The sequence below is a fragment of the Siminovitchia fortis genome (assembly GCF_003605365.2).
GTDB lineage: Bacteria > Bacillota > Bacilli > Bacillales > Bacillaceae_C > Siminovitchia > Siminovitchia fortis.
In genome coordinates, this window is the sequence record NZ_QYTU02000027.1 from 1 (window position 1) to 49,121 (window position 49,121).

The window sequence follows — 49,121 nt, forward strand, 5'->3', positions numbered from 1 at the left end:
ATTTTACTTTCGTAATTCAGGTTAATGCTTTATAACAATAAATTTAACAATATTTTTCAAATGTGCGGTGTTTAAACAAGGCAAATTATGTTGTATTATATATAGGTATGTTTTGATTTGGCACAACAGGCCGCTTTTATAAAAAATAACGAGGTGTGTGTATTGGATCTAGATTCTAAGCACAATAAAGCAGTATCTAAAAATTATTTTGCCGCTTTATTTTTTCTCTTCTTTTTATTTTTAGCAATAAATACTCCATTAACTGGTGATGACTGGACCTGGGGTACCGAGCGAGGAATAGAACGTCTAAAAAACTACTTTTCAAATTATAACGGTCGATATGTAAGTAACATCCTTGAGATTCTATTAACACGTTATGATTTACTACGTTATTTTACTCTGACTATTTTTTCAACCTTGCTTGTATATACAATAGGAAAGCTAACTAGCCGTGAGACGAAGGGCATTCATTTGCCTCTTTCATTTGTTCTCATACTTTTAATACCAGTGAGTGTATTTGCCCAAACTTTTGGTTGGACTGCTGGATTTGTAAACTATGTTCCATCCTTAGTTTTATTACTCATCTATTTAATAGTTGTTCAAAATATATACGATGATAAAACACCCACATACAGTAAAATGGCAATAGTCTTTATTGTTCCATTGGGAATTTTAACAGCTTTAATAGTTGAGCATGTGACTTTATTTGCATTGTTTACATCAGGATATGTGATAGTATACACATACGTCAAACATAAAAAATTTCTTGCGTTTCATATTGCTTATTTAGCCTCACTACTCTTTGGAAGCCTAATAATGTTTTCAAACGGAGCTTATTGGAATGTTTTAAGCGGCAATGATTCTTATCGAACAATTAGAAATGGGGCTAAAGAAAATACTGATTTAATTAATAGGATATCTGATGTTTATTCCGGGAGCATGCATAAGTATTTATTCTTTGATAACATACCAATTAATTTGTTTTTAGGAATTATGGTTATTATTCTAATTGTGCGCTTTACTTCCAAATCAAACTGGATGAACTATATTTTACGTCCAATTTTACTTGTTTCTATTATAGGATTTTTAATTTACGGATTGTTTTTTAAATCTATATTAGGGAATAATTTTCTTCAGCACTATACCAACGACTTTGAAGCTTTGTTTAGTATAATCTTTTTTGTAAGTATTGTTGTTGCAGTTATTTTTTACGTAAATAATCGAGCTTTTAAATGGCGGACCCTTTACTATTTGTCTGGTGTAGTTTTACTATCCGCACCCTTTGTATTTATAACTCCTTATGGTCCGCGTGCAGCACTAGCCTCTGTTGTTTTTTTAATATTAGCTGCTTTAGAGCTATTTGCGTATAACAGTAGTTTGTCATCCTGGTCTGCTAAAAGCATATTCAAACCACTTATTCCTGCTATTTTAGTGTTGATAATTGGCTACAGTTATGTTTTTGCAACAATAGGCCAAACAAATAAAGAACGTATCGCACTCTTGAAAAAAGAAGTCCATGCCGGTCGGGACATTATTTATTTACCTGATTTACCATTTAATCAATTCCTATGGATGTCCTCACCACCAAATAAGCATTTCAATAAAATGTATAAACGTTTTTATGAGGTACCTGAGAAGACGACAGTAAAATTTGTTCCGTATGAAGATTGGCTACAAGATAAAAACGCACAATAGTCCCTTTTCAAATGCTCTGGACACTTGAAAAACATTTTTGTTTTGCTGCAAAAGCATAACGAGTAATGGAGGAAAAAGTCATGAAGAAGCTTTCACTAATAATACCTTGTTACAATGAAAGCGCCCCTTTACGTGATACGTATATTGAAGTGAAACGTGTATTAGAGCTACAGCAAATTAAAGAAGACTATACTCACGAAATCATCTTTGTTAATGATGGCAGTAAGGATGATACTTTAGAAATAATTGAAGGGCTTTCCTTTCGAGATGAAAGTGTAAAATATATCTCTTTTTCACGTAATTTCGGTAAGGAAGCAGCCATGCTTGCTGGGTTAGAACATTCTACGGGGGATATGTCAATAATAATCGATGCGGATTTGCAACATCCTCCGCATTTAATTATTGACATGTTAAATTTTTATGAACAAGGATTTGATCAGGTAATAGCTAAAAGGTCGAGAAAAGGAGAGAACTTTTTTAGAAAATGGGTTACTCGCTTTTATTACCGTTTAATTAATAAATTAATAGATGTTGAATTAGTAGATGGTATTGGAGATTTTCGTTTGCTAAGCCGCAAGGCGATAAATTCACTACTCTCTTTATCCGAATATAATCGATTCTCTAAGGGATTATTTTCATGGATCGGCTTTGAAAAAAAGGTAATTGAATATGAAAATCAAGAAAGAGTAGCAGGAGAAAGTAAATGGGGTTTTGGAAGCTTGCTAAACTATGCCATTGATGGAATGACTTCCTTTAATAGCAAGCCATTAAGGTTATTAATATATTTGGGTCTCCTTATAACTTTTCTAAACGTCATTTATATAAGTATCACATTCATCAATATTCTTATATTCGGCATCGATATGCCTGGGTATTTTACTATTATTTCATCCATCCTTTTGTTAGGTGGTATTCAATTAATTGCAATAGGAGTCCTTGGGGAATATGTAGGTAGAATTTTTTACGAAGTCAAAAGGAGACCCCATTATATTGTCTCTCAAACAAATATTAGCCCTGAAAGTGATAAAAATATTAACAAAGATCAATATTTGGGTGTTTATAAATGAAATTAAATGTCATTTCTATCCTAAAAAATAACCCATCGTTTACTCGCTTTGTAATTGTCGGTTTCATAAACACCTTTAACTACTATTTACTGTATATTATTTTGATGAGCCTCAATGTCCCATATATTCTGAGCCATTCTTCAGCTTTTGTCATAAGTATGATCGGCTCTTTTTACTTAAATTGTTATTTTACCTATAAAACAAAACCTACATTTAAAAAATTCTTTCAGTTTCCAATGACGTATGTCGTGAATTATAGTGTAACAACGATTTCTTTATTTCTTTTCGTTGATATTTTAAACATGAATGAATTTGTAGCCCCACTTCTTGCGTCCATCATACCTATCCCTTTTACCTACATGGTATCGAAATGGATATTACAAGGTAAACAAGGCGTGGAAATTGGGAGAGACAAATAAAAAGTTGAATTTCACCTAACAATGGAATAAAGTAAGTATTAAATATTTGCATTTTATATTTCCTTTTTAATTTTTGACATGGAGGTCTCCACAATGAAAAAAGTAATCACGTATGGAACATTCGATTTGCTCCATACAGGGCATATTAATATCTTGCGTCGGGCAAAGGAATACGGCGATTATTTGATTGTGGCCATTTCATCTGACGAGTTTAATGCCTTAAAAGGCAAGAAGGCTTATTACACTTTCGAACAACGCAAGGCAATCTTGGAAGCAGTTCGCTATGTAGATGAGGTCATTCCTGAACATACTTGGGAACAGAAAGTGGAAGATGTTCAAAAGCATGGCGTCGATGTTTTTGTGATGGGTGATGACTGGGAAGGGAAATTTGACTTCTTAAAGGAATACTGCGAGGTTGTTTATTTGCCGCGTACAGTTGGAATTTCTACCACCAAAATTAAAAAGGATTTAAATCAGGCAAATAATGGTTAGGGAATTTGCAATCCACCTATATCTGTTTGTTTTTCGCTTTTTCTTTACAATATTCAGCATTTGTCCCCAAAAGAAGAAAACAACTTTTGTTGCTTCCTTTGGGGACAATGCTTTGTTTGTGATAAAAGAACTTCAAAGACAGACGGATGATCAAATTGTTGTCTTGAAAACTGCTTCGTGTAGAGTGGATTTTCAAGTAGATTCGTTAGACTTTGAGCCAAAAATTTTTTTTGATTGGATTCGCTCTATATACCATTTGGCCACTTCAAATGTTATTTTTATCGACAATTATTTCGGCTTTTTGGCAGCGGTTAAGTTTAAACCGAGTGTTAAATGTATTCAACTTTGGCACGCCGCTGGTGCAATAAAGCAATTTGGCCTTAAGGACCCTTCCAATGCAGGTCGCTCACCTAAAGCCATTGAACGCTTTAAAAAGGTTTACAGCCAATTCGATTATGTCGTTGTCGGCGGCGATAAAATGACGGACATCTATCGTGAAAGCTTCGGAATTGGAGAAGAAAATATTCTTCGAACTGGTATCCCTCGGACGGATTTCTTTTTTGATGAACAAGCATTGAAAAAAGCTTCCGATGCTTTACGAAAGAAATACCCGGCCATTCATGAAAAAAAAGTTATTTTATATGCCCCTACCTATCGAGAGGGTGAATTTAATATGTCGTCCCTTCCTCTAAATATCGATCATATGTATCAGGAATTAAAAAATGAATATATATTATTGTTGCGGCTTCATCCTGCTGTCCGCTTTGATTTTGTCAATCAATATCCAGACTTTATATTTGATGTATCCGATTACCCGGATATCAATCACTTGCTGGCTGTAACCGACCTTTTAATTTCGGATTACTCCTCTATCCCTTTTGAATTTTCGCTTTTGCAAAGACCAATGATTTTCTTTGCCTACGACTTGGAGGAGTATGCCAAATCCCGTGGTTTTTGGGAGCCTTACGAACAGCTTGTTCCGGGTCCGATAGTTTACAATTCAAAAGATCTTGTGGAAGCCATTCAAACAAATAATTATGATTTTAATCAAATTGTAAAATTTGCAAATGAGTGGAATGAATTTTCGACAGGAAGCGCCAGCCGCCGCTTAATTCAAGCTGTCTACTCTGAAAGTGAAAATGCAGGAGCCATAAGCAGGGGATAATTTTCAACCAAGGGTATGTACGGTTAAGCGAAATGATAGTATTATAGGGAGTAGCGTATCTATATTGAAAAGGAGTTCAACCCAAATGGGACGACATAATTCTACAACGACTAGAAAACGAAAGCGCAGAAGGCGCATATTTTGGTTCGCCATTTTTCCATTGCTGCTGGTTGCATCAGTGAGTGCCTCTTATGGGGCATACTTATATAAAAAAGCTGAAAACATGATGGGCGGAGCCTTTTTCGATAATCGAGGAAAATCTGATCTTCGAGACAAAAAGGTTGACCCCCATATTGACAATGTATCGATTCTTTTTATCGGTATTGATGAGAGTGAAAAGCGCGGGTATTCCGACAACGCCCGTTCCGACGCCCTCATGCTCGCCACTTTGAATGAAAAAGAAAAATCGGTTAAACTGTTGACAATTCCTCGCGACTCTTACGTCTACATCAAAGAAGTTGGCTATAATACAAAGATCAATCATGCACACAAATACGGCGGGCCTCGTGCCACGATTGAAACTGTGGAGGATTTGTTAGATATCCCAGTTGACTACTATGTCCGTCTTGATTTTGAAGCATTCATGGCTGTTGTCGATGCTTTGGGCGGAATAGAAGTGGATGTTCCTTATGCCTTCTCGGAACAGAATTCTAAAGACAAGGCTGATGCTATTTCGCTTGAAGCTGGAATGCAAAAGCTAGATGGCGAAGAAGCTTTGGCACTTGCTAGAACCAGAAAGCTTGATAACGATATTGAACGCGGTAAACGCCAGCAGGAAATCATGAAAGCCATTGCCAAAAAGGCTGCCAGTGGAGCTTCTATCACAAAATATGGAAAAGTGATTGATGCGATTGGTGACAACATGCGGACGGATATGACATTCGATGAAATTAAGGCATTTGTTGATTACGCTGTTTCAGGAGATTTAAGTATCGAATCCTATACATTGGAGGGTCAGGATACACAAATCATGAACAGCCAGGGGCAAAATATTTATTATTGGCAGCTTGATGAAGATAACCTGGCGGAGGTCAAAGGGAAGCTCAAGGAGCATTTGGATATCGCCACTTATGATAATACCGAAGTGGCCAAACCGGCTGAAGAGGAATAAGCGATTGAACATTAATAGGGGGCTGGCAGGAAATCAATGAGATTTGATTTCCCTGCAGTCCCTTGTTTTTATCGATGCAAAAATGCATCTAAGGTCCGCTTCCATCGACCCTAGATGCCTTTTTTAAGTCTAATTCTTATTTAAACTTTGGAATATCAAACTCCAGGTTCGGATTATCCAACTGTTTGTAGAGCGACTCGATTCTTGCCGTCTGTTTTACAGCCCAGCCAATATCTGTTGCATATTGCTTTGACGGATTTACGAAGTTCCACCTCATTTTATAGATGGTATTTTGTTTGTATTGATTATGAATATATTGCTGTCCAATAAACTCTGCTCCGCCGACAACGGCCTTGGCAGGTGTATCCCACCCCTGTTCATATGCATGAACAGCTCCACATGTGTTTGGACAGGAATCATACGCCTTGATCCCGAACATATTATATACTTTTTTAATATTTTTTAAGTCCTTTCGATTGGCGGAAGTAACAAGAACAACTTTACCCTCTTTATCCTTTCCTACTTCAGTCCCGCTGGCCAGCTTGGATGTCCCTTGCCCAGTCTCTAAAAATGCATGGGAAATTAAATATATTTCATTTACCTTATGTTTTTTTCCACCGTCTATAAATGCCTTCCCAAGCCCTTGCAAGGTACCTTTTCCGGCTAATACTTTGTCCAGCTCTGCAGCGGAAACGCCCGCACTTGAACTTAATACTAAATGCTGATATCGGCTGTTTTTATTTGGATTTACATTTTGTTCCACATCGCCGGCCTTTGCATTTCTCCAAGTTCCATATTTAATTTCATGCCAGGTTTTCCCCTCTTTGACAATGGTCACTTTAGTCCCCTTTGCAAGAGTCGCATATACGTGGCTTTTCGAATCTGCCGATTCCCGTATCTGAACATTGGAGGTTGTAGTGGCTGTTGTGTCCTTGAGATCAACCAAAGAGGTCTCTACGTACAGTTCCTTATTGCTATATTTTATTTTATACCATTCGTTCGTTCCTTCCGATTGATCTCCGGTCACGGTTCCCAAAATGGTCACCTTTGTTTTATTTTTAACAGTTGTATGCACATTATCGCCCATTTTTGGTGAGGTGCGTAATTTTACTTTATCCCTTTTTACCTCTCCGGTTTTTACAATATTAATATAATCCTTATGAACAAAAGCATTTTGATTTTTATACTTATCTGTCTGCGGATTACGGCTCATCTGTATTTCAACTGCTTCTTTAAGAGTAATGTTATGTTGAGTGTACTTAATTTTATTTTCCTTTATGTTTGAAGAGTGAATCCAAACGGTTTTGCCGTTCAAAGTTCCCCGATACCAAACATTGCTGCCGACCTTTTCAGTAAGATTTACATTAAATTCTTTGTTCGTGTAAACCTTCAAATCGGAATATACCAAGTCTTTCCGCCCGCCCCATGCTTTGCTGTAGGCACTGCCAACTCCCTTGATATATAATTTTTTAGCAGTCTTATCTATGCCTGCATGAGGGTGTGAGGACATATCAGTCGATTTCACCCAACCGACAACACCTTTCGCACTGCTTGGCTGCCTGCTTATTAAATAAAAGGTCTGACCATTAATAATTGATTGTTTCTTTATATAGTAGACTGAATTTGTATAAGTAGAGCCTGCTGCTGATGAGGATGGAGAACCCAGAGTTTTATAGATTCGAACTTTTGAGTTTTTGATATGACCGAGTCTGCTTATCTTGCTCTCCTTCGCCTGTACAACATTGCTGCTTAATATCCAAGCCGTTTTACCATCAAGCTTTCCTCGGTACCATGTACTGTTTCCAACCTTTTCAGTCAAATCCACCTGAAATGCTCGATTTTTAAACTTAGACAAGCTGGAGTATGTATAGTCTTTTTTGCCGCCCCACGCTTTCGTATAAGCACTGCCGGTCCCTTTTACATAAAACGTTTTTTTCTTTTTGTCTACCCCTGTGTGCTTCTTGGTTGACATATCTTTTGACTTTACCCAGCCAACTACACCTTTTTTATCGCTTGGCTGCTTGCTGATTAAATAATAGGTTTCTTTTTTAACTGTGGCTTGCCTTTTAATATAATAAACTTGGTTTGTGTAGGTGGAGCCAGCCGTTTTAGATGATTTCAATTTTAAATCAGAATAAATTTTTACTTTAGAATTGCGGATATGGCCAAGTCTGCTTGTTCTTTGTTCAGCAATGGATTGTGTTGATTTTATTTGATTTTTTGCCGCTTCTTTAGCATGTAATTGACTTGGATAGGAAAAGAAAATGAAGATTATTAAAATAATAGACAATAGCTTTTTCATTTGTTCCCCCTGAACGTAAATATTTTGTATATCACCATTACATTTTATTCTGCTACTATACTCATCCTCCTAAATGCTCAAACGATCTAGTTAATTATGGAAATATAGTCTGATTATAGCATGTTTGGTAATCTTCTATACTAGAATTGCAGAAGAAATTTTTAAAATATAATCCCCTGATTTGATTTTAATGTTGTCGTCATGCCGTGACTTTTCCTTAGCTGTTGAAGGTTGCCGCTATCTAGGATATTCGTACTAAAAATAGCCTATGATTTGCCGATAAAAAAAGGTAGAAACAAAATTTCCATTATGGCAGGCTGACATAGGAAATTTTGTTTAAAAGATGGGCTTTATTTTTGCTAATAGATCAGATAAAGAGGAGTGTATGAATGAAGAGAACGTTATTTTTGGCTTTGTTGGCAATAGGATTGGTTTTCACTCCGTTTGGCAATGCTGCCGGCGCCCAATCCGTAAAGAAGGTTATCGTTGATGCAGGCCACGGCGGAAGTGATACTGGTGCAACAGGAAATGGGTTGCGAGAAAAGGATCTCACCTTAAAAATCGCTCAAAAGGTCAATAAAAATTTGGTCAACAATTATACAGTCAATACGAAAATGACTCGCACATCTGATGTTTACATATCATTGAAACAGCGGACCAATATTGCTAATAGCTGGGGAGCAGATCTGTTTCTATCTATTCACATCAATGCTGCTGGCGGGAGCGGGTATGAAGATTATATTCATAATAGAAATGCGACGTCTGAGGATATAAAGGTTCAAAATGAGGTTAATAAAGAAATCAGCAAAGTTCTTGCTGAATATGGAAAAAATAATCGTGGAAAGAAAAAAGCAAATTTCCATGTATTAAGAGAATCAAAGATGGCCTCTATATTACTTGAAATTCTTTTCATAGACAATAAATCCGATGCTGCTTTATTAAAAAACGAAAAGTTTTTAAATGATATGTCGAAAGCCATTTCAACAGGTGTCGCCAATGCATTGGCTCTTCCTGAAAAAGGAAACAGCGCGACTGGAACCTCTAATACAAATACCTCTGCTAAGGAAAAGATTACCGTCTCAAAGGCAACCGGTACATACATTGTAACTGCAGATTCACTCAACGTCCGGACGGGTGACGGAACGAATTATCCGACTATCGGCTCTTTGAAAAAGAACGCTCAAGTGAAAGTAACAGGCAAGACAAGCAAAGGATGGTACCAATTTAGTTTTAAGGGAAAAACCGGCTATGTCAGCGGAGCCTATTTAAAAGTTAAGCCCGCAGCCGCAAAGCCTGCGCCGAAACCGCAAAATAATCAAATCAAGGTTTCCAAAGCAAGTGGTACCTATATTGTCACAGCCAACTCATTGAATGTACGCTCAGGCAACAGCACAAAATTCAGTTCACTGGGATCTCTTAAAAAGAATAGCCAAGTGACTGTTACAGGCAAAACCTCAAACAATTGGTACCAGTTTAAGTTTAAAGGAAAAACCGGTTATGTCAGCGGAGCTTATTTGAAGGCAAAACCCGTTGCGGCTAAGCCTGCAGCTAAGAAGCCTGCGCCAGCAGCCAAAAACAATCAAATTAAGATTACCAAAGCAAGCGGTACCTATATTGTCACAGCCAACTCATTGAATGTACGCTCAGGCAACAGCACAAAATTCAGTTCACTGGGATCTCTTAAAAAGAACAGCCAAGTGACTGTTACAGGCAAAACCTCAAACAATTGGTACCAGTTTAAGTTTAAAGGAAAAACCGGTTATGTCAGCGGAGCTTATTTGAAGGCAAAACCCGTTGCGGCTAAGCCTGCAGCTAAGAAGCCTGCGCCAGCAGCCAAAAACAATCAAATTAAGATTACCAAAGCAAGCGGTACCTATATTGTCACAGCCAACTCATTGAATGTACGCTCAGGCAACAGCACAAAATTCAGTTCACTGGGATCTCTTAAAAAGAACAATCAAGTGACTGTTACAGGCAAAACTTCAGACAATTGGTATCAGTTTAAGTTTAAAGGAAAAACCGGTTATGTCAGCGGGGCTTATTTGAAGGCAAAACCGGCACAATCAGCCAAAGCGAAGTCAACAAAATCAATTAAAGTTACGAAAGCCAGCGGGACATATAGAGTAACTGCAAGTAAATTGAATGTACGTTCAGGAAACACGGCTTCTCACTCAAGGATCGGAAGCTTGGCCCGCGGGAACAAAGTCAAAGTAACAGGAAAAACTTCAAATGGTTGGTATCGTATAAACCTTAAAGGTAAAGTTGGATTTGTAAGTGGTCAGTATTTGAAACGATAAGTTAAGTTTTTAACAGGCCGGACCTTCCGGTCTTTTTTTATTTTCTCCCGCAATATAAAAAACAAAAAGAGCACAAGCCCGGATCATTTCATCCGTTCTCATGCTCTTTTTCTGCGTTCTATACGTTGTGCCTGCTTCCCTTCCATGAAGCGGAGCAGCGGTTTATAATCCTTGCTGACGAGCCCTACCAATTCCACGAATATTTCGATGGCGAGGATCAGTACTGCCAGCAGGAGCAGTGAGCCCCACACAGTCGCCATGGAGAAGATGACTGCTGCAAGGCTGAACAATACCGCGATTCCATAGATGAGCAGCACTGTCTGGCGGTGAGAAAAACCGGATTTTAACAGGCGATGATGGAGATGGTATTGATCTGGTGCCAGCAATGGTTTGTTATGGATCAACCTTCTTATGATGGCAAAGAAGGTGTCTGAAATGGGAACTCCCAAAATAATAACCGGAATAACCAATGAGAAAAAAGTGATATTTTTAAATCCGAGCAATGAAAGCAAAGCAATCATGTACCCAAGGAATAAGGCTCCCGTGTCGCCCATGAATATTTTTGCCGGATAAAAGTTATGAACCAAGAAACCCAATGTGCTTCCCAAAACCATCATTGCGATCGTTAATACAAATATATCCCCTTGTAAAAAGGCCATGAAGCTGACCGTTATGAGCGCGATGGAGGATACGCCTGCCGCGAGACCGTCCAATCCGTCAATTAAATTGATGGCGTTGGTAATTCCAACAATCCATAGGATTGTGATTGGGATGGTTAAGTATCCGAATTGCAGCTCTCCTCCGAACGGAAGGTTGATAAATTCGAGGTCAAATCCACCGCTGATTGCTACAATTGCCGCAATCAGCTGCCCCAGCAGCTTATATTTCGGGGCGATGTCATATATATCATCCAACATTCCGGTTGCAATAATGATCAAACTGCCGATTACAAGATAAATCATATGAGGATCCTGCGGCCTGAATATGAAGAGTCCGATCAGGAAACTGATATATATGGCCAAACCGCCCAGTCTGGGCATCAATGTTGAATGCACCTTCCTGTAATTCGGCTGATCTGTTATTTTAAATTTTAGCGCAAATTTTTTTACAAAAGGGGTAATGAGCACTGAGGCCAAAAAACAAAGTATTAAGATTAAAAATTCCAACTTTGTACCCCTCCTTATATACAGGTTTGCAAAAAACCATCTATTCTATCCAGGCCATTTTAAAGGAAAACAGCCAAAATAAGGAACCGCTAGTTTACTATATTTAAAATACATCATATCTCTATCCGATTAAGTTTTCAACTAGACTTGGATTCTAGTTTTTTTTCGTGCGCAGCACTTTCAGGATGAATAATGGAAGGAACGTCATTCTTTTCCATCTTTGGGGCTGTTTGATCAATCGATACAGCCATTCGATGTTCAGCTTCCGCCAAAGTTCAGGTGCTCGTTTGACAGTTCCGGAAAGTACATCGATGCTGCCGCCCACTCCCATAAAAATACCTTTTTCAAACAAATGGAAGTTATTGCTGATCCATCTTTCCTGTCTTGGAAACCCCAATGCTACGAATACCATATCAGGATTTGACTTTTTAACCATAGCAGCAATTTGCGGATCATTTTCTTTAAAAAAGCCATGATGGCAGCCGGCAATCTGAATGCCGGGATATTCACGCTTTACATTGTCAATTGCTTTATTCAATACCTCTTCCCTTGCACCTAGAAAGAAAACTCTCAAGCGTTCCTTATTAGCTATGATAAGCAGATCTTTCATCAAATCAAAGCCCGGAATTCTTTCCGGAAGCGGATTTTTTAATAGATTGGCTCCCATTATGATACCAATACCGTCAGGCATTATGTAATCTGCAGACTGGAGAATCTTCTTATACTGCGGATCCCGCCCTGCGTGCATCACGATTTCAGGGTTTGCCGTGACAATAAACGTTTTTTTGTTTTCCATTATACGTTTTTTTAACGTATTGATTGTTTCCAATTTTGTTGTATGATCAAACTCGATGCCGAGTACGTCCACTTTTTTTGACATTGTTTGCTCCATTTATGTAAATCATCCGGACTGATGATTTATTATATCAAATTTTGCAAGTAATTTGTTGATATTTTCTATAAGATCAACAATTATTATACCACGGCCGTCAAATTGTAAAGGTTAAAATTTTATTTCAATTCTTTTTGGGCCGCTCAGTGCTAATCAAACGTTTGATTAGCTGCATGTTTGGGGGAGGTTTGTCGAATTGGGGGACAGGCTTTGTTAAGTTAATGCGATAAAGGGGATAAAGGGGGACAGGCCCCCGGTACGGTGACGCGTTAACGCGCCGGGGGCCTGTCCCCGGAAGATGCCTCCCTCACGAACGCCAAAAAAGTATCCAGCGCTTTTGTCCTGTACGGGCTCGATGTAACAATGGAAAATTTCCTCGTAAAAGGAAGGCCGTCGACTTGGATTTTTTTCAGCGAACCCATGGCAAGTTCTTTTCTTATCGCCCATTGCGACAAGAGACTGATGCCGAGGCCTGCCTCCACTGATTCTTTGATCAGCTGAATGCTTCCGAATTCCATTATTTTTTTCGGGGATATGTTTATGGCCGCAAACATGTTGTCCGCCGCTTTTCTTGTGCCCGACCCGATTTCGCGGATAATCCATCTTTCTTTTTCAAGTTCTTGCGGTGTGATGTTTTCTTCTTGGGCAAGAGGGTGGCCCGGAGCTGCGACTATGAACATCTGGTCCTCGGCAAACGGTTCGATCACCAGCTTTTCATGCCTGAAATCGCCTTCTACAATCCCGACGTCCAGTTGGTGCTTCAATACGAATTCGGCGATGTCACGGGTGTTTCCGATTGAAATGGCCGGATTAACCAGCGGATGTTCTTCAAGCATGTCTGCAATGACGTGAGGCAGGATGTACTCCCCGAACGTGTAGCTTGCTCCAATTGCGAGCGGGCCGCTCGTCTTGTTCGTCAGGTCATCGACGAGCCCCTGCATTTTTGTGTAAAGACCGACGATTTCTTTTCCATGATCGTAAACGATCTCCCCCGCCTTGTTGAGCTTCACATATTTATTCGTCCGCTCCAACAGCCGTGTCCCTATTTCCCGCTCGAATGCCCGGATGTACTGGCTTACCGCAGGCTGCGTCATATGGAGTTCTTCTGCCGCCCGTGAAAAATTTTTCTTTTCTGCCACCGCGATAAACACTTCCAAATGTTGATCCATATTTCGCTCACTCTCCTTATCGGGGACAGGCCCCCGGTACAGTAAAGCGATAAAGGGGGGGCAGACCACCTATATGTTTTACTTATCATTACTATTATAATGATTTATTTCTCTTATACATGCAAATCCCTTATTCTTAAATCAAGAGACAGAATGGAAGGGTGAGTCATGTGGGCATATTAAAAGAAAATGAAAAAAGGGATGAAAGCATGGGTTCGGCTGAGAAAAAGACGGCTCCTTCACCTAAGAAAAATTCAACAGGATTGTGGATCGGCGGAATCGCGTTTACTTTTTTTATTGCCTTCCTTGGCTATTTGTTGGCGAAGGTCCCGGGTTTCAGCCTGGTTGGCCAGATGGCCTCAGCCATTATTATCGCGGTCGCTTACAGGCAGTTGTTCGGATATCCGGAAGCCTTAAAGGCAGGAATCAATTTTTCATCAAAAATATTGCTTCGTGCAGCGATTGTATTATATGGATTGAAATTGAATATCCACACAGTGTTGGAAGACGGGCTCGGATTGCTTGTCCGTGACATCGGAATCATTATCGTGGCAATTTTGCTGACAGTGTGGCTTGCGAAAAAATTGAAGGCGAATCCGGTCATTTCAATGCTGCTCGGTGTTGGAACCGGCGTGTGCGGAGCGGCCGCCATCGCCGCGGTGGCGCCCATCATCAAGGCGGAAGACGATGATACAGCGATCAGTGTCGGAATCATCGCATTGATGGGGACGATTTTTGGGATTGTATACACGATTTTGCGGCCAATTTTACCATTGACGCCGGCGGAATACGGCGCCTGGACAGGGATGAGCCTCCATGAAATTGCGCATGTCGTCCTGGCCGGAGCGCCCGGCGGACAGGAGGCGCTTGGAATCGCATTGCTGGCCAAGTTGGGACGCGTCTTCTTATTGGTGCCCCTCTGCTTCGTTTTGATGTATTGGATGAGGCGGAAATCCGGAGCGGATGCAGCGGACGGCGCGAAAGTCGGTTTTCCTATGTTTCTGCTTGGATTCATTGCGATGAGCCTGATCGGAACGTATGTGATTGGGTCTGTTGTGGTAGTTCCTGATGGCGTCATGGAGTTTATCGGAAGTGCGACAACATGGCTGTTGACCGCTGCGATGGTGGGACTCGGATTGAATGTCAGCTTGGGGGATGTACGGAAGAAAGCGTTGAAGCCATTGATTGCGATGACCGTTGCATCAATTGTATTGTCGGTGTTGGCGTTTGTGATGGTGTGAGGTGGGGGTTCGGCGAGGCCGAAGCCTTCCTCTTTTTTATTGCAGTATTTCCTTCAGCCATACCGTTAGAAGTGGGAACCGGGACTATATTGAGAAAATTGAAGGTATTTTTGAATAGCCGAAAGTTTCCAGAAATTGAAGAGTATTTGTTCATAAGGAGGGTTCACCGGAGGCTGAACCTTTTGGGGTGCCGTCAGGAAAAAACGGATATACGATGTTAAGAACAAAATAGCAGATGATGAAGAAAAAATGTGAGTGGCTGACTTGGAAGAAGGAATGCATAAAAAACGATAGATTATGGTGGTTTTTTAAGTGACAACGGTAGGTTGCGCCTTTGTGCGCCTAGAACTATCTTTACTTTGGCTATTCACTCCAACAATAATGGAAAGTAAGGGAGGGCGATGAATAACATGCTTTTTAATGACCGATTAAAAAAGGAACGAGAAAAAAGAGGGTGGTCACAAACCGACCTCGCTGAAAAAATTCATGTTAGTCGTCAGTCAGTTTCAAAATGGGAAACGGGCAAGAACTATCCCAGTATCGAAGTGATCATTAATTTAAGTGATTTATTCGGTATCACGATAGATGAATTGTTGAGGAGTGACAAAGAATTGAAAGAAAAGGTAATTCAGGATAGTAAGCAATTGGCGTATCCAAAATGGAAAGTGTTTTTTGACAGTATTTTTTTATTAGGTGTGTTTTTAATAGTGGCCAAATTAATTATCGCTGGCTTAAATTATTTTATTGGTACAAATATTATAATTTCAGAGGGTTTACCAAAAGTCACAACTAATTTTTTACCATTAATTTTAATGATAGTTGGTGGAATTGGTTCGGATCAATTAAAAAATAAGTATATCGATTAATAGTCAAGGCCTTAGAACGATCAAACATTTTAATAAAAATTTCCATCTGTTTTTAAAACTGTAGAATCCATTTTGATCAATCTTTTTTTCAAAATGGATTCTTATTATTTGCTTTAAAATGTGGCTTTCCAGAATGTTTTTGTTCAATCTTATTTTAAAGCAACATAGTGGTCCCAAAGGACAGGAGCAGCTCCCGGCTGCTCTTTATTCCTTACATCCTCCTCGCCTTCAGCAGCCCATTCGCCTTGTTGATCGTTTCTTTATATTCCAGTTCGGCTTTTGAATCATGGACGATTCCCGCGCCGGCCTGCAAATAGGCACGCCCGTCTTTAATGACCAGCGAGCGGATGGCGAGCGCGAAGTCGACGTCCCCGTTGGCGTTGACGTAGCCGAGCGCTCCGGAGTAGACCCCCCTTTTCACGTCTTCCAATTCATTGATGATTTGCATGGCGCGCACCTTTGGAGAACCGGATACGGTTCCGGCCGGCAAACATGCGATCAATGCGTCGATCCCGGTTTTTCCTTCACCTAAGGTTCCTTCCAATTCGGAGACGATGTGCATGACATGGCGATAGTATTCGATTTTCATTTCCTTGACGACCCGGATTGTTTCAGGATCGCAGATTTTCCCCATATCTTCACGGCTTAAATCGATTAGCATCCGGTGTTCGGACAGTTCTTTTTCATCAGATAAAAGCTCGACAGCAAGCGCTTTATCCTCTTCTTCCGTCCGCCCTCTCCGCCGTGTTCCGGCAATGGGGTTGGTGCTCATCTTCTGTCCTTTTGATTTGATGAAGCTTTCCGGTGAAGCGCCCAGTACAACGTAATTGCCGAAATCGACGAAGAACATATAGGGCGATGGGTTGGAGTTTCTGAGCACTCGGTAAAAATGAAACGGGTCTGCCTTCACTTTGCCGCTCATCCGCTGCGACAGGACGACTTGCTCCACTTCGCCGGACACGACATAATCCTTCGCTTTTTTAATCCGTGCCATGAACTCTTCTTTTTCAAGCTGCGGCTGGAATTCGATTTCGCATGCTGTCAAAGTTTCATCCACTTTTCCTTGAAAAATTTGGCTCTCGATTTCCATGACACGTGATGCGAGCTGTTCTTCCGAGCGGTTTCCTTCCAGGTTAATGGCCAGGATGTAGATGGACTGTGCCAGGTGGTCGAACACAATCACGTCTTCGTAGACCAGAAAGTGGATGTCCGGCATCCCGATTTCATCTTCCAGGGCCGTGCCAATGTCTGCATATTGCCGGATGGCATCATATCCGACATACCCTACAGCTCCTCCATAAAAAGGAAATGGAAGATTCGCTTCGACTTTCGGCAAGACGTCCTGCAACGTTTTGAGCGGCAGCCCTGCATCTTCCAGAAGCACCTTTCCTTCTGCAGAAATAACCTTCGCAATCGCACCTTCTGCCGTAATTTCCTTGATCGGATTCACGCCGATGAAGGAATAGCGCCCCTGCTCATTATGTTTCAGCGAGCTTTCGAGCAAAAACTTTTTATCGCCTTCAAGCCGCAAAAAAACTGTGATCGGCGTTAACACGTCTGCATTCAATTTTGTCATTTTCACGTTTATATTTTTTACAGTTGTGGCCATTGTACATTTTCCTTTCTATTTTGTTATGGGTACTTTAATGCATTATCGTATTGAGGGACTGTCCCCCATCACTTTAACGCGTTACCACATTGGGGGACTGTCCCCCCCAAAAAAGCCCCCGAACAAGCAAAGTTTGCTTGCTCGAGGGCGATCATAACCGCGGTGCCACCTCGTATTGGAGAATGAATTCTCTCCATCTTATTCAGACACGGGAAATTTGCCTACACTTTTCCGATGCCCTATCCATATAACGGTGGAACTCCGTGTTTCCCTACTGCGGTTCAGGAAACAGCTCGCAAGCCCATTCTGTCCGACTTTTGCCACCGGATCCCACCAACCCCGGCTCTCTGCATGCGAAAATTTTCGGACATACTCCTCTTGCTCAACACGATTGCTGTATTCATTTTTTTTACGGTAAAAAGAACAAAGGCGCAAGCGCCTGTTTATCGACGTACAGACCGGAGCGCTTCTGACGAGATAAAGGAAACACGCGCAGCGGAGCGGAGCGATGTTGACTTATCGTAGGAAGAAGCGTGAAGTCTGCTAGTCGGTAGGCGCTGGAGCCGGACGTAGCACTAAGTGACAAATAAGTTACTAACAACCTGAGCATATTATAATTTCCTAAAAAACAAAGAGGCCCCTCATCCGAAAGGACGAGGGACCGCGTTGCCACCTTTTTTAGCTTTATAAAAAAGCTCTCTCAAAACGCACGAAACTTCCATGCGCGTTCCCGTATAACGGCGGGATGTCCGTCAAAGCCTACAACTGATATCAGGTTCGGTTTGAAAGCTCGGAAGCCCATTCCCCCGGCGCTCCACACTGGTTTGCACCAACCACCAGCTCTCTTTTCGCTTCACGCAAGGGTACTCTTCTTCGTCAACGCTGAATTTGCGAAAGTTCATTTTGATTGTATTTGATGATATAAAAATTCGTCTCTAATGTCAATATGTTTTTTATTTTTCATCCGGAAGATCGCAGCTTCCGTCCACGCAAGCGCCGGCATCACCGCTGCCAAGGTTTTGCAATATGGGCTCAGATGACTCCTCCTGCCATACCTTTTCAAGTGCGGCCAGAAAGGTGTCGATCGGCTGGGCACCGGAAATGCCATATTTTCGATTAATCAGAAAAAACGGCACGCCGCGCACGCCTATCAGCTGGGAGGCCTGTTCGTCGTTTCGTACTTCATCCACAAGGGCTGTTTCATCGGCCAAAAAGGCTAGTGTTTCATCCCGGTCAATTCCAGCTTCTGCAGCAATGTCGGCGAGGACTTCATGGTCACCTAAATGTTTGGATTCCGTAAAATAAGCGTGTAACAGCTTTTCGTGAACTTCTTTTTCTTTATTTTTGGATTCGGCAAAGTGAGCCAGACGGTGGGCATCGAATGTATTGGTCGGAATCATCGTATCAAAGTTGAATGTCAAACCTTCTTCCGCAGCCTGCCGGCGAATGCCTTCGTTCATTCTTTTGGCTTCATCCACACTTATGCCATACTTTCCAGCCAGTTTTTCATACATGCTTTCATCGCTGACACGCGGAGCCTCCGGCTCAAGTTCAAAACTCTTAAACTGAACATCTACCTGATCGCGATGATCAAATGTTTCCAGTGCCTTCTCCAACCGGCGTTTTCCAATATAACAAAACGGACAGACATAATCTGACCAAACTTCAATTTTCATGTCGCACCCTCTTTTTTTAAAATTTTCCGTCTATAAAAAGGGTATACCAAATAGCGGTCACCTACAACTTTTTCGTGTCAAAGCTTCCCAGCACGCGCACATCGTGGCCGTATGTCCGCAAAATAGTGATGGCTTTCTGCATATTGACTTCCTGCACGCCCGTTTGCGCTTCGATGAAAAAGCGGTATGTTCCAAGCTTCTTCTTTGTCGGACGTGATTCAATCCATGACAGGTTGATATCCAGCGATGAAAAGACGTTCAAAATAATCGCGAGCAATCCGGGCCTGTCCTCGCCTGGCGTGATGAGAAGCATCGATTTGGACGCTTCTGGAATCTCCGGCTTTTCATTTGTCACGATGAGGAATCTGGTCGAATTGCCTTCGAAATCCTGGATGTTCCTTTTTGCCATTTCAAGTCCAAATGTTTTTGCCGCCAGCTCTGAAGCAATGGCACCGGCGTTTTTATGATTGGCTTTTACGAGCGATTCCGCCGCATTGGCCGTGCTGCTGAAATGCTTCGTCTTCGCCTGTAGCTTCCTTGTAAAATCCCTGCATTGGGCAAGGGCCGGGCCGATTGACCAGATTTCGCGGATATCGTCGACATCCGCGCCCTCCACCGTCAGCAAATGAAGGGCGATCGGCAAAATTGCCTCCCCTTCGATCCACACATCATAATTGATCAATCCGTCCGTTGTCATCGTGATCGTGCCCTCAATCGCATTTTCAATCGGCACAATCCCTTTATTCACTTCACGCTCTGCCACCGCTTCAAGCACATCGACAATCCCGTCGTACATCACAAGTTCCGTTCCGTTCGGCGGGAAAAAGCGCAATGCGGCTTCTTCTGAAAAAGTCCCCTTCGGGCCTAAATACGCAACTTTCAAAATTATATACTCCTTTAATTGAAAAATTGAATGGAAGGAACCTCCGAACAGTTCCCTTGTCTTACGTAACCGGATGGTCGTATGAATTCATCTTTTTGGACAAGTACGATTTGAAATTGCACAAAACATTATTTGATTGGGACAAGTTTATCATAATCGCACAATCCCCCGTGAATTGCACGATTTGGAGTCATTATTGCACGAGCTTACCCCATAATTGCACGATTTGGAGGCATTATTGCACGAACTTACCCCGCAATTGCACGATCTGGGGGCATTATTGCACGAACTTACCCTATAATTGCACGAATCGATTATTGCTCGTGCCTGGTTTCCGCTAAATGCCCGCAACTTCAAAATAATCCCCTTATCCGAAAGAAGTTCCGGCTTGCAGCCGGAACTTTCCGCTTCCCCCTTATTTGCTTAGCGCTTCTGTTAAGCTTGGGACGATCTGTTTTTTGCGGGAGACGACACCTTTCAGTACGCATTGGTTTTGATCCAATGTTACGTTGAATGCCTGCTCGACGCTTTTGGCCGCTTTTCCGTGAGCGATCGCTGTTGAGTCGTTTGTCAGAATATCCGTGACGACGAACAGGAACAGGTCCAAGCCGCGTTCTTCGACCGCACGCTCCAACGCTTCTTCGATTTCAGCTTTGCGTGCAAGGATATCTTCGACGCCGATCGCGTTCACCTGCGCGATTTCCACTTTGGCCTGCCCCATTTGGAATGGCTTCGCGTCCAGGGACAGCAGCTCTTCCGCAGTTTTATCGCTGACATCCGCTCCTGCTTTCAGCATGTTCATTCCATATTCCTCCGGATCCACACCTGCAATTTCAGCAAGCTCGCGGGCAGCCTGAACGTCACGCTCCGTGCATGTCGGAGATTTGAAAAGAAGCGAGTCGGAAATGATTGCGGACAACGCAAGCCCCGCGATGTCTTTTTCGATTTCCACGCCATTTTCCTCGTACATTTTTTTCAAAATGGTTGCCGTGCATCCGACCGGCTCCGCGCGGAAGTAAAGCGGGTCGCTTGTTTCGAAATTGGCGATGCGGTGATGGTCGATGACTTCCATAATTTGGACTTTCTCAATATCATCCGCACTCTGCTGGCGTTCATTGTGGTCGACCAGGATGACTTTATCCACTTCATTGGATACCGTGCTTACTTCGCGCGGCGCTTCCACGTTAAAATGGCTGAGAGCGTATTCCGTCTCGCCGTTGATCCCACCAAGACGGACCGCTTCCACATTTTCACCCAATTTGGTTTTTAAATCAGCATAGACGAGCGCTGAACAAATGGAATCTGTATCAGGATTTTTATGACCGAAAATGAGAATTTTTTCCATGCCTCTACTCCTTGTTTTCTGGTAATTTTTTATGATAACTATTTTAACATATTGAAGGTTCTTAGTGTTAAAATGACAAGGTGAGGAGGGGGATATACATATGAAAAAATGGATCGGAATGTTGCTTTTGCTGCTCATGGCTTTGTCGGTCGCCGGCTGCAACAAGGAGCCGAAGCCAGAAGACCGTTTCACTGCCTATGTAAAGGAATGGAACGACCAAAACTTTGAAAAGATGTACGATTATCTTTCTGAAGAGGCGCAGGAAAAAATTTCAAAGGGAGAATTTACCGATAGATATGAAAAGATTTATGGCGATTTGGAGATTGAGAACTTAAAAGTTGATTTCAAAGCTCCGGAAGAAGTGGAAGAGAAAGATGGCATGGTCGAATTTCCATTTCACGTAAAAATGGACAGCCTTGCGGGCGAAATCGCGTTTGACCATACCGCTGTATTAAAAAAAGAAGAGCGGGACGACGCTAAAAACTGGTTTGTGAATTGGGATACGACGTTTATTTTTCCTCAGCTGGAAGAAGGCGACAAAATCAGCCTCCCGACTACTCCTGCCAAACGCGGCGATATCGTCGATAAAAATGGGGCAGGACTTGCTGTGACTGGAAAAGTGACCGAAATCGGCATTATTCCCGGGGAGATGGGCGATGATGAGGAGAAAATTATTAAAAAGGTTTCTGATCTCCTTGGATTGAGTGAGGATCAGATCAAAAAAGCACTGTCCGCCTCTTGGGTTCAGCCGGAACATTTTGTACCGCTCAAAAAAATCCCCGGCGATGCCAATGATGTATTGGAAAAAGCGACGGCCATCCCTTCTGTCAACAACCGCACGGTCGAAGCAAGAGTGTACCCGCTCGGTGAAGCGGCAGCCCATTTGATCGGATATGTAGGTCCGATTACAGCCGAAGAGCTGGAAAAAGCGGGCGGCGGCTACCAAAGCTCGGATGTGATTGGCAAAAGAGGATTGGAGCAGGTTTTTGAAAAGAAATTGAAAGGCGAAAACGGCGCCAAAATCGTCATCAATAAGGAAGATGGCACGGAAGAAGTGTTGGCGGAAAAAGAAGTCAAAGACGGGGAAGACGTCCAACTGACAATTGACGCAGCCGTTCAGAATAAAATTTTTAAAGAATTAAAAGGCGAAGCGGGCACAGCTGCAGCGCTAAATCCGGTGAGCGGCGAAACACTCGCGTTAGTGAGCAGCCCAAGCTTTGACCCGAACGTCCTGTCATTGGGCGCGACAGCGAAGGATTGGGAAAAACTCGATAAAGACAAGAAGAAGCCGCTTGTGACAAGATTCAAAAATGGCTATGCGCCGGGTTCCGTGATGAAGCCGATCACGACGGCGATTGCACTGGAAGCAGGTGCGGTGGATTGGAACAAGACATATGACATCAAAGGTTTGTCTTGGCAAAAAGATTCGTCTTGGGGCGGATATTCCGTAACAAGGGTCAGCGATACGAACGGGCCGGTTGACCTGGAAAAAGCGCTGGTGCTGTCGGATAATATTTTCTTTGCAAGGACTGCGCTGGACCTTGGGAAGGATCAGTTCGCAGCAGGATTGAAGAAATTCGGATTCGAAGAGGACATCCCGGATTATGCCTACCCGCTGGAACAATCAAAAATTGGTGACATCGATTCGGATATTGCGCTGGCTGACTCGGCCTACGGGCAGGGGCAGATCGAAATGAACATCGTCCATTTGGCGACGGCGTATACGCCGATCATCAATAAAGGAAATATGATCCAGCCGGTTTTGGTAAAGGGTGAGGCGGATGGCGCTGTCTGGAAAAAAGGCGTCATGAGCGAAAAAACGGCTGCTGACATCCAGAACGCTTTGCTGAAGGTCGTCGAGGATCCGAAAGGAACGGCGCGGGGCGCCCGGATTGAAGGCAAACGGATTGCCGGGAAAACCGGTACCGCCGAGATAAAGGCCAAGCAGGGCGAAAAAGGAAAAGAAAACGGATTTTTCGTCGCTTATGATACAGAAAAACCCGACATGCTCGTGGCCATGATGGTTGAAGACGTTCTGGACCGCGGCGGATCAGCGCCTGCGGTGGATCGGGTGAAAAAGGTTCTAGAAAAATAGTGGTGCGGTGCAAATGCAAAAGGCAGTCCTGGCGGACTGCCTTTCTTTGGGGACTGTCCCCCACTGCTTTAAAGCGTTACCGTGACGGGGGACTGTCCCCCACTGTGTTAATGCGTTAACGCGCTGGGGGACAGGCCCCGTTTATGATTTTTTGATAAAGACTTTCCAGTCGACGCCGGTTCCGATTTTGTATTTTTGCGCAAAGGATTGCTGGTTGATGGCAACTGCGATGTTGTCAAGCGAGTTGATGTATATCAACGATTCCCCTTTTTCGGTGGCAGCGAAGGATCTCCCGTAGATCATTTCCCGCTCAAATACAATAGCGGATTCGTGTTCGATCGTAACTTTTACTAAATCTCCGTACTGGACTTGCAGGTCGACCAACAGAGAGCGGCTGATATTTGTCCATACATTTCCATAACGGACATCGAGAACATCGATGATTCCATGCAGCACCCCGTCCGCCATGTAGGCATCCATGGAAGGAAGCATGACGAGTTTTTCAAGATCGATCTGTGGCCCCACCTGTTCAAAGCTGATGACTCCGGCAGCGAGCCGCGCGCCTGTATAGGCATAAATATCCCTGCCATGGAATGTATGGGAAGCGCCTGAATTCGGCAGGCGGTTGACGGTTTCGTCGATCAGCCTCATCCCGGTGATCCCGATTTCTTTATGTACATGCGTGAGCGTCCCGTTATCCGGGGTGACGATGAAATGGTTGGACGCGGTCCGGGCGACAACGCTGCGGCGGTCGGTGCCCACTCCCGGATCGACGACCGAGACAAAGACCGAATTCTCCGGCCAGTAGGCAATTGTCTGCAGCAGCCGGTAAGAGCCTTCCCATATATCAAACGGGGGGATTTCATGTGTCAAATTATAGATTCTCAGATTCTGGTCCACGCAATTCGCCACTCCGTACATGGCGCTGACCGCCCCGTCACCCAAGCCAAAATCCGATTGAAGTATTAAAGGGTTGCCCACCGTCTTCTTCCTCTCTTATATTAATTTTTCAGAAAAAAATTGATACGAATAATACGCTATCATAATACACACGAAGGCCTTTGTCAAAGTTCTCTGTTAGTTTTCCCTTGAATTTAAAGGGAAATAACATTGTAAAAGCAGCTAAGAGACAGGTGACTTGCCATGAAAATAAGAACGGCTTTTATATTTATTTTTTGTGTGCTGATTTTTCCTTCCATTGCATCAGCAGAAACTCAGGTGGTCATTTCTTTTGACGGGATGCGGCATGATTTTTTGGGGGATTTTATGAAAAATGGGTCGATGCCCCACTTTAAAAAAGTAGCTGAAACAGGAATGTACGCTGAAAAAATAGAAACGGTTTATCCCTCCCTGACCTCAGCTTCCCATGCCGCAATTGCAACAGGGGCATCCCCTTCCAAAACAGGAATGGTGAGCAATGAGATCCACAAGCCGGGCCAAAAATTACCGGACAGGGACAACGCATTTTTTTCTCCGCTTGATGCGGAGCCGATCTGGTCGAAAGCACGAAAAGAAGGAAAAACGACTGCCGCCATCCTGTTTCCCGGCTCAAATCCCAAGTTCGGGAACCAGGCGGATTACGCCATCTATTATGGAAAGACATGGGCGGAAAGTGAACTTGTTCCGATTCATTTTAAGGAGAAAAAAGCGGAGTTTGCGTTAAGTAAAAATTACAAAGTTTATATTCAGGCAGCCGATTCCAACACATTTCATGTTTCATTTGATCCGGACATGAAGAATGCGGAGAAGGTTGCCTTGAACGAATGGGGCTCTCTTTCTTTTTATACAGAAAGCGGGGATTTGGCCGGATTTTCTTTTAAGCTGAAATCTTCCAAGCCGGATTTGTCCGATGCAAAGTTGTACCGGACTGCCGTAACGTCTGCCGAGATTGCCGGCCCCCCGGGATTTAAAAAAGAAATCAACGAGAAGTTCGGATTTTTTCCCGTGCAGGACGATGATATTGCACTTGTGAAAAAATGGATTACACGTAAGGAATATGAAGAAATCTGCGAGCGGTTTGCACAGTGGACGACAGATGTATCGCTGTATATTAAAGAGAAATACAGCCCGGATTTACTATTTTTTTACTATCCGCAAGTCGACCATGAATCCCACAAATATTTGCTTGCAGATCCGCGCCAGCCGGGTTATTCGGAGGAACGGTCCAGGCAGTATATGGGTTATATCCACTGGTCATACCGTTTGGCCGATGACATGCTTGGGCAGATTCTTCCTAAGCTGGGTGCAAAGGACCGCCTTTTCCTCGTTTCCGACCACGGCATGGAGCCGGTGCATTCGAAGCTGTCGCCCAATGAGGAGCTGAAGAAGTCAGGACTCCTCGTGCAGGACAGGGACGGGAAAGTGGACGTTTCGAAATCGAAGGCTTTTGCCGTATCGAGCGGCTCCATTGCGCATGTATATATCAACTTGCGCGGCCGCGAAAAAGGCGGGATTGTCGGAAAAGATGAATATGAAGCGGTGCGGCGGGAAGTTGTTGATGTTTTTAAAAAAGCGGAAGTTGAAAAAAAGCATTTCCCACTTCAGGATTATGTATTTTATGGGTTTGCCGCATGGTGGGACAAGATTGTTCATGAGAAAGGAAATGTTACTGGCGCAGCCGGATCTGTGAAGAAGGCCGTCAGCCTGGCGAGTGAAGAAAAAATCAGACCGTATCAGGACGTGCTTTTGCGCGGCCGGACAGCTGCAGTCAATCATGAAAACGCAGGGGACGTCATTTTAGTGGCAAAAAAGGGCTACTATATGGCTCAGGACGAAGGAAATGAAGTCATGATGCCTGATGAACTTGGAAACCATGGCGGCGACCCATCAAGACCGGAATTGTTTCCAATTTTCATTGCAGCGGGTGATGGAATTTCTGCGGGTACAATCGAAACGCCCGTTTCAACACTGGATATCGCTCCAACGCTTTACGAACTGCTCGGCGTCAGGCAGCCGGATTTTGTGGAAGGGAAGGCGATCCGGGAGTTGAGCGTGTCGGAAGATGGATAAGATTTAGTCCGGTTTACGAACGACTGGCAGAAGGCCCGGTATTTTAATGCCGGGATGAATGCCAGTAGCATAGATTTAAAAAAGAAATCGTCCCTTGCATTTATTTTTTAAATATTATATTATTAATACAGAACGTGAGTTCGAAGTATAACCTTTGTCGTGATGAAACCCACGAAAGATAGGCATATCTCCTGTCGTGAGACAGTGGGTGCAAATGTCTATTGGTGTTGTGTAGGTCAAACACCGGATGCGTACGTTAAGTTGTGAGAGCCGACCGCAAGGGAAGCCTCGAGCGAGTCCCCTCGTTCGACAGAACGATTTGTGCGCGAACGTCGTGTGGAAAAGCTCCAGTCCGCAGCCAGAACCTCATCCGGAAAGGGAAAAGCACAAAGTACACACGCGCCATTGCGATTTGTCGCAATGGAACCGTGACCCTTTAGGGTCCGGGAACCTCCCCATTTTAATGGGGAGAGGTTTCAGTTTGATTTTAAGGGCAATGCCATACACAAAAATGCCCTTTAAGCAGCTGATTGCTTAGAGGGCTTTTTGCTCCTGCTCATTTTGGGCTTTGAATGAACCCTGTTAGGCAGCACTTTTAATTTCTCGTATTGCGAGCAGTGGATTTGCCTTTCTTTTGTTTTTGCTCATCCGGCCGTTTGCCATTCCCATTTCTCGGTTCTCTGTGTGCTTCTGAGTCTTTCACCATGCTATTCCCTCCGATATCGCTTCAGGTTTCTGCTGCATTCGGTATTATCATGGCCGAAATATGTTCGATTATTCTTGTGACAGCAAATGCGGAGGGTGGCTTAAAAAGGCTCTATAAAATGAATTTGAAATTTATTACATAATCATTTAATCGGAGCGGCACGCCATTGACCGCGCAGGTGCTTTTTCAGCGTTAACGGGCGTTGGATCGGCCCTTGATACACGTCAATTTTCTATACGAAAATGAAAAAACGCCCTCAGGCGTTTTTCCAACTGAACTTATGAAAGTTCCAACATGCGATCCAGCGCCAGCTTTGCAAATTTTGCGGTTTTATCATCTACTTTGATCACGTTGTGCTCCCCGCCTTCTTCGATCGTTTCTAGACACCAAACGAGGTGCGGCAAGTCGATCCGGTTCATTGTCAAACACGGGCACATATGCGGATTCAACGAAATGATATGTTTGTCCGGATGATCCTTGATCAGGCGGTTCACCAGATTCATTTCTGTTCCGATCGCCCAGGCCGACCCCGGTTCCGCATTTTCAATCACATTGATAATAAAGCTTGTCGACCCATTCAAATCCGAAAGAGCCACGACTTCACGCGAGCATTCCGGATGGACGAGCACTTTCATTTCAGGATATTCATTCCGGACATCTTCGATATTTTTTACAGTAAAATTCTCATGAACGGAGCAATGCCCCTTCCAAAGCAGGACTTTTATTGTCTCAACAGGCCCGTCGAACTCCAATTCATCGGTGATTGGGTTCCAGACGGCCATTTCATCCAAGCCCACGCCTAAATTGTACGCAGTGTTGCGCCCGAGGTGCTGATCCGGTAAAAACAGGATTCTTTCCTTTTGCCCGAACGCCCAGCGGACCATATCTTCAGCGTTGGACGAAGTGACGGTTGCGCCGCCATTTTCGCCGACGAACGACTTGATCGCAGCGGTCGAATTGACGTAAGTGAGCGGCAGAATCGTGTCTCCGAATATGGCAGTCAGCTTCTCCCACGCGCGTTCAGTCTGATAAATGTCGGCCATGTCCGCCATTGAACAGCCCGCCCGCATGTCCGGCAAATACACTTTTTGATCCTTTGCCGTCAAGATATCCGCGGTCTCTGCCATAAAATGGACGCCGCAAAAAACGATGTGCTCCGCTTCTTCATTCTTTTCGCAAAGCTGTGCGAGCTGCAGCGAATCGCCGGCAGCATCGGCGAATTGGATAATTTCATCTTTTTGGTAGTGATGTCCGGGAATATACAGCTTGCTTCCAAGTGCGGCCTTCACGGCGCGCACCCTCCCCTCCAATTCCTCCGCTGACATGTTGCGGTACTTTTCAGGCAGCACATTCGTCTGCTTTTCCAACGTTTGAAAAATAGTCATACCCCTATATCCTCCTTTAGCGGGCAGGCTTGTGCCCAGCGTTTTTTGATAATAAAAACCGGATAGGAAAGTGGTCCCGAATTTTGAATAGTGTTTATGAATTCTTAAGAGTATTTTCCGATAGCCGGAAGTTTCCGAAGAGTATTTTCAAAAGCCCGTATACAGGTAAGGCATCCGAGACTCCTTCTTCCGCTCAATCCCCCACCTTCACCTTCGCGCTTATATCCAGCGCAGAAACGGAGTGAGTCAAGAATCCCAGTGAAATATAATCGACGCCGGTATCCCCATAGGAAGCAAGATTATCCATCGTGATCCCGCCTGATGCCTCTGTGACAATTCCTTCCGGAACCAGTTCGATCCACTCCCGGATTTCCTCCGGCGTCCTGTTGTCGAACATGATGACGTCGGCTTTGGCGGCTGCGGCTTCGAGCACCATTTCCTTCGTCTCGGTTTCGACTTCGATTTTGACCATATGGCCCGCCTTTTCCCGAACGGCTGCAACCGCATTGGCGATCGACCCTGCGAAGGCGATGTGGTTGTCTTTCAGCATCGCCCCATCGTACAGGCCGTAGCGGTGGTTCTGCCCGCCTCCGCATCGGACGGCGTATTTTTCAAGCATCCGCAAACCAGGCGTTGTTTTCCTTGTATCACAAATTTTCGTATGGTCACTGTTCAGAACCTCAACCGCTTGGCGCGTTTTTGTCGCAATGCCGCTCATCCTTTGCACGAGGTTCAGAATGACGCGCTCTCCTTTTAACAGGCTTGCCACCGGCCCCCGCACTTTCGCAAGCAGCTGTCCTGCCGCGATATTTTCTCCGTCACGGACAAAGACTTCACACCGCAGCTCCGGATCTAGGATGGAGTATCCCGTCCTGATGATCTCTTCCCCGCAGAATATTCCGCTTTCTTTTGCGATAAAATTGACTTCACCACACTGCCCGTCCCCAAATATTTGGCTGGTTACGTCACGGTCTCCGACATCTTCAAGGAAAAATTGTTCAAGTTGCAACCGCAGTTTCAATTTGTTCATTTTGATCATTCCTTTTTTGGATGATTTGCCTGCCCATCCAATCGTGATTTTTTTCACAAGGGTGGTCGCTGCGAAAGTGTCCTCCCCTGCTTTCTGTTCTTTTGAGTGCTGAATCCGTAATCAGCCATGATGTGATAAGCATGAACGCCCGCGTCATTTCTTCAAAGTTCAAATGCCCCAGGTCCGCGTTCAGCCATTCTTCTAATTGAAAGCTTTCCAGCCATCGCTTTTGTTTGAGTAAACCTTCTTCAGACCGGACAATCCCTGTATTCTCCATCATGGTTCGTTTGATATCCTTGATTTCCGGCAGTCGAATACAGCCGGATAGAGGACGCCTGATTTCCGTAAATTCGATGCCCACCTCATCCCGTCTGCCCTCATTGATCCATTCGGACAATTTTTTTCCCATAAAAAGTCCTTCAAGCAGCGAGTTGCTTGCCAATCGGTTCGCTCCGTGCAAGCCTGTGCAGGCAGCCTCACCGATTGCATACAACCCTTTGATGCTTGTCCGCCCGATGAGGTCGGTTTTCACACCGCCCATTAAAAAGTGGCTTCCCGGCGCAACGGGGATCCGGCTTTTCCACTCCACGTGATTTTTTTCACACAAAGCGGTAATCGTCGGGAACCGCTCAGCAAAATTTTTAATGGCCGATACGTCCAAATAAATGGATGTTCCTTCACGTAAATAATCGTAGATTTTTTGGGCGACGATATGCCGCGGCGCCAGGTCTCCCATCGGGTGGACGCCTTCCATGATCGGTACTCCCGCCTCGGTAACGAGCCTTCCGCCATCTCCGCGGACGGCTTCTGAAATCAAACCGTGCGTTTTTCCATTCAAATAAAGCAGGGTTGGGTGAAATTGGACAAATTCCATGTCGGCGATTTCCGCCCCCGCTTTGTAAGCAAGCGCAATGCCATCGCCCGTCACGGTTTCGGCATTGGATGTGTGGCTGTAAAGCTGGCCGCAGCCTCCTGTAGCCAAAACAACGTGGTTAGCAAAAAACGATTCGATGTTTCCATCTGCGTTTTTTCCTTTGGCCCCGATGCAGCGGCCGCTGGAATCTATGATTAAATCAAATACAAACGTATTTTCAAAGATTGTACATTTACCGGCAGCAGCAGACGCAAGATGTTCCATAATCCGCCGGCCTGTCGCATCCCCGCCTCCATGGACGATCCGATTTTCACTGTGCGCACCTTCCATTCCAAGCAGAAGTCCGCCCTGTTCATCTGTGTCGAACCGGCAGCCTTCTTCCGAAAGCTCTTCGATCAGATCCGGTGCTTCCTTTGTCACCGCCAGCACGGCGGCGCGGTCATTATGGAATCCGCCGGCTTCCAGCGTATCGGCAAAGTGGCTGTCGGGATGATCATTTTTCCCGATGGCAGCGGCAATCCCTCCCTGCGCCAGATTGGAATTTCCATTCTTCAAAAAAGACTTTGTGATAATTATCACATTCTTATCATCACGAAGGCGCTTCGCCAATTGCAATGCAGCCACACCGCTTCCGATTATAAGAACATCCGCTTTTGTCATCACATGCCTCCGTATATTTACAGGTGTCTTGACACTTATATTTACATAGAATTAGACTTATGACAAGAGTTTTTTACAAAATTCATAGAAAGCAGGTTTGCCAGGTGAAATATTTCGATTATTCAGCTTCCTGCCCGCTCGATCGGGAAGCGGCGGAAGTGTATGTAAAAGCGGCATCTTCTTACTACGGAAATTCGAGCAGCCTCCATGATGCCGGGGATCAGGCAAATGAGCTTTTGGAATACAGCCGGGCCCAGTTCGCACGCTTTTTCGGTGTATCGAAGGACGGGGTATTTTTTACAGGCAGCGGATCCGAAGGCAATTTTTTGGCCATTCAAACATTATTGTCTGGCAAGGTAAAAAGAGGAAAGCACATCATCACCGGAATGGCTGAACATTCCTCCGTTTTAAATACAATGGAAAAATTGCAGAAGGCAGGCTGGGATATCACGATGCTTCCTTTTGCTCCGGACGGGCGGATTGATGTGAGCGCATTCGGGAATGCTGTCCGCCATAATACGGTTTTGGCAAGCATCCAGCATGCCAACCCGGAAATCGGAACGCTGCAGCCGATTGAAGAAATAAGCCGAATCTGCAGGGAAAACGATATTCTTTTTCACAGTGACTGCGTCCAGTCTTTCGGTAAGGTGGATTTGACTGCGGTCGCCCGTTCCGTTGACAGCCTGACAATTTCCGGCCATAAATTTTACGGGCCAAAAGGAGTTGGAGCCGTTTATCTGAATCCTGCCTTGCGATGGGATCCCTATGTTCCAAGTACAACGCACGAAGGAGGATTCCGGCCGGGAACGGTGAACGTACCAGGGATTGCCGCCATGGCAGCGGCAGCGGAAAAAGCTGTGAGCAGATTGGAAATTGACAGCAAGCATTACCACGAGCTGCGAGGAGAATTTTTAAAATCGCTTGAGCCCGTCAAGGCAAAGTGCACGGTCTATGAGGCGGACCTTCCATCCACGATCGGCATGAGAGTGGCGGGCCTTGAAGGGCAGTTGGTCATGAACGAAGCAAACCAGCGCGGATTTGCCATCTCGACCGGAAGCGCCTGCCAGGTGAGCCTGCAGGCACCATCGAAGACAATGATTGCACTTGGAGTTGAAGTGAAAGCAGCGAAGGAATTCATCAGAATTACGCTTGGCCGGGAAACGGAAATGGAGGATGTCCGGCAGCTTGGGGAAGTACTTGTAAAAATTGTTGAGGAAAATTTGCAGGGGACGTTTGAATGAATATGTACAGAAACCGCGGGTTTATGATCCGGGTGCTCGGGTTTATGTTCCGAGACAGGACGGATATGATCCGAGAGACGGGGCGGATATAAGCTGGGAGTTCGGTTTTATGATCGAAATGAACTGGGGCTTTCGGGTTTGCGATCCGTTCCTTCGGCACTATGACCCGGAGCCAATCTGTTATATATCACACCAGCAGCTTTCGGCCCAGCCGAAAGCTTCTTCTTTTTTACACAAAAATAATCTGCTCTGTCTCAACCGGAAACAGGCAGATTATGGAGGGTTTCCAAATAGTTTTTCCAATTTTTCATTACTCCTCTGCTTTGCTTAGGCAGCGCTCACACTCGTTGAAATAGCACTCGTGCATTTCATGCATTTCTTCTCCGCATTGGCAGCATTGTTTGGCAGGAATGTTTCTGTAAAATTCGATTGGCAACATCTTAAATGGCCTCCTTTTTTGTTATTAAACACATTGTAGTATAACAGATTAATAATGTCAACATCTGTTATATACCTGTTTTATATATATTTAATTCATTTTGAAAATAAATGTGCCAAAAAAAAAGCGAAAATATGATAAAAAAAGCTCTATTCACAGGACAAGATTTCGACTATAATTATGTTGATATTTAACAATTTAAGGGGGAGTCTCATTGAAGCGTTTGTTGCCTGCAGTGCTTGCGGCAGTCCTTGCCATCTGGGCGCTGCCATTATCCGCTTTTGCGGCGGTGGATCCGAAAGATCCAGAGTTTCAAAAATATTTAGAAAGAATTGGAATGTCTGAGGAAGATTTTGTTACATATTTTGAGGATGTCCATGATTTCACGCTTGAAGATTTCGATTCTGTTAAAGAAATAAAAGATTACTTGGGCGACCCAATAAATAAAGAAAACCTGAACGCCCTGCTTGCCGACTACGGCATGACAAAGAAAGAATTGGAGCAGCTTCTTGCGGAAAACGGAATGTCTTTGGGTGATTTTGTTTTTATTGATGATTTAGAGGCTGAGATCTTGTATTTGGCTTTTGACTCAATCGATGAAGACGCGATCATTGAAGCCCTTGCCGGATTTGGCCTGACTAATGACGAAATGCAAAAATTGGAAGCTCACTTGGAAAAAGTTCTTGAAAATTCTGATCAGGAAGCATTTTTAGCCAAACTGTTAAACTTGGGGGACCGCTTGATGTCCTTCCCGGAATTTGACAGCGCATCTGAGCTTACACCAGGCCAGATCGCAGAGCTGCTCAGCATTTGGGACGAGCTCTTGGACCTTCTACAATTAAAAGTAGATTACTATTTAGTAAAAGACGGCATTGAAACGCCTATTTCTCTATCAGCATTAATTCAAATGGATACAATCAACGGTGCTGACTTGCTCATAAAAATTTATTCCAAAGATGGCCAATTCCTTGCCGACCTGCTGATTACAAAAGAAATGTTTGGCTCTGATCTTTTGAATAATGCCGGACAAAAAATAAACAAGGTGGAAACGGCAACCAAAGCTTCCGCCAAAAAGCCGGTTGCCAAAACAGTCAAGGGTAAAAAGCCTGTTGTCAAAACCGTTAATGGCGGAAAACTTCCAAACACAGCGGGAGGCTACCTTCCTCAGACAGCTGCCGGACTTGCGTTTATTATCTTAGGTGCCTTCTTATTCCGTAAATTCAAAGCTAAAGGTGCATGATGAAACGTTTCATTCTTCTTGCAGCGGCAGTTGGATTGATTGGGTTTGGTACTTGGCTTGCCGGGACGAATGCCTTTAAATTTTTGACGGGGTATATGATTTTTACCGTGAATAAAGCCAGTTCAGAACCTGCACCCGTCAAACAAGAAGAAGCACCTCCTGTAAAAGTGAAACGGGATACAAAAACGGTCGTTTATGAAGAACGCCCTGAAGAAGGCGAAATCATCGGCGATTTGATCATCCCCAAGCTGGACGCCACATTGCCGATTTATCATGGAACAGATGAAGACGAACTGGAAAAGGGTGTCGGCCATTATGCTGGCAGCGTCCTTCCCGGAGAAAAAGATAATTCGGTCCTTTCCGGCCACCGGGATACAGTCTTCAGAAGGCTCGGCGAAGTGGGAAAAGGTGATTTATTGATCGTCACCACGTCTAAGGGTGAATTCACGTATAAAATTCGGAAAGTCCGAATTGTGGATGCAGACGACCGGACAGTCATCGTTCCGAAGCCTCGCGCCACCTTGACCGTCACCACATGCTATCCGTTCCGCTATATTGGCGATGCGCCGGACCGCTACATTTTGGTCGGCGATTTGATCGAAAGCAAAAAATATGAAGAATGACAAGCCGCGCCAGTTGGTGCGGCTTTTTTTTGAGATGGGACATGGCGGAGGTTGTTATACGGAATGGGGGCGATTATAAGAGAGTTGGAGCGTTTATAAGAGAGTTGGAGCGTTTATAAGAGAGTTGGAGCGCTTATAAGAGAGTTGGAGCGCTTATAAGAGAGTTGGAGCGCTTATAAGAGAGTTGGAGCGCTTATAAGAGAGTTGGAGCGCTTATAAGAGAGTTGGAGCGCTTATAAGAGAGTTGGAGCGCTTATAAGAGAGTTGGAGCGCTTATAAGAGAGTTGGAGCGCTTATAAGAGAGTTGGAGCGCTTATAAGAGAGTTGGAGCGCTTATAAGAGAGTTGGAGCGCTTATAAGAGAGTTGGAGCGCTTATAAGAGAGTTGGAGCGCTTATAAGAGAGTTGGAGCGCTTATAAGAGAGTTGGAGCGCTTATAAGAGAGTTGGAGCGCTTATAAGAGAGTTGGAGCGCTTATAAGAGAGTTGGAGCGCTTATAAGAGAGTTGGAGCGCTTATAAGAGAGTTGGAGCGCTTATAAGAGAGTTGGAGCGCTTATAAGAGAGTTGGAGCGCTTATAAGAGAGTTGGAGCGCTTATAAGAGAGTTGGAGCGCTTATAAGAGAGTTGGAGCGCTTATAAGAGAGTTGGAGCGCTTATAAGAGAGTTGGAGCGCTTATAAGAGAGTTGGAGCGCTTATAAGAGAGTTGGAGCGCTTATAAGAGAGTTGGAGCGCTTATAAGAGAGTTGGAGCGCTTATAAGAGAGTTGGAGCGCTTATAAGAGAGTTGGAGCGCTTATAAGAGAGTTGGAGCAGCCGGCGGAAGGATTCTCCTTCCCGGCTGCTCCAACTCTCCCAAATAGAAGGCAAAAACCCGGTTCCTACCTCCCTAAAAACTTCCCAATCGGCTCCACCTGAATTCCTGCCTTCTTCAAGGCTTCAGGGATAGCCCGGGCAAATTCCAGGGCACTCTCCCCATCTCCATGAATGCAGACGGTTTCCGCCTGGATGGAAATATCCTTCCCCTGTACTGTCTTCACCTTATTCTCTTTGACCATCCGGATCACTTGTCCTGCCGCCGGTTCATGATCGGTGATTAAGGCATTTTTTTTAAGTCTGGGAGTGAGTGTGCCATCAAGCTGGTAGGTCCGGTCGGAAAAAACTTCGTTTGCGGTCCTGAGCCCTATTCTCTTTCCGGCCTTGACGAGTTCCGCTCCCGCCAATCCGAAAAGGATCAATTCCGGATCAACTTTGTATACGGCTTCGGCGATGGCTTCAGCAAGTGCCGCATCTTTGGCTGCCATGTTGAATAAAGCGCCGTGGGGTTTGACGTGCTGCAGCTTGCCTCCTTCGGATTTGACGAACGCCTGCAATGCACCGGTCTGGTAGACTACTAGATCATAGGCTTCCTCGGGGGAAATGTTGATTTCCCTGCGCCCGAATCCCTGCAGGTCCGGCAGCCCCGGATGGGCCCCGATTGCCACGTTTTTCCCCAATGCTTTCCTCACGGTTCTTTTTATTGTTGACGGGTCTCCTGCATGGAACCCGCAGGCGATGTTGGCGGATGTGATATAGTCCAGAAGCAGATCGTCGTTTCCAACGACAAAGCGTCCGAAGCTTTCGCCCATGTCACAGTTGAGGTCCACTTTGTACATTCATTTTTCCTCCCGGTTTATTTTTAAAAAAAATTCCCCGTTTCACTTGCTCTATGAGCTTTTCTCTCTCAATATATAAGACTTGCGCTTCTTGGGGGCTGATTTCAGTAAAAGAGATTCGTTCCCCCGGCTTTGTCTGTGCAACAACCGACAGATCGACCGATGCAATTTGCCCGATTTTCGGGTATCCTCCAACGGTTTGGCGGTCTGCCATCAAAATGATTGGTCTCCCGTCAGGAGGAACCTGGATCGACCCGAAGTTGATGGCATCGGAGATCATGTCCCGCTGCTGCTTGAGATTCAAAGGCCGTCCCTCCAACCGATAGCCCATTCTGTCAGATTGAGCAGTCACTTCATATTCTTTTTGATAAAAATCGATCTGGCTTTTTGCGTCAAACCAATGAAACTGCGGACCTTTGATCGCCCGGATTGCCGCAGGCCGTTTCATAGAGGGATAAATATCTCGAGCGACGCACCAGCTGCTTGCGGTAAAGGGCCTGCCGTCATTTCTCCCTGTTAACGCATTTATTAGTTTTTCTGAGACGTTGGAAAGCGGTCCAAATGGAATTTTATCACCAGCCTGCAAAGCGCGCCCCAGATACCCTCCAAGGCCGGCACGCAAATAGGTTGACTTGCTTCCCATCACAGCCTGTACGTCAAGTCCGCCAGCAACGGCCAAATAGGCCCTGCAGCCTTGTTTCGCATATCCAAAGGCCAATTTTGCCCCTTTTTTTATAAAAACAGGACGCCACATAGGCACAGGCTCACCATTTGCCAAAGGATTCAGATCACCGCCGCAAATGGAGATCAGGGCATCTGTTTCAAACTGTATAACCGGCCCCGACAAAGTCATTTCAAGCGTGGCTTCGCTTTCCGGGTTGCCAACAAGTACATTCGCCAGCCGGCAAGCGAGCGGATCCATCGCCCCGCTTACGATAACGCCATATTTTTGGAATCCGGTTCTCCCCAAATCTTGAATTGTATCCAGCAGTCCGGGCTTCAAAATTCGAATCATAACTGCGAATTCCTCCGATGATGGTACTCTTCTGCGCTGATTGGATTGAACTTGATCCTGTCCCCTGCCTGCAGCAATGAAGGCTCCTCTTTTTCAGGCTGAAAAAGGCCGAGCGGCGTTCTGCCGATCAGCTGCCAGCCGCCCGGTGTTTCAATAGGGTAGATACCAGTTTGGCTGCCGGCAATTCCCAACGATCCGGAAGGGATTTTCTGTCTTGGCGTGGCTCGTCTTGGAGCGGCAATTTTTTCGGACATTCCGCCCAAGAATGGGAAACCCGGCGCAAATCCGATCATATAAACAAGATATTCTCTGCTTGAATGAATATGGATGACTTCTTCTGGAGTCAGACCGTTATGTTTTGCGACAAATGGCAAATCCGGGCCGAACTCGCCGCCATAGCAGATTGGAATCTCAACGTTTCTTTGCTTGTTTTTAGTATCTGTCGAACAGGCGGATAAAATTTCTCCTATTTTTTTGGAGACCGTTTCATATGGAAGCTCATGTTCTTTTGCCAGCTTGGCTGCTTGATAAGGATCATAATACAAGGTGACGGCTGTAAAAGTCGGCACATATTCTATTTGCCATTCCTCATTGTTTTCATCCAAAAGGCGGCTAACTGTTTGAACCTTCCGCTGTGTCTCTTCATTGATTTCAGTACTCAGTTCTATGACCACCGCGTTATCTCCGAGCATGTGCAGTTTGTAATCCATGTCTTCACCTCAATGAATTGTCCGGGTTCCAAACACTCAATTTCAGTGGGAGCAACTTAATGTGCAGGTGCCGGGCACCTTGATGGCTTTATTTTATCATATTAAAGCGGATTGAGGATTTCAGATTGCGTCGGAGGGGCCAGGCCCCTGCTACTTTAAAGCATTAATAGGGGTCTGTCCCCCGACGCTTTAAAGCGCTAATACTTTAATTTGGTGGGGGACAGGCCCCTTGTTCAAATTGATTCGATTTCACTAGCTTTTTTTAACAATCCATGGGTATGATAATTTATGACAATTTTTTTAACGTCGTGTCAAATGTTTGAATCCCACGGTTAACATTGTTATGGTAAGGCATGTTGGTCTCCATTTCAGGAAGGAGAGAATTTGTTTTGCGGAGTAAAGTCTCAAGTGTTTTTTGGGTATCGGCTGCCATCTTGATGGTTGCTGTTGTTTTCGGTGTTGCCGCACCTAACCGATTTGAAGCGGCTACATCCAATATAGAGTCTTTGGTCACTTCAGGTTTCGGATGGTATTATTTGATTTTAGTCACGGTCGTTGTTGCATTCTGTCTTTTTCTTATCTTTAGCCCAGTTGGATCGATAAAACTGGGAAAGCAGGATGATCAACCCGAATTTTCCAAACCGACATGGTTCGCCATGCTGTTTTCCGCGGGCATGGGAATCGGTCTTGTCTTCTGGGGAGCGGCCGAACCGATTTCCCATTATGCGATCAATCCTCCCACTGCCGATCCCGGTACGGATGCCGCAATCAAAGAATCCATGCGTTTCACATTCTTTCATTGGGGGATCCATGCCTGGTCCGTCTATGCTTTGGTCGGCCTGTGCCTCGCCTATTTCAATTTCCGTAAAGACCGGCCTGGTCTGATCAGTGCAACACTAAGTCCCTTGCTGGGAAAATATGCGAACAGCAGGCTTGCGATGCTCGTTGACATCATCGCTGTTGTTGCGACCGTTGTCGGCGTGGCGACAACCCTTGGTTTTGGGGCAGTACAAATCAACGGAGGGCTTGCCTATCTATTCGGAATCCCAAACAATTTCGCTGTCCAATTGATCATTATTGTGATCGTGACAGCTTTATTTGTCATGTCGGCCTGGTCTGGCCTCAGTAAAGGGATCAAATATTTAAGCAATACGAATATGATACTGGCGGTTATATTAACTGCGCTCGTTTTCATACTGGGCCCAAGCCTGCTCATCCTGAATCTGTTTACGGACACGATCGGAACTTATGTGCAAAATATTATTGCAATGAGTTTCAGAATTGCGCCGCTTGACCCAGGACACCGGGAATGGATCAATAGTTGGACGATCTTTTATTGGGCCTGGTGGATTTCGTGGTCGCCGTTCGTCGGCCTCTTTATTGCCCGCGTTTCCAAAGGAAGGACAATACGTGAATTCATGATCGGCGTCTTGCTCCTCCCTGTCATCGTCAGCTTTATTTGGTTTGCCGTCTTTGGAACAACGGCTATTGACGTTCAGATGTCCGGTGCTGCCGATCTGACAAAATACGCAACGGAGGAAGTGCTTTTTGCCGTCTTTAATGAAATGCCGTTTTCGACGGTTCTTTCAGTGATTGCCGTCATCTTGATCGGAATATTTTTTATCACCTCTGCAGATTCAGCCACATTTGTGCTCGGAATGCAGACGTCATACGGCTCCTTGACGCCGCCTAACAGTATAAAAGTGGTGTGGGGCTTCTTCCTTGCGGCGATGGCTTCCATTCTTCTATTCAGCGGCGGTCTGCAGGCATTACAAAACGCGCTGATCATTGCGGCATTCCCCTTTTCAATCATCATGATATTAATGATGATTTCCATCTACAAGATGCTTCGCCAAGAACGGAGAGAATTGGGCCTTCACAGGAAAAGAAGGGCTTAATGCGAAGCCCGGATTTTTCTTTTAATCATTGTGAGTTGCAGGAGCCTGCTGCCAGACAGCAAGCTCCTGCAGCTCTTTTTTTGGTTGTAAAATGATGACAGGGGGCCTAGTGCAGGACGCTGATCCTGCCAACGGAAGGGAGATCCTAATGCCGACAAAGCCACAGGACGTTGCGGCCTGAGGCGGCCAGGCGCCCGGGAGGCCGGGATGTGAGATGGCTTTTTTGAAATGGAGCGCTTATAAGAGAGTTGGAGCGCAGGCCGCCGTCCCGGCAGCCTGCGCTCCAACTCGTTCTTATTTTTTGTATCGCTTGTGAATGTTATTCTGTTTGTAAGTCGGCCTTGTAAATTCTTCCACTTCCATTGACAATGCGAGGTATCTTTTTTCAAATAAGTCGGCGAAGTGCTCTTTCACGACTTCAAACAGTTTGTCGCACGCCGCCGTCAGCTGCTCTTCTGAACGGCCGCCGCCGATTTTCAGCGCGACATGAACGAATGCATCATCTTCCGATCCGTCGGCGACGACATAATCTTGCAGTTCGATGGCACGGGAGCGAATTCCCGCGATTGGAAAGACGCCGCCGCTGTCGATGAGCGACGCGTTGATTTTTTTCAGCAGGCCGCCGATTTCGGCTTCCTCTTTAATGTTATCCGTGTATTCAACGATGACATGAGGCATCTGCGATCCACCTCCTTATTTATTTGGCTGCACTTTTTTCAGGGCTGCTTTTTATGGAAAAAACTTCATCTCCAACGATCGTATTTTTTAACTGGCCAAGCCCTTCGACTTCCGTGATGACTTCATCTCCTGGAACGACGTCCACCGTTCCTTTCGGTGTTCCAGTTAAAATGATGTCATTTTCATCCAGTGTCATGAAGCTGCTCAAGTATTCAATCAGGTAAGGAACGTCGAAAATCATATCCTTTGTTGTCCCTTCCTGTTTCAGTTCGCCGTTCACATAGGTGCGGAGTTTCAGATTCATCGGATCTTTTATATCAGCAGCATCCACAAACCACGGTCCGAGCGGTGTACATGTGTCGCGGTTTTTCACCCGGAGGTTCGGCCGATAGTAATTTTCCAGATAATCCCGAAGTGCGTAGTCGTTCGCGATTGTGTAACCCTTGACGTAATCATAGGCATCTTCGCGCTTCACATTCTTTGCTTTTTTCCCGATTATAACTGCCAGCTCGCACTCATAGTGCATGTATGTAACGTCTGCCGGCCGCCGTGTCTGCGCATTGTGGCCAATAAATGTATTCGGCCCTTTTAAAAAGACCAATGGCTCTTCAGGCGCTTTAAAAGCAAGCTCGCCTGCGTGGTCAGAATAATTCAATGCGAGAACGAATGTAGTTCTCGGTTCGATGGGAGGAAGCCATACGACTTCATCTTCGGAAACGATCCGGCCGTCCAAAAGTTCAATTTTTCCATCCTTTTCAACAGCATCGTGCACCGCGCCAAAGCAAGCTACCCGTGCCTGTTTCATGATGCATGACCTCCTTCAGCCAGCTTTTCCTCGGAAACGACTTTGTTCACCAAAGCTCCGATTCCGTCAATCTCAATACGGATTTCATCTCCGTCTTTTACGTGCGGCGACTGCTCGGGAACTCCGGCAAGTAATACGTCGCCTTTTCGAAGAGTCATAAATTCGGTTACATCTTCAAGCAAGACCGGAATCGAACGGATCAGGTTCTTCGTATTATTTACCTGCTTTAATTCCCCGTTGATGTAAACTCGGGTTTCCAACTCCCCCGGGTCCGTCACGTCGTCCTGGGAAACGATCCACGGCCCGATCGGACAGAATCCGTCGCGCGCTTTTTGCTTGATCGCAGGGCGGTAATAGCTTTCATGCGGAATGCTGACGTCATTTGCAATCGTATAGCCCTCGATGTATTTATACGCGTCCTCCGCTTTAATGTGGGTCGCAGTTTTTCCAACCACAACCGCAAGCGCGGCACCGGCCTCCAGCTCTTTTTCCCCTTCCGGCAGCGGAATGGGCTGATTGCATCCTGATAATGTATTGGCAGGCTTGATATATAAAATTGGAGCTTTCGGCGGTTGCTTATAAGGTGCCTCATTGAATTGCTCTTTCAATTCATCGTATTTCCCCTGATAGTTCAACAGCACGCCGTAAACCGTTCCTTTCACCGGCGGATTCCAGGAAACATCTGAAACAGGCTGCTTTTGTCCGTGCAGTTCAACTGTTGCATCATTCGTATTTGCCTGGACCTCATCCCAAACGCCGAGCCCATGAAGGCTCGCTTTTACATGACTCATATTCTCACTCCTTATTTTCTTCGCGGAAATTAGCTGGCTTGGACGGCTCCATGCCATCACACAAGAGTCGCTCGCTGGTATTTTCCCTTATCCGCGGGTGCTTCCGATTTCATCCGCGGGTATTTCCCTTTATCCGCTGGTATTTTCCGTTATCCACGGGTATTTCCGATTATCCGCGGGTGTTTCCGGTTTTCCGCGGGTATTTCTGCTTGCCCTAGCTCAGCTGGACCTTTGTCCCTTTTAGAGGCTGGCTTCTGCAACTTATCCACTTCGCCCCGACAGAAACATCCCGTCCGCCTTCCAACAAATCATGAAGACGGGCGGGATCCCTTTTAAACGACTTTTCTATATTTACCTTCGAAGAATCCGAGCGCCTCACCATCTGTGACACGGAGATCGGTCACTTCACCGATGTATAGTGTGTGGTCTCCTGCAATCACGGATTCATGGACGTTGCACGTCAGGTTGACAAGGGCATCCTTGATGACCGGCAGTTCGTTGAACGTATCGAACTCTATGTTTCTTTCTTCTTTGACCTGGCCGGCAAAGTAAGCGGAGAGATCCTGCTGGCCCTCATTCAGCACGCTGACGGCGAATTTGCCGGATTCTTTGATGAGTTTGTTCATGTTCGCTTTTTCTCCGATGGAAATGAGGACGAGCTTCGGGTTCAGGGATACCGACATGAATGCGTTGGCCGTCATGCCGTGCACGTTTTCCCCTACTTTCGTTGTAATCACTGTCACTCCCGTTGCGAATTTTCCCATGGCTGTTCTAAACAGGCGATCTTCCATTCGACTCTCCCCCTTTTGTAAAAATTTCCCTTATCCCTAAATTTTATATCACAAATTCAGGCTTGCGCTTCGCAAGTTTCGGCTGCTTCAATGGCACTTCCTTGCCGCTGATGACATCCAGGACAACAGATGCTTCGTTGAACCAGCTGTCCGGTGCTTCGTGGCCCCAGAATGTCTGGCGCATCGGGTCGTCGATATCCCAGCGGATCGGCTTGAAGTCCGGGTCGCTTGTCAAATAGTCGCCGCTGTACAATTCGAGGCGGTGTCCGTCCGGATCTCTCAAATAGAGGAAAAATGCGTTGGACAACCCGTGGCGTCCAGGCCCTCTTTCGATGCTCTTTCCATATCCTGAAGCTGCCAGGACATCGCACGCATGGATCAATGCGAGCGGATCAGGAAGCCAGAATCCGATATGGTGCAAGCGCGGCCCTTCGCCATTCATGAACGCCTGGTCATGGACAGTCTGCTTGCGGTGAAGCCATGTTGCCCATACATCGCCCTCTTTTGTATCCGTATACTCCGAGCAGGCGAAGCCCAGATCTTTCATGTAGAAATCCTGCGCTTTTTCCACATCTTCCACCATACAGTTGAAATGGTCGATTCTTTGGATGCGCGCTCCCCTGTACAAGTCATAGCGCTGCAGCAACCGCTCTACATGATCCATTTTTGCAAAGAATTCCAGGGGCAGGCCCGAAACATCCTGCACACGTAGTGCACGCCCGAGGGCACGCTGCTCCCCTTCTTTCAACCATTTTGTCTGATATCCTTTTGCTGTAAAAAATTCATCCAGCGCATCCAGGTCAGCATCTGATGCCACCTTATAGCCAAGCGCTTCCACAACCGGCTTCTCCGCTTTTTTCAAGTGGATGCTGTGATGGTTATGCTCTTCGAGTCCTCTCAAATATAAATTCTCTGAATCTGATTCTGTTTCAATAAAACCGAGTGTATCAACGTAAAATTTTCTTGAAGCTTCCAGGTCAGTCACATGTAAAACTGTGCGTGCGCAGCGAATGATATTAAAATCCATCAGAATTTTACCCCCTTATGCTTTTATAAAATCCGGCTTGGATGATGGTTCTTTTTTAAGAAACTCAGAAACGAAATCTTTATATTTGTCTTTTTCGTATCCGTTGAAATAAGTCATGCCCATGCGGATCGGATCTCCAAAGAAGTAGTATTCGTAATGCGCCTGTCTTGCTCCGAAAGCGCTTAATGTCATATCCCATGCCAATCTGAACAGTTGGACACGCTCGTAGCCGTTCAGGTTTTTGCCTTGGAGTCCGCGGTCAAGGATCGCTCCGATGTCTTCATTTTCAAAGTCAGCCTGTGTCGGAATGCCCATCAGGCCGGATGCACCAAGGATACGTACAATTTCAACAAGGCGCGGATAGATGCGCGGGTACCAGTTGCGTGCTGCGTCAAGTGCCGCAAAGTCAGGTGTCATCATGCCCCATTTGTCAATTTGTGCGTTGTGCTCCGCTTTGTACATGTGGGAACGCATTGTTTCAAGCACCAGCATGATTTCGGCGCCTTTATCCTGTACATGCTGGAATTGGTCGATTCCGATAGCATCCATGATGCTGAGTGCGACACCTAGGATGAACTCTGTTTTCACGATATTTTTAGCAACAACCTGATGTGACATATGGACAACCGCGTTTGTTTCTTTAAAAGTCCTGTTGCAAAGGCTGGCGTTTCCGCAGACAAATACGCGCTCCCAAGGAACAAAGACGTTATCGAAAGATACGATGGCATCGCCTTCTTCAAAGCGGGAGGCAAGCGGGTGATCCCAGGTTGACTTGCCATAGTCGAATGCTTCACGGCTGAGGAATTTCAATCCTTCCGTGTTGTTCGGAATGGCAAAAGCAAGTGAGTATGGATCGTCCTTTGTATCGGATTTATTGACCGTAGACGGGAAGACAATCAACTCATCGGTGATGCCGCCCTGCGTTGCCAGCAAACGGACACCGTCAACGATGATTCCGTCGCTTCTTTTTTCCACAAGGTGAAGGGCCACGTTTGCATCTTTCTGCTCCGCCTGTGCTTTCGCACGGTTCACTTGCGGATGAATAAGCGTATGTGTCAAGCTCAGGTCGTTTTCACGTGCATATTCGTAATATTTTCTAGCGTTTTCAGCAAAACTAGGATCTGCTTCCGCGAAGAAGTCTGCTGCTGCACCGGTCGCCATCACTTCAGCGTTCATGTAATCCGGCGCGCGTCCCATCATGCCGCCTGATGTGCGTGCCCATTCCTGGATCGCTTCACGGCGTGCAATCAAATCATCGATGGTTTCAGGGATTTTATAAGTCATCCCGACTTTATCCCCGGTTGTCGGAGATGTATAGAGCATCTTTTCAGGCTTTTCATATTGAAGATCGTACAAGCGCGCCATGGAGCGTGTGACACCTTTGAAGGCAGGGTGCTCCGTGACATCGTCGACTCTCTCTCCATGAATGTAAACATTGTTGTTCGCTTTCTTTAATCGTTCTAAATACTCTTTTCCTGTTTTTGCCGGCATTTATATTCACTCTCCTTATAATCACTTTCCGAACTGCGGAATATGGTGGTCGCCGATCGCGACGTGAATGACTTTTGGTTCCGTATAAAATTCAAGGATGGCGTAATGCCCGCCTTCGCGCCCGATGCCGCTCGCTTTCGTCCCGCCGAACGGAATTCTGAGGTCGCGCACATTTTGGGCATTGATCCAAAGCATTCCTGCATCAACCGCCTGTGCGACGCGGTGTCCCCGTTTGATGTCGTTTGTCCAGACATAGCCTGCCAGGCCGTATTTCACATCGTTTGCTGCCTGAATGACCTCTTCTTCCGTTTCAAACTCAATGACTGCCATGACCGGTCCGAAAATTTCTTCCTGCGCGACTCTCATATCATTTGCCGCATTTAAAAGCAGCGTTGGAGGTACATAGTTTCCAGCTTTGAATTTCTCAGGAACCATACCCTGGATCACTTCGCATCCTTCTTCTTTGGCGATCTCGATATAGCCTTTTACTTTTTCAAAGTGGCCTTTGTCAATGAGCGGCCCCAATTGGGTGGAAGAATCCATCGGGTCTCCGACTTTAATGTTTTGAACCCTTTGTTTCAACGCTTCGACGAATTTCTCTTTGATGTTTTTGTGTAAAAATACTCTGGAGTTCGCTGTGCAGCGTTCGCCGTTAAAGGAGAACAATCCCCATACGGCCGCATCAAGCGCGCGGTCGAAATCAGCATCGTCAAACACGATCAACGGTGATTTTCCGCCAAGTTCCATGGAAGTCTTTTTCAACGTATCAGCTGAATTTTTAATGATGACGGATCCTGTCACGGTTTCACCTGTGAAGGAAATCGCTTCCACTGAAGGGTGGGCTACAAGTGAAGCTCCTGCTGTCTCCCCGAATCCGTGAACGATGTTGAATACGCCTTCAGGAAGCTCCGCTTTTTGAATAATTTCAGCCAGTTTATTCGCCGTAAGCGGTGAAAGCTCCGCAGGTTTTAAAACAACGGTGTTGCCGGTTGCAAGCGCCGGTGCGACTTTCCATGTCGTCAGCATGAACGGTGCGTTCCATGGCGTGATCAATCCGACAACGCCAAGCGGGTTGTATACGGTGTAGTTAACGAACTCGCTGTTTTGCATGTAAGCTTCCCCGTGCATTCTTGTCTGCACCATGCGGGAATAGAAACGGAAATTCTCCGCAGCGCGCGCCGCCATGTTCCTTGTCTGTGCAATTGGAAGTCCTGTATCAAGGGATTCAAGATATGAAAGCTCCTCGGCCTCTTCATCGATCAAATCTGCGATTCTTTCAATATATTTCATGCGCTCGGAAACTTTCATTTTACCCCAAGGGCCTTCTTTAAACGCTTTATTGGCCGCTTGGGCAGCTTTATCGATATCTTCTTTTCTTCCCTCTGCCACACGGTTGATTGTTTCGTTTGTGAATGGGCTCGGGTTATCGAAGTAGACTCCGCTTTCGGATTCTGTGAATTGGCCATTGATAAATAGCTTTACATCGGGTTGCCGGGTGTGTTCGCGCACCTTTGCCTGTTCTGCTGTTTTTTGTGCCAACATAGTCACCTTCCTTAAAGATTCTCGTTTCAGGGAGAGCGGGTTTGCAAAACCCGCCGCAATTCTTTTTGTCTGAAAGTATATGAAATTAGCTCTTTACTTCGTCTTTCAGTTCGATTCCATAGTTTATAAGCACTTCACGAAGTTCTTTTTGCAAAGCTTCAGATGGAATATCCATCGGTTTGCGCAATACCGGCTTGATTTTGCCCATCATGCCAAGAGCCGCTTTTGCCACTGAAGGGTTTGTGTCTTTAAAAAGAATGTCGTTCAGTTCCATCATTTCAAAGTGCATGTCTTGTGCACGTTTTACATCACCACGTGCCCATGCGTTGTAGATTTCGGCAACCGGTGCCGGCGCGACGTTGGATGTGGCGCTGATGTGGCCGGCTCCGCCAATCGCAAGCATCGGATAGCAAAGAAGCTCGATTCCCGAATACAGGTTGAAGTCGCGGCCGGCTTTTAACAAGACGCGGTTCACATGTTCGAAGTCTTTATTAGATTCCTTGATTCCGATAATGTTCGGGCAGTCCTCGGCAAGGCGTGCAATCGTTTCCACTTCAAGGTTGACTGCTGTCCTTCCGGGGATGTTATAGAGGATGATCGGAATGTCAACTGCATCGGCGATTGTTTTAAAATGTTTGTAAAGCGCGTGCTGGTTCGGCCTGTTGTAATAAGGCACAATGACCATCGCCCCGTCCGCACCCATTTCCTGGGCAGCTTTCGTCAATCTCATCGCTTCGTTATGATTGACGGATCCTGTTCCAGGGAGAAACGGCACTCGGCCTGCGACCGCTTTCTTCGCAGTCTCCATGACAAGCTCCCTTTCTTCGACCGTCAAGGAACTGGGCTCACCGCTTGTTCCGGTAACAGAAATTCCGTGGCTTCCGCTTTCAATCTGCCAATCAATCAATTTTTTAAACGTTTCCAAATCAAGGCTTTCATCTTCATTAAAAGGCGTGATAACCGGAGCAATGGACCCTCTGAACCTTTCTTTTGCTTCTTTAAAAGATGGCATATTCAAGTCCTCCTATATAAAATTATTTTAAATGCTGATTAATTTTCTGAACAATTAAATCATATACGATTACATATATCATGTCAAACACTTTTTAAAAAGAACAATAGAAATCGCTTACATTTTCTTTTTAAAAACAAGAAACAGACTTCACGCGTACTGTTTCTCAACTTTCCAACGTATTTTCCATTCTCATGGAACGGCGTCTTTCAAAATCTTCCGCTGTGCGTAGTTTATGCGTGCGAACCAATTCCTCGACCGTTTGCGGATCCGCTTTTTTCTCAAGCAAAGAGATGATTTCTTCATGTTCCTTGATCGATTCCTTCACCCTTCCGGAATACAGCGTAGATCCGATTCCCCTGATGGAGTCCAGGCGTTTCCATAAGTTCCGGATATTTTCGATCAAAACCTTGTTTGTGCTCTCCTCGTATATGAGCTGGTGAAACTCTGCGTTCAGTTTGGCATACCCGATGATATCGAAATCTTCCAAAGCCTCCTTCATCTGTTTGTTTTTTTCTTTCAGCTTCATGATCTTGGCAGCCGGGAAATTTTGCGAGCAGGATGCCACTGCATACCCCTCAAGGACTGCAAGAACCTGGAGATTCTCGTAATACTCAGACTCATTGATCGGCGCCACAACCGGCCCGATATTGTGCTTGTATTCGATCAGCCCCTCTGCTTCTAGCTGGCGGATCGCTTCCCTTATCGGGATGGAGCTCGTCTGCAATTCCCTTGCCAGCTGATCAATCACAATCCTTTGGCCGGGTACATAAACCTTTTCTACAATCCTTGACTTAATAATCCTATAGGCTCTTTGTTGTTTATTCTCTTTCTTCATCATGCTTCTATCATATGTAAAATCATATATGAAGTCAAGGGGAAGTGAGAGGGCGCTTAGTTTCGGGCGGAGGAACGCTCTGATTTCATTCATATCGCAGTCTGCTGTCAATGGACGCCGCGGTTGGACAAAGAAAAATGGAAATAGCTGTATATGGTAATCTAAAAATGAACC

The 49,121-nt window shown here is 45.2% G+C and carries 40 protein-coding genes and 2 other annotated features; of the genes, 15 read left to right on the forward strand and 25 right to left on the reverse strand.

Features of this window, described 5'->3' with window-relative positions; genetic code table 11:
- Positions 1-162 precede the first annotated feature (162 nt).
- From D4N35_RS12140 to D4N35_RS12165, 6 genes are all read left to right on the forward strand, one after another.
- The gene (locus D4N35_RS12140; RefSeq protein WP_128205409.1) at positions 163-1,695 is read left to right on the forward strand and encodes a DUF6056 family protein; all 1,533 of its coding nucleotides are present in this window, start codon (positions 163-165) and stop codon (positions 1,693-1,695) included.
- Positions 1,696-1,775: 80 nt separating this feature from the next.
- Complete coding sequence (locus D4N35_RS12145; protein WP_120073976.1) at positions 1,776-2,762, forward strand: glycosyltransferase family 2 protein; 987 nt, start codon at positions 1,776-1,778, stop codon at positions 2,760-2,762.
- Entirely contained in the window at positions 2,759-3,181 is a 423-nt protein-coding gene (locus D4N35_RS12150) for a GtrA family protein (RefSeq protein WP_120073978.1), read from the forward strand. Before D4N35_RS12145 ends, D4N35_RS12150 begins: the two co-directional genes overlap by 4 nt.
- Positions 3,182-3,274: 93 nt before the next feature.
- Positions 3,275-3,673 (forward strand): glycerol-3-phosphate cytidylyltransferase, encoded by a 399-nt coding sequence (gene tagD, locus D4N35_RS12155; RefSeq protein WP_120073981.1) that lies wholly within the window; start codon positions 3,275-3,277, stop codon positions 3,671-3,673.
- Positions 3,666-4,838 carry a CDP-glycerol glycerophosphotransferase family protein gene (locus D4N35_RS12160; protein WP_120073983.1) on the forward strand — a complete coding sequence of 391 codons (1,173 nt, stop codon included), beginning with the start codon at positions 3,666-3,668 and terminating at the stop codon, positions 4,836-4,838. The genes tagD and D4N35_RS12160 overlap by 8 nt, the downstream gene beginning before the upstream one ends.
- Positions 4,839-4,923: 85 nt before the next feature.
- A complete protein-coding gene (locus D4N35_RS12165) occupies positions 4,924-5,949 on the forward strand; it encodes an LCP family protein (protein WP_120073985.1) in 1,026 nt (341 codons plus the stop codon).
- A 136-nt stretch (positions 5,950-6,085) separates the two neighbouring features.
- Here D4N35_RS12165 and D4N35_RS12170 read toward each other — a convergent pair whose 3' ends face one another.
- Positions 6,086-8,251 carry an SH3 domain-containing protein gene (locus D4N35_RS12170; RefSeq protein ID WP_120073988.1) on the reverse strand — a complete coding sequence of 722 codons (2,166 nt, stop codon included), beginning with the start codon at positions 8,249-8,251 and terminating at the stop codon, positions 6,086-6,088.
- Positions 8,252-8,640: 389 nt separating this feature from the next.
- Between D4N35_RS12170 and D4N35_RS12175 the strand changes: the two genes are divergently transcribed.
- A complete protein-coding gene (locus tag D4N35_RS12175; protein ID WP_120073990.1) occupies positions 8,641-10,548 on the forward strand; it encodes an N-acetylmuramoyl-L-alanine amidase in 1,908 nt (635 codons plus the stop codon).
- A gap of 98 nt (positions 10,549-10,646) precedes the next feature.
- Here the strand turns inward: D4N35_RS12175 and D4N35_RS12180 are convergent, their stop codons facing one another.
- The 3 genes from D4N35_RS12180 to D4N35_RS12190 all read right to left on the reverse strand — a co-directional run bounded on the left by D4N35_RS12180 (position 10,647) and on the right by D4N35_RS12190 (position 13,775).
- Complete coding sequence (locus D4N35_RS12180) at positions 10,647-11,714, reverse strand: glycosyltransferase family 4 protein (RefSeq protein WP_120073992.1); 1,068 nt, start codon at positions 11,712-11,714, stop codon at positions 10,647-10,649.
- A 154-nt stretch (positions 11,715-11,868) separates the two neighbouring features.
- Positions 11,869-12,594 carry a WecB/TagA/CpsF family glycosyltransferase gene (locus D4N35_RS12185; protein WP_120074047.1) on the reverse strand — a complete coding sequence of 242 codons (726 nt, stop codon included), beginning with the start codon at positions 12,592-12,594 and terminating at the stop codon, positions 11,869-11,871.
- Between the two features lie 281 nt (positions 12,595-12,875).
- The gene (locus tag D4N35_RS12190) at positions 12,876-13,775 is read right to left on the reverse strand and encodes a LysR family transcriptional regulator (protein ID WP_120073994.1); all 900 of its coding nucleotides are present in this window, start codon (positions 13,773-13,775) and stop codon (positions 12,876-12,878) included.
- Between the two features lie 209 nt (positions 13,776-13,984).
- Between D4N35_RS12190 and D4N35_RS12195 the strand changes: the two genes are divergently transcribed.
- Together D4N35_RS12195 and D4N35_RS12200 are read left to right on the forward strand one after the other, a co-directional pair.
- Complete coding sequence (locus tag D4N35_RS12195; RefSeq protein WP_164876358.1) at positions 13,985-15,016, forward strand: YeiH family protein; 1,032 nt, start codon at positions 13,985-13,987, stop codon at positions 15,014-15,016.
- A 410-nt stretch (positions 15,017-15,426) separates the two neighbouring features.
- A complete protein-coding gene (locus D4N35_RS12200) occupies positions 15,427-15,882 on the forward strand; it encodes a helix-turn-helix domain-containing protein (protein ID WP_120073999.1) in 456 nt (151 codons plus the stop codon).
- 211 nt (positions 15,883-16,093) lie between these two features.
- Here the strand turns inward: D4N35_RS12200 and trpE are convergent, their stop codons facing one another.
- From trpE to D4N35_RS12220, 4 genes are all read right to left on the reverse strand, one after another.
- A complete protein-coding gene (gene trpE, locus D4N35_RS12205; RefSeq protein ID WP_120074002.1) occupies positions 16,094-17,491 on the reverse strand; it encodes an anthranilate synthase component I in 1,398 nt (465 codons plus the stop codon).
- 140 nt (positions 17,492-17,631) lie between these two features.
- Positions 17,632-17,886, reverse strand: a binding site (T-box leader).
- A 251-nt stretch (positions 17,887-18,137) separates the two neighbouring features.
- Positions 18,138-18,380 (reverse strand) — a binding site (T-box leader).
- Positions 18,381-18,444: 64 nt separating this feature from the next.
- Entirely contained in the window at positions 18,445-19,167 is a 723-nt protein-coding gene (locus tag D4N35_RS12210; protein WP_120074004.1) for a DsbA family oxidoreductase, read from the reverse strand.
- A 61-nt stretch (positions 19,168-19,228) separates the two neighbouring features.
- Complete coding sequence (gene pheA, locus D4N35_RS12215) at positions 19,229-20,050, reverse strand: prephenate dehydratase (protein WP_120074006.1); 822 nt, start codon at positions 20,048-20,050, stop codon at positions 19,229-19,231.
- Between the two features lie 415 nt (positions 20,051-20,465).
- Positions 20,466-21,395 carry a manganese-dependent inorganic pyrophosphatase gene (locus D4N35_RS12220; RefSeq protein WP_120074008.1) on the reverse strand — a complete coding sequence of 310 codons (930 nt, stop codon included), beginning with the start codon at positions 21,393-21,395 and terminating at the stop codon, positions 20,466-20,468.
- 100 nt (positions 21,396-21,495) lie between these two features.
- Between D4N35_RS12220 and D4N35_RS12225 the strand changes: the two genes are divergently transcribed.
- On the forward strand, positions 21,496-23,490 hold the full coding sequence (locus tag D4N35_RS12225; protein WP_120074011.1) for a penicillin-binding transpeptidase domain-containing protein: 1,995 nt from the start codon (positions 21,496-21,498) through the stop codon (positions 23,488-23,490).
- A gap of 141 nt (positions 23,491-23,631) precedes the next feature.
- On the opposite strand, the gene D4N35_RS12230 is transcribed toward D4N35_RS12225, so the two are convergent.
- Complete coding sequence (locus tag D4N35_RS12230) at positions 23,632-24,471, reverse strand: SAM hydrolase/SAM-dependent halogenase family protein (protein WP_120074013.1); 840 nt, start codon at positions 24,469-24,471, stop codon at positions 23,632-23,634.
- A gap of 162 nt (positions 24,472-24,633) precedes the next feature.
- On the opposite strand from D4N35_RS12230, the gene D4N35_RS12235 reads away from it, so the two are divergent.
- Entirely contained in the window at positions 24,634-26,499 is a 1,866-nt protein-coding gene (locus D4N35_RS12235) for an alkaline phosphatase family protein (RefSeq protein WP_120074015.1), read from the forward strand.
- Positions 26,500-27,483: 984 nt separating this feature from the next.
- Here D4N35_RS12235 and nadA read toward each other — a convergent pair.
- The 3 genes from nadA to nadB all read right to left on the reverse strand — a co-directional run bounded on the left by nadA (position 27,484) and on the right by nadB (position 31,154).
- Positions 27,484-28,590 (reverse strand): quinolinate synthase NadA, encoded by a 1,107-nt coding sequence (gene nadA, locus D4N35_RS12240; protein WP_120074017.1) that lies wholly within the window; start codon positions 28,588-28,590, stop codon positions 27,484-27,486.
- A gap of 193 nt (positions 28,591-28,783) precedes the next feature.
- Positions 28,784-29,620, reverse strand: coding sequence for a carboxylating nicotinate-nucleotide diphosphorylase (gene nadC, locus D4N35_RS12245; RefSeq protein WP_120074049.1), 837 nt, complete (start codon positions 29,618-29,620; stop codon positions 28,784-28,786).
- Positions 29,589-31,154, reverse strand: a complete 1,566-nt coding sequence (nadB, locus tag D4N35_RS12250) for an L-aspartate oxidase (protein WP_120074019.1) — start codon at positions 31,152-31,154, stop codon at positions 29,589-29,591. Before nadB ends, nadC begins: the two co-directional genes overlap by 32 nt.
- 104 nt (positions 31,155-31,258) lie before the next feature.
- Here nadB and D4N35_RS12255 point away from each other — a divergent pair, with 104 nt between their 5' ends.
- A complete protein-coding gene (locus D4N35_RS12255) occupies positions 31,259-32,395 on the forward strand; it encodes an IscS subfamily cysteine desulfurase (protein WP_120074021.1) in 1,137 nt (378 codons plus the stop codon).
- Between the two features lie 310 nt (positions 32,396-32,705).
- Here the strand turns inward: D4N35_RS12255 and yhfH are convergent, their stop codons facing one another.
- Complete coding sequence (yhfH, locus tag D4N35_RS12260) at positions 32,706-32,834, reverse strand: protein YhfH (protein ID WP_120074025.1); 129 nt, start codon at positions 32,832-32,834, stop codon at positions 32,706-32,708.
- Positions 32,835-33,048: 214 nt separating this feature from the next.
- Between yhfH and D4N35_RS12265 the strand changes: the two genes are divergently transcribed.
- Together D4N35_RS12265 and srtD are read left to right on the forward strand one after the other, a co-directional pair.
- The gene (locus D4N35_RS12265) at positions 33,049-34,074 is read left to right on the forward strand and encodes a processed acidic surface protein (RefSeq protein ID WP_120074027.1); all 1,026 of its coding nucleotides are present in this window, start codon (positions 33,049-33,051) and stop codon (positions 34,072-34,074) included.
- The gene (gene srtD, locus D4N35_RS12270) at positions 34,074-34,697 is read left to right on the forward strand and encodes a class D sortase, LPxTATN-specific (RefSeq protein ID WP_120074029.1); all 624 of its coding nucleotides are present in this window, start codon (positions 34,074-34,076) and stop codon (positions 34,695-34,697) included. The genes D4N35_RS12265 and srtD overlap by 1 nt, the downstream gene beginning before the upstream one ends.
- An 878-nt stretch (positions 34,698-35,575) precedes the next feature.
- Here the strand turns inward: srtD and D4N35_RS12275 are convergent.
- The 3 genes from D4N35_RS12275 to pxpB are packed head-to-tail and all read right to left on the reverse strand — an operon-like array spanning position 35,576 to position 38,074.
- Positions 35,576-36,349 (reverse strand): LamB/YcsF family protein, encoded by a 774-nt coding sequence (locus tag D4N35_RS12275; protein ID WP_120074031.1) that lies wholly within the window; start codon positions 36,347-36,349, stop codon positions 35,576-35,578.
- A complete protein-coding gene (locus D4N35_RS12280; protein ID WP_120074033.1) occupies positions 36,324-37,364 on the reverse strand; it encodes a 5-oxoprolinase subunit C family protein in 1,041 nt (346 codons plus the stop codon). Before D4N35_RS12280 ends, D4N35_RS12275 begins: the two co-directional genes overlap by 26 nt.
- Positions 37,361-38,074: a 5-oxoprolinase subunit PxpB gene (gene pxpB, locus D4N35_RS12285; RefSeq protein WP_120074035.1), complete on the reverse strand. Its 714-nt coding sequence runs from the start codon at positions 38,072-38,074 to the stop codon at positions 37,361-37,363. The genes D4N35_RS12280 and pxpB overlap by 4 nt, the downstream gene beginning before the upstream one ends.
- A gap of 353 nt (positions 38,075-38,427) precedes the next feature.
- Between pxpB and D4N35_RS12290 the strand changes: the two genes are divergently transcribed.
- Positions 38,428-39,972, forward strand: a complete 1,545-nt coding sequence (locus D4N35_RS12290; protein ID WP_120074037.1) for a glycine betaine uptake BCCT transporter — start codon at positions 38,428-38,430, stop codon at positions 39,970-39,972.
- 294 nt (positions 39,973-40,266) lie between these two features.
- On the opposite strand, the gene D4N35_RS12295 is transcribed toward D4N35_RS12290, so the two are convergent.
- The 9 genes from D4N35_RS12295 to D4N35_RS12335 all read right to left on the reverse strand — a co-directional run.
- Positions 40,267-40,650, reverse strand: coding sequence for a 5-carboxymethyl-2-hydroxymuconate Delta-isomerase (locus D4N35_RS12295; RefSeq protein ID WP_120074038.1), 384 nt, complete (start codon positions 40,648-40,650; stop codon positions 40,267-40,269).
- 19 nt (positions 40,651-40,669) lie between these two features.
- The gene (locus tag D4N35_RS12300) at positions 40,670-41,455 is read right to left on the reverse strand and encodes a fumarylacetoacetate hydrolase family protein (RefSeq protein ID WP_120074039.1); all 786 of its coding nucleotides are present in this window, start codon (positions 41,453-41,455) and stop codon (positions 40,670-40,672) included.
- Positions 41,452-42,246, reverse strand: coding sequence for a fumarylacetoacetate hydrolase family protein (locus D4N35_RS12305; protein ID WP_120074040.1), 795 nt, complete (start codon positions 42,244-42,246; stop codon positions 41,452-41,454). The genes D4N35_RS12300 and D4N35_RS12305 overlap by 4 nt, the downstream gene beginning before the upstream one ends.
- Before the next feature lie 332 nt (positions 42,247-42,578).
- Positions 42,579-43,037 (reverse strand): flavin reductase family protein, encoded by a 459-nt coding sequence (locus tag D4N35_RS12310; protein WP_120074041.1) that lies wholly within the window; start codon positions 43,035-43,037, stop codon positions 42,579-42,581.
- A gap of 43 nt (positions 43,038-43,080) precedes the next feature.
- Entirely contained in the window at positions 43,081-44,064 is a 984-nt protein-coding gene (gene hpaD / locus D4N35_RS12315) for a 3,4-dihydroxyphenylacetate 2,3-dioxygenase (protein ID WP_120074042.1), read from the reverse strand.
- Positions 44,065-44,079: 15 nt separating this feature from the next.
- Positions 44,080-45,555, reverse strand: coding sequence for a 4-hydroxyphenylacetate 3-monooxygenase, oxygenase component (hpaB, locus tag D4N35_RS12320; protein WP_120074043.1), 1,476 nt, complete (start codon positions 45,553-45,555; stop codon positions 44,080-44,082).
- A 21-nt stretch (positions 45,556-45,576) separates the two neighbouring features.
- Positions 45,577-47,097, reverse strand: a complete 1,521-nt coding sequence (gene hpaE, locus D4N35_RS12325; protein WP_120074044.1) for a 5-carboxymethyl-2-hydroxymuconate semialdehyde dehydrogenase — start codon at positions 47,095-47,097, stop codon at positions 45,577-45,579.
- A gap of 85 nt (positions 47,098-47,182) precedes the next feature.
- A complete protein-coding gene (gene hpaI / locus D4N35_RS12330; protein ID WP_120074045.1) occupies positions 47,183-48,109 on the reverse strand; it encodes a 2,4-dihydroxyhept-2-ene-1,7-dioic acid aldolase in 927 nt (308 codons plus the stop codon).
- A 166-nt stretch (positions 48,110-48,275) separates the two neighbouring features.
- On the reverse strand, positions 48,276-49,121 hold an 846-nt coding region (locus tag D4N35_RS12335), incomplete at its 5' end, for a GntR family transcriptional regulator (RefSeq protein WP_438944417.1).

Excerpts from the sequence above, each read along its gene's own strand:
- D4N35_RS12145 (WP_120073976.1), top strand. The coding sequence starts at position 1,776 with ATGAAGAAGCTTTCACTAATAATACCTTGTTACAATGAAAGCGCCCCT.
- D4N35_RS12150 (WP_120073978.1), top strand. The coding sequence starts at position 2,759 with ATGAAATTAAATGTCATTTCTATCCTAAAAAATAACCCATCGTTTACT.
- tagD (WP_120073981.1), top strand. The coding sequence starts at position 3,275 with ATGAAAAAAGTAATCACGTATGGAACATTCGATTTGCTCCATACAGGG.
- D4N35_RS12160 (WP_120073983.1), top strand. The coding sequence starts at position 3,666 with ATGGTTAGGGAATTTGCAATCCACCTATATCTGTTTGTTTTTCGCTTT.
- D4N35_RS12165 (WP_120073985.1), top strand. The coding sequence starts at position 4,924 with ATGGGACGACATAATTCTACAACGACTAGAAAACGAAAGCGCAGAAGG.
- D4N35_RS12170 (WP_120073988.1), bottom strand. The coding sequence starts at position 8,251 with ATGAAAAAGCTATTGTCTATTATTTTAATAATCTTCATTTTCTTTTCC.
- D4N35_RS12175 (WP_120073990.1), top strand. The coding sequence starts at position 8,641 with ATGAAGAGAACGTTATTTTTGGCTTTGTTGGCAATAGGATTGGTTTTC.
- D4N35_RS12185 (WP_120074047.1), bottom strand. The coding sequence starts at position 12,594 with ATGTCAAAAAAAGTGGACGTACTCGGCATCGAGTTTGATCATACAACA.
- D4N35_RS12190 (WP_120073994.1), bottom strand. The coding sequence starts at position 13,775 with ATGGATCAACATTTGGAAGTGTTTATCGCGGTGGCAGAAAAGAAAAAT.
- D4N35_RS12195 (WP_164876358.1), top strand. The coding sequence starts at position 13,985 with ATGGGTTCGGCTGAGAAAAAGACGGCTCCTTCACCTAAGAAAAATTCA.
- D4N35_RS12200 (WP_120073999.1), top strand. The coding sequence starts at position 15,427 with ATGCTTTTTAATGACCGATTAAAAAAGGAACGAGAAAAAAGAGGGTGG.
- trpE (WP_120074002.1), bottom strand. The coding sequence starts at position 17,491 with ATGGCCACAACTGTAAAAAATATAAACGTGAAAATGACAAAATTGAAT.
- D4N35_RS12210 (WP_120074004.1), bottom strand. The coding sequence starts at position 19,167 with ATGAAAATTGAAGTTTGGTCAGATTATGTCTGTCCGTTTTGTTATATT.
- D4N35_RS12220 (WP_120074008.1), bottom strand. The coding sequence starts at position 21,395 with ATGGAAAAAATTCTCATTTTCGGTCATAAAAATCCTGATACAGATTCC.
- D4N35_RS12225 (WP_120074011.1), top strand. The coding sequence starts at position 21,496 with ATGAAAAAATGGATCGGAATGTTGCTTTTGCTGCTCATGGCTTTGTCG.
- D4N35_RS12235 (WP_120074015.1), top strand. The coding sequence starts at position 24,634 with ATGAAAATAAGAACGGCTTTTATATTTATTTTTTGTGTGCTGATTTTT.
- nadA (WP_120074017.1), bottom strand. The coding sequence starts at position 28,590 with ATGACTATTTTTCAAACGTTGGAAAAGCAGACGAATGTGCTGCCTGAA.
- nadC (WP_120074049.1), bottom strand. The coding sequence starts at position 29,620 with ATGAACAAATTGAAACTGCGGTTGCAACTTGAACAATTTTTCCTTGAA.
- nadB (WP_120074019.1), bottom strand. The coding sequence starts at position 31,154 with ATGACAAAAGCGGATGTTCTTATAATCGGAAGCGGTGTGGCTGCATTG.
- yhfH (WP_120074025.1), bottom strand. The coding sequence starts at position 32,834 with ATGTTGCCAATCGAATTTTACAGAAACATTCCTGCCAAACAATGCTGC.
- srtD (WP_120074029.1), top strand. The coding sequence starts at position 34,074 with ATGAAACGTTTCATTCTTCTTGCAGCGGCAGTTGGATTGATTGGGTTT.
- D4N35_RS12275 (WP_120074031.1), bottom strand. The coding sequence starts at position 36,349 with ATGTACAAAGTGGACCTCAACTGTGACATGGGCGAAAGCTTCGGACGC.
- D4N35_RS12280 (WP_120074033.1), bottom strand. The coding sequence starts at position 37,364 with ATGATTCGAATTTTGAAGCCCGGACTGCTGGATACAATTCAAGATTTG.
- pxpB (WP_120074035.1), bottom strand. The coding sequence starts at position 38,074 with ATGGATTACAAACTGCACATGCTCGGAGATAACGCGGTGGTCATAGAA.
- D4N35_RS12290 (WP_120074037.1), top strand. The coding sequence starts at position 38,428 with ATGTTGGTCTCCATTTCAGGAAGGAGAGAATTTGTTTTGCGGAGTAAA.
- D4N35_RS12295 (WP_120074038.1), bottom strand. The coding sequence starts at position 40,650 with ATGCCTCATGTCATCGTTGAATACACGGATAACATTAAAGAGGAAGCC.
- D4N35_RS12300 (WP_120074039.1), bottom strand. The coding sequence starts at position 41,455 with ATGAAACAGGCACGGGTAGCTTGCTTTGGCGCGGTGCACGATGCTGTT.
- D4N35_RS12305 (WP_120074040.1), bottom strand. The coding sequence starts at position 42,246 with ATGAGTCATGTAAAAGCGAGCCTTCATGGGCTCGGCGTTTGGGATGAG.
- D4N35_RS12310 (WP_120074041.1), bottom strand. The coding sequence starts at position 43,037 with ATGGAAGATCGCCTGTTTAGAACAGCCATGGGAAAATTCGCAACGGGA.
- hpaD (WP_120074042.1), bottom strand. The coding sequence starts at position 44,064 with ATGGATTTTAATATCATTCGCTGCGCACGCACAGTTTTACATGTGACT.
- hpaB (WP_120074043.1), bottom strand. The coding sequence starts at position 45,555 with ATGCCGGCAAAAACAGGAAAAGAGTATTTAGAACGATTAAAGAAAGCG.
- hpaE (WP_120074044.1), bottom strand. The coding sequence starts at position 47,097 with ATGTTGGCACAAAAAACAGCAGAACAGGCAAAGGTGCGCGAACACACC.
- hpaI (WP_120074045.1), bottom strand. The coding sequence starts at position 48,109 with ATGCCATCTTTTAAAGAAGCAAAAGAAAGGTTCAGAGGGTCCATTGCT.